The following is a 57,671-nucleotide window of genomic DNA, read 5'->3' as shown; positions in this document are numbered from 1 at the left end:
AGCATGTACGTGCACGATGAACTCGTCCCGCTGGTCCGGGGATTCGGCATCGAGCCGCACTTCGTACGGGTCGACGGGCGGACCGGGCCCTCCGGGGGAAGCAAGGCCGAGCACATGGTGCGGCACCTTCAGGCGCTGACCGGCGTGCAGGCGGCGCGCACGGTGGTGATCGGGGATGCCGCGGATGACGCGGTGGCCGCCTTGCATGTGGGCGCGCGGGCGGTCCTGTACACCGGCGGCTCGCACAGTCGGGCCAGCCTGGAGGTGGTGGGGGTGCCCGTGGTGGACACGCTGGGGGAGGCGGTGGAGGTCGCGGGGCGGTTGGCCGAGGCCGCGTAGGGGGTGGTGGGCGGTCGCCTCGAGCGTCGGATCGGCTGCGGCGTCCTCGGCCTTCTGAGGGCGCCGCATCGGGAGGACCCCGGGGCGGGTCCGAGGCCGGGCTCGGGGTCGGCCTGCGGTCGGCCTGCCGTCGGCGGGCTGGGCCGGGGCCGGCCAGGACAGGTCAGGGTCAGGTCAGGGTCAGGTCACGGGTGCTTTGATGCGCAGCACCTTCAGGAACTCGCGCATCCAGGCCGAGTGGTCCGGCCAGGCGCGGGCGGATACCAGGGTGCCGTCGACCACTGCCTCGACGTCCTGGAAGGTGGCGCCCGCCGACTGCATGTCGAGCTCCAGGGCCGGGTACGCCGTGACGCGGCGGCCGTGCAGGGCGTCGGCGGCCGCGGTGAGCAGGGGGCCGTGGCAGATCTGCGCGACCGGTTTGTCGGCGTCGAAGAACGACTTGAGGATCTTGCGGAGTTCCGGGTCGTTGCGGAGGTACTCGGGGGCGCGGCCGCCGGGGATCACGACGGCGGCGTACTGGCCGGGGTCGACCTCCGAGAAGGCGAGGTCGGCGGGCCAGGTGTAGCCGGGCTTCTCGGTGTAGGTGTCGAAGCCGGGTTCGAAGTCGTGGACGACGAACTGGAGCTTTTTGCGGGTGGGGGCGGCGATGTGGACCTCGTAGCCTTCCTCGCGGAGGCGCTGGTAGGGGTAGAGGACTTCCAGGGATTCGGCTGCGTCGCCGGTGACGATGAGGATTTTCGGGGTCATGGTGGGCGGCTCCTCTCGGGCGGGCGTGGCTGGGGGCAGCGTGTCTCTTGGGGGTGGGCTTGCCAAGAGGGGGCGCTTTCAGCGTCCCGCGCGGTGGGAGCGGCGTCGACTTTTCTCGCCCCCGCCGCCCCTACCCGTCCCATCGGAGGGGCTCTGCCGCTTCCACCCCACCAGGGGCTCCGCCCCCGGCGCCCCGCGGGCACTGCGTCCCCTGCGCCCCTCTGTTGGCGTCGCCCTGTACGCCCGTGCGGGCGTCCGTCTCCGCAGCCTCCAGTGAGGGCCGGGCTCCCTGCCAACCCTCCCCGCCCCCAGCGGAGGGCTCCGCCACGCTCCCGGCCAGGCGCTCCCCCGGGCCCCCAGCCCCCGCCGCTCCGCCTGTGCCCCAGGGGCGGAGGGGCGGAGGGGCGGAGGGGCGAAGGGGCGAAGGGGCGAAGGGGCGGCGGGGCGGGCGGCTGACGGGCCGGTGGCGGAGGCGGGCCGGAGCGGCGGGCGGCGGATGGGCCGGGCGGTGGGTGGAAGGGCCGGGGGGCGGCGGGATGGCCCGCGTCCCATACCGCTCCTCGCTCTTGCGCACCAGCCCTCCGGGAAGGCCCGTTCGTCACGGTTTCGGTCGCGCTTCCTGTTCCCTTCCCACGTCATGCCCCGTTTTGCCGCTGTGCAGAACGGCAAAGTTATGGGTCGGGTTTTGTACACATACGGCTCATGACGGGAGGACCGGGAGGGGCGATAGCCTTGGTGGCGTGATCAGCGCGATAGTTCGCGGGGGCCGTGTTGCCCCTGCCCTGCGCCCGGTGTGTGCGGACCATCTCCGCAGCCGGGCGGCGGACGCTGGTCGGCGCGGGCGGGACGGGGCCGAGAGGGCTCCCAGGACGCCGTACATCCCCTGGACGCATCTGGCGCGGAGAGCAGCGTCACATCCGGGAGTGGTGTCGAGAATGGCTGATAACCCCCCGCTCATCTCATCTTGCGGCATAGCGTCGGTGCAGACCGGAGACCCCGGGCCGTGGCGTCGAGCCGCAGGGGAAGAGACCGTACTTCCTTCTACGTCACGCAACGGCGCGCGACAGGAGCCAGAGGACAATGCAGACCAAGCTGGACGAAGCCAAGGCCGAGCTGCTCGAGAGGGCGGCGCGGGTCGCTGAGAACAGCCCGGTCGGGGGGCACCTACCGACTGGGACGACGAGCGAGGGCACTCCGGGGACCCCGGACCACGCCACCCTCCTCGCGTTCCTCCAGCGCTACTACCTGCACACCGCCCAGGAGGACCTGAACGGCCGTGACCCGGTCGACGTCTTCGGAGCCGCGCTCTCGCACTACCGGCTGGCCGAGAACCGGCCGCAGGGAACGGCCAACGTACGGGTGCACACGCCGACCGTCGAGGAGAACGGCTGGACGTGCTCCCACTCGGTCGTCGAGGTCGTGACCGACGACATGCCGTTCCTCGTCGACTCCGTCACCAATGAGCTGACCCGGCAGGGGCGGGGGATCCACCTCGTCATCCATCCGCAGGTCGTCGTGCGGCGCGATGTGGCCGGCAAGCTCATCGAGGTGCTCAGCGCCGCGCCCGCCGCGGCGGACCTGCCGCACGACGGGCATGTCGAGTCGTGGATCCACGTCGAGATCGACCGTGAGACCGACCGGGCCGACCTGAAGCAGATCACCGCCGACCTGGTGCGCGTCCTGTCCGACGTCCGGGAGGCCGTCGAGGACTGGGAGAAGATGCGGGACACCGCGCTGCGGGTCGCCGATCACCTCCAGGAGGAGCCGGTCCCCGGTGACCTGGCGCGGCCCGATGTCGACGAGGCCCGTGAGCTGCTGCGCTGGCTGGCCGCCGACCACTTCACGTTCCTCGGCTACCGGGAGTACCAGCTGCGCGGGGACGACTCCCTGGCCGCCGTACCCGGGACCGGGCTCGGCATCCTGCGCTCGGATCCGCATCACGCCGACGCCGACAGCCATCCGGTCAGTCCCTCCTTCGAGCGGCTGCCCGCGGACGCCCGCGCCAAGGCGCGTGAGCACAAGCTGCTGGTGCTGACCAAGGCGAACAGCCGGGCCACCGTGCACCGGCCCTCCTACCTCGACTACGTCGGGGTGAAGAAGTTCGACAAGGAGGGGAACGTCGTCGGGGAGCGGCGGTTCCTCGGACTGTTCTCCTCCGCCGCCTACACCGAGTCCGTGGTGCGGGTGCCGGTCGTGCGGCGCAAGGTCGAGGCGGTGCTGAAGGGCGCCGGGTTCTCGCCCAACAGCCACGACGGGCGCGACCTGCTCCAGATCATGGAGACCTACCCGCGCGACGAGCTCTTCCAGACGCCGGTGGACGAACTGCGGTCCATCGTCACGTCCGTGCTCTATCTCCAGGAGCGGCGCCGGCTGCGGCTGTACCTGCGGCAGGACGAGTACGGGCGCTACTACTCGGCGATCGTCTACCTGCCCCGCGACCGCTACACCACGGGCGTGCGGCTGCGGATCATCGACATCCTCAAGGAGGAACTGGGCGGGACGAACGTCGACTTCACCGCCTGGAACACCGAGTCGATCCTGTCCCGGCTGCACTTCGTCGTGCGGGTCCCGCAGGGCACCGAGCTGCCGGAGCTGTCCGACGCCGACAAGGAGCGCATCGAGGCGCGACTGGTGGAGGCGGCACGTTCCTGGGCCGACGCCTTCCAGGAGGCGCTCAACGCCGAACTCGGCGAGGAGCGGGCCGCGGAGCTGCTGCGGCGCTACAACAACGCCTTCACCGAGGGGTACAAGGCCGATCACAGCCCGCGTTCCGCCGTCGCCGACCTCTGCCATCTGGAGCGGCTCACCGAGGAGCGGAACTTCTCGCTCAGCCTGTACGAGCCGGTGGGCGCCGCGCCCGGCGAGCGTCGTTTCAAGATCTACCGCAAGGGCGACGCGATCTCCCTGTCGGCCGTGCTGCCGGTTCTGAACCGGCTCGGTGTCGAGGTGATCGACGAGCGGCCGTACGAACTGCGCTGCGCGGACCGCAGCAATGCCTGGATCTACGACTTCGGTCTGCGGATCCCCAAGTCGCTCGCGGGTCCCGGTGGTGACTTCCTCGGCGACGACGGACGTGAGCGGTTCCAGGAGGCCTTCTCGGCGACCTGGACCGGCAAGGCGGAGAACGACGGGTTCAACGCCCTGGTGCTGGGCGCCGGGCTGCACTGGCGGCAGGCGATGGTGCTGCGCGCGTACGCCAAGTACCTGCGTCAGGCCGGGTCCACGTTCAGCCAGGACTACATGGAGGACACCCTCCGGACCAATGTCCACACCACCCGGCTGCTCGTGTCGTTGTTCGAGGCGCGGATGTCCCCCGACCGGCAGCGCGCCGGGCACGAGATCGTCGACGCGCTGCTCGAGGAGCTGGACGCCGCTCTCGACCAGGTGGCGTCGCTGGACGAGGACCGGATCCTGCGGTCCTTCCTCACCGTCATCAAGGCGACCCTGCGGACGAACTTCTTCCAGGAGCGCGCGGACGGCGAGCCGCACGACTACGTCTCCATGAAGTTCGACCCGCAGGCCATCCCGGACCTGCCGGCGCCCCGGCCCGCGTTCGAGATCTGGGTGTACTCGCCGCAGGTGGAGGGCGTGCACCTGCGGTTCGGGAAGGTCGCGCGCGGTGGTCTGCGCTGGTCCGACCGGCGGGAGGACTTCCGTACCGAGGTGCTCGGCCTGGTGAAGGCGCAGATGGTGAAGAACACCGTCATCGTGCCGGTCGGCGCCAAGGGCGGCTTCGTCGCCAAGCAGCTGCCGGACCCGGGCGTGGACCGTGACGCGTGGCTGGCGGAGGGCATCTCCAGCTACAAGACGTTCATCTCGGCGCTGCTCGACATCACCGACAACATGGTCGGCGGGGAGGTCGTCCCGCCGGCCGACGTGGTGCGGCACGACGAGGACGACACCTACCTGGTGGTGGCGGCCGACAAGGGCACGGCGACGTTCTCCGACATCGCCAACCAGGTCGCCGAGTCGTACAACTTCTGGCTCGGCGACGCCTTCGCCTCCGGCGGCTCGGCCGGCTACGACCACAAGGGCATGGGCATCACCGCCCGCGGTGCCTGGGAGTCCGTGAAGCGGCACTTCCGGGAGCTGGGCGTGGACACGCAGACCCAGGACTTCACGGTCGTCGGCATCGGGGACATGTCCGGTGACGTCTTCGGCAACGGCATGCTGCTCAGCGAGCACATCCGGCTGGTCGCGGCCTTCGACCACCGGCACATCTTCATCGATCCGAAGCCGGACGCGGCGACCTCCTACGCCGAGCGGCGCCGGCTGTTCGAGCTGCCCCGCTCCAGCTGGGCCGACTACAACGGTGACCTGATCTCGGCCGGCGGCGGTGTCTTCCCGCGCACGGCGAAGGCGATCCCGGTCAACGGTCACATCCGGGAGGCCCTCGGCATCGAGGCGGGCGTCACCAAGCTGACCCCGGCCGATCTGATGAAGGCGATCCTGCGGGCCCGGGTGGACCTGCTGTGGAACGGCGGCATCGGCACGTACGTGAAGTCCGGTGCGGAGTCGAACGCCGACGTCGGTGACAAGGCCAACGACCCGATCCGGGTGGACGGCGCCGATCTGCGCGTGAGGGTCGTCGGCGAGGGCGGCAACCTGGGGCTGACCCAGCTCGGCCGGATCGAGTTCGCGCTGCACGGCGGCAAGATCAACACGGACGCCATCGACAACAGCGCGGGCGTGGACACCTCCGACCACGAGGTGAACATCAAGATCCTGCTCAACGGGCTGGTCGGCGAGGGGGACATGACCGTCAAGCAGCGCAACAAGCTGCTCGCGGAGATGACCGACGAGGTCGGCGCTCTCGTGCTGCGCAACAACTACGCGCAGAACACGGCGATCGCCAACGCCCTCGCCCAGTCCAAGGACATGCTCCACGCCCAGCAGCGCTTCATGCGCCACCTGGTCAGGGAGAAGCACCTGGACCGGGCGCTGGAGTTCCTGCCCACCGACCGGCAGATCCGTGAGCGTCTGGGTGCCGGCCAGGGCCTGACCAGCCCCGAGACGGCCGTCCTGATGGCCTACACGAAGATCACGGTGTCGGACGAGCTGCTGCACACCTCGCTGCCCGACGACCCGTACCTGCGCGGTCTGCTGCACGCGTACTTCCCGACGGCGTTGCGCGAGCGGTTCCCCGACGGCATCGACAGTCACCCGCTGCGCCGCGAGATCACCACGACCGTCCTTGTCAACGACACGGTCAACACGGGCGGTACCACGTATCTGCACCGGCTGCGGGAGGAGACCGGCGCCTCGCTGGAGGAGATCGTGCGGGCCCAGACCGCGGCCCGGGCGATCTTCCGCTCGGCGCCGGTGTGGGACGCGGTGGAGGAACTCGACAACCGGGTCGAGGCCGACGTCCAGACCCGTATCCGGCTGCACTCGCGGCGGCTCGTCGAGCGCGGTACGCGCTGGCTGCTGAACAACCGGCCGCAGCCGCTCCAGCTCGCCGAGACCGTCGACTTCTTCGTCGAGCGCGTCGAGCAGGTGTGGTCGCAGCTCACGAAGCTGCTGCGGGGCGCGGACCTGGAGTGGTGGCAGCGGATCCACGACGAGCTGGCCGACGCCGGTGTCCCGGACGAGCTGGCCACCCGGGTGGCCGGGTTCTCCTCGGCCTTCCCGGCGCTGGACATCGTGTCGGTGGCCGACCGCATGGGGCGGGACCCGCTGGACGTCGCCGAGGTGTACTACGACCTCGCCGACCGTCTGCACATCAGTCAGCTGATGGACCGCATCATCGAGCTGCCGCGCGCCGACCGCTGGCAGTCCATGGCCCGCGCCTCCATCCGCGAGGACCTGTACGCGGCCCACGCGGCGCTGACGGCGGACGTGCTGGCCGTCGGCAACGGCACCTCGACGCCCGAGCAGCGCTTCAAGGCGTGGGACGAGAAGAACGCGGCGATCCTCGGCCGGGCGCGCACCACGCTGGAGGAGATCCAGAGCTCGGAGACGTTCGACCTGGCCAACCTGTCGGTGGCCATGCGGACGATGCGCACGCTGCTGCGGACGCACTCGTAAGAACCCGGAAACGGGGGTGCCCCCGAGCCGCGACGGCTCGGGGGCACCCCCGTTTCTCTGTCGGGTCGTCCGTCAGGCGGGCTTCGGCCTGGGCTTCTTCTTCTTGTCCCCGGTGAACGCCTCGTACGCCTCCAGGACCTCCTCCGTGGGGCCGTCCATACGCAGTTCGCCGCGCTCCAGCCACAGCACCCGGTCGCAGGTGTCGCGGATCGCGGCGTTGCTGTGGCTGACCAGGAAGACCGTGCCGGCGTGCGCGCGCATCTCCTGGATGCGCTCCGCCGAACGTGCCTGGAACCGCGCGTCACCGGTCGACAGTGCCTCGTCGATGAGCAGCACGTCGTGGTCCTTGGCGGCGGCGATGGAGAAACGCAGCCGGGATCCCATGCCGGAGGAGTAGGTCCGCATGGGCAGGGAGATGAAGTCGCCCTTCTCGTTGATGCCGGAGAAGTCGACGATCTCCTGGTAGCGCTCCTTGATCTGTTCGCGCGTCATCCCCATGGCGAGCCCGCCCAGGTAGACGTTGCGTTCGCCGGTCAGATCGCCCATCAGGGCCGCGTTGACGCCGAGCAGGGAGGGCTGGCCGTCGGTGTAGATCTTGCCGTTCTCCACCGGCTGGAGGCCCGCGATGCCCTTGAGCAGGGTCGACTTGCCGGAGCCGTTGGTGCCGATGAGGCCGATCGCCTCGCCCTTGTACGCGATGAAGGTGACGTTCTTGACGGCGTGCACCGTGCGCATGCCGGCGGCCTTCTGCGCCTGCCGGGGGCGGATGATGCGGTTGAGGGCGGCCGTCGCGCTGCCCCGGCCGCTGCCGGTGCCGTTGATCCGGTAGACGATGTCGACGCCGTCCGCGATGACGGTGGGGGCCCGCTCGTCGACGGGCTCGGTGGGCGCGGTGCGCGTTGCGGTCTCAGCCACGGCCGTACGTCTCCTCAGCCTTCCAGAAGTAGATGAAGCCGCCGACACCGGCGAGCAGCGCCCAGCCGGTCGCGACCAGCCACACGTGGGGCGGCAGCTGGCCGGCGTGGAAGCTGTCGATCAGCGCGAAGCGCATCAGGTCGATGTAGACGGCGGCGGGGTTGGCCCGCAGCAGGTCGGCGACCCAGGTCGGCATGCCCTGGTGCTTCTCGAGCAGGTTGTCGATGCTCCACATCACGCCCGAGATGTACATCCAGGTGCGCAGGATGAACGGCATCAGCTGGGAGATGTCCGGGGTGTTCGCGCCGAGCCGGGCCAGGATCATCGAGACGCCGGCGTTGAAGACGAACTGCAGTGTCAGGGCCGGCAGGACGAGGAACCAGGACAGCGCCGGCGGCACGCCCACGGCGAACAGGATGATCAGCAGGGCGGCCATCGAGAACAGCAGCTGCTGGAGTTGCTGGAGGCAGAACGAGATCGGCAGTGCGGCCCGGGGGAAGTGCAGGGCCCGCACCAGACCGATGCTGCCGCCGATGGCCCGGGTGCCCGCCATGATCGAGCTCTGGGTGAACGTCCAGACGAACACGCCCGTGACCAGGAACGGGATGAAGTCCGCGACGCCCTTCTTGGTCTCCAGCAGGACGCCGAAGATGAAGTAGTAGACCGCCGCGTTCAGCAGCGGGGTCATCACCTGCCAGACCTGGCCCAGCTTCGCCTGGCTGTACTGGGCGGTGAGCTTGGCGGTGGCGAACGCGGTGATGAAGTGGCGGCGCGCCCAGAGCTGGCGGATGTACTCGGGCAGGGACGGGCGGGCGCCGCTGACCGTGAGGCCGTGACGGGCGGCCAGAGCCGCGAGGTCGCCGTGGGGGGCGCCCTGCGTCTGGGGCGGTGTGTGGAGGACCTGACTCACATCCGCTGCTTTCGCTCGGGGAAGGGGTGCGGGCGGCGGCGTTTCCGTGGCCGCTCGACGTTTCCTTACGCTTTTCTTTACGTTTTCTTACGTCGGGACGGGACCGTATCGTCGCAACGTGAGAGTAGGCCGATTCGTCGTCGGAACGCAACCGTTTCGTCGTAACGCCCTATGCTGGTCCGCATGACGACGAACGCGACGAACGCCGACGGACCCCAGGCGCGCCCGCGCCGCCGGGCTCCCGCGGGCGCGGCCGTGCTCCGCGAGGATGTGACGGAGGCCATCCGGGGCGCCGTGTTCGAGGAACTCGCGGCTGTCGGCTACGCGCGGATGTCCATCGAGGGCATCGCCCGGCGCGCCGGGGTGGGCAAGACCGCGGTGTACCGGCGCTGGCGCTCCAAGCTGCATCTGGTGCTCGACATCGTCTCGGTGATCGCCGTGCAGGGGCTGCCGGCCCCGGAGACGGGCAGCCTCGAGGGCGATCTGCGCATGCTCTACGAGGTGAGCTCCCGGGCCCTGCGGCATCCGGTGGCCTCGCAGATCATCCCCGACCTCCAGGCCGAGGCGGCCCGCAACCCGGACATCGCCGAGGCCCTGCAGAAGGCGTTGAAGCAGGGGCAGGAAGAGGTCGCCCTGAAGATCGTGGCGGCGGCCGAGCAGCGCGGCGAGGTCCGCCAGGGGCTAGACGAGGAGCTGGCGCTCGATCTGATCTCCGGTCCGCTTTACTGGCGTTCGGTCGTGATCCGCAGCCCGAAGCTGCCCAAGGGCTACCTGGGCGCGCTGGCTCGTGCGACCACCGAGGCGATCAAGGCGCTGTGAGGGGCGCGGACGCCGTGACGGGAGCCGAGGTGGCATGAGAGTCGTGATGGCCGAGGACAACGCCCTGCTCAGGGAGGGCATGGTCCTGCTGCTGGCATCGGCCGGGCACGAGGTCGTGGCGGTCGTCGGCTCCGGCCCCGAGGTCCTGCCGGCGCTCCTGCGGCACCGGCCGGACGTGGCGGTGCTCGACGTGCGGATGCCTCCGGACTTCCGCGACGAGGGGCTGCGGGCCGCGCTGGAGGCCCGCGAGAAGATCCCCGGCCTGCCGGTGCTGGTGCTCTCCCAGTACGTCGAGGAGTCCTACGCCGCCGAGCTGCTGGGCGGGGGCGCGAACGGGGTCGGCTATCTGCTGAAGGACCGGGTGGGCCGGGTGGACGAGTTCCTCGACGCCCTGGAGCGGGTCGCCTCCGGCGGTACGGCGCTCGACCCCGAGGTCGTCACGGAACTGCTGTCCCGCCGCCGCGGCTCACCGCTGGACTCGCTCACCCCGCGCGAGCGCGAGGTGCTGAAGCTCATGGCCGAGGGCCGCGACAACACGACCATCGCGGGCGCCCTCGTCATCACCGAGCGGTCGGTCAGCAAACACATCGGCAACGTGTTCCTGAAACTGGGCCTCCCGTCGAGCGACAGCGGCCACCGACGCGTACTGGCCGTACTGGCGTACCTCAACAACGCCTGACCCGGGCCGACCGGAGCGCGGGCCGCGCTCCGCGTCGGCCCGTCGCGTCGCGTTCCGCGGACGCCGCCCGTCCCGCCGCCGGCCTCCGGTAGCCGCAGCTGTCACCGGCGGGCTCCGGCAGCGCCTGGTGCTGCGGCCGGCCGGACTCACCGGTCCGACGAAGCTGGCGGCGGCGGTCCGAGCCGCATCGACTCACTGTGCGGCAGGCGTCCGGATGATCTGGCGGTGCCGTCGAGGACCTCGTGCGGCGGGTACGGCGCGGGGGATGCCGGAGCGCCAGAGGCGGATGAGGGACAGGGCGGCGGCGGTGGTCAGCAGGCCGTTGCGTACGAGCATGAGCGCGGTGCCGGTCCAGGTGCGGTCGATGACCTCCGGGTAGAGGAGCGGGAAGATCACCGAGCTGACCGCGGTCGCCGCCAGGACCAGCGCGGCGACCGGGCGCTGGGTGGTGTGCCGTGAGGTCAGGCAGACGGCGGCCAGCCCCAGCAGCCAGATCATGTACTGCGGGCTGATGACCCGGCTGGTGACGGTGAACAGCAGCACGGCGCTCAGCGCCGCGTCGTACGGTGTCGCCTCCGTCCAGCGCCGGGCACGGATCCGCCACAGCAGCAGCAGACCGAAGGCGGCGGCGGTGAGGGCCAGGGAGAGATGGGCGACGGCCGGGACGCCGGGCCCGGTGAACTCCATCGCGCCGTAGCGGTAACGGACCTCGCCCGGCCAGCCGGCGTGCGAGGCGAGGGAGAGCACCGTGCCGCCCAGGGACTCGATCTGCACGCCTCTGCCGCCCTGCTGGAGCAGGAAGGCGAGGGGGTCGCGGAACGCCAGCGCGAGGAGCGCCAGAAACGAGGCTCCGGTCACCGCCGTCGACGTCCACACCGACCTGGTGTCCCGGCCCCTCGGCACCCCGAGCAGCGCCAGCGCCGGCCACACCTTCACCAGCGCGCCCAGCGCCGCGAACGCCCCGCACACGCGCGTGGACCGCGCCAGTGCCAGCAGCGAGACCACGGCGAGGGCCGTGACCTGCACGTCGTAGCGGGCGAGCGGAAGGCGCAGGAGCAGGGGCAGCCCGCCCACCCACAGCGCGGCGCCGTACAGACTGCGGCCGGGGCGGAGGCCCGTGCGGGCCAGGGCCAGGGCGATCACCGCGTCCGCGGCGACCGTCAGGGCGACGAACGCCTGAAGGTACGTCCACCAGGGCAGCGCCCCGGGCGCCAGCAGTACCGGTCCCGCGCCCGGCGGGTACTGCCACAGCGTGTCCCGCGCGGGGAAGGCGCCGGCCGACAGGGTGCCGTACCAGTGGTGGTAACCGCGCCACACCTCCCGCGCGACGCGGCCGCCGAGCATGGGCAGCGAGTCGTGGGCGAGCAGCCACAGCATGCCGGCGCGGCTGGCGAGCCAGGTGAGGAGGAGAGCGGTGACGGCGGGGGCGGCGGGGCGGGCAGGACCGGCGGTGACAGCGGGACCGGCAGTGACGGCGGGGTCGGCGGTGATGGCAGGGCGGGCGAGGAGACGGTGGCGTTTCATCACGCGCGGATCGTAAGTCGGGCGAAACGTCAGAAAACGTTCATCGGCGCCGAACTGCCCGCTGATGACGCGAACGGTCCGTCATGCCGGGGCGCCGGGAGAGCCGACCCCTCAGCCGTGCTCCGGCTCCTCCTCCAGGGCTGCCGCGTCGAGGGCCGAGGTGAGCTGGTCGAGCTGCTCGCGCAGGTCCCGGATCTCGTCCAGGTCGAACCCGGTCGCCGAAACGATCCGGCGCGGCACCCGCAGCGCCCGCCCGCGCAGGGCGGAGCCCTCCTCGGTGAGCCGGATCTCCACCGAGCGCTCGTCACGGGAGCTGCGCTCCCTGCGCACCAGGCCGGCCGACTCCAGCCGCTTGAGCAGCGGGGAGAGGGTGCCGGAGTCGAGGCGCAGGTGTTCGCCGAGCTTCTTGACGGGCAGTTCGCCGTGCTCCCACAGGACCAGCAGCACCAGGTACTGGGGGTAGGTCAGCCCGAGTTCCTTGAGGATCACGCGGTACACGCCGTTGAAGGCGCGCGAGGCGGCGTGCAGGGAGAAGCAGATCTGGGTGTCCAGGCGGAGCCAGTTCTCCTCGGTGTTCTCCTGCGCTGCGGGTGTGGGCGTCGGGCTCATGCCTCCAGGATAGCCCCGGCGAGCCATTTAGTTGTGCACAACTCAATTGTGTGCTCTACTTATCTCCGTGAGGCGGTCCGGACGCGAACGGCGCGAGGGCCGGCCACCCCCTACACGACTTCCGAGAGGGATGGTTCATCCATGGACGCGCTCTACACCGCAGTCGCCACCGCCACCCACGGCCGCGACGGTCGCGCCGTCTCCTCCGACGGCAGGATCGACCTTCAGCTGGCCCCGCCGGTGGAGCTGGGCGGCAACGGTCAGGGCACCAACCCCGAGCAGCTCTTCGCCGCCGGTTACGCGGCCTGCTTCGGCAGCGCCCTCGGTCTCGTCGGACGCCAGGCGAAGGTCGACGTCACCGACGCCGCCGTGACCGCCGAGGTCGGCATAGGCAAGCAGGGCGAGGGCTTCGGCCTCAAGGTGACGCTGCGCGTCGAACTGCCCGACGGTCTGGACGAGGCGACCGGCCGCAAGCTGGTCGAGAGCGCCCACCAGGTCTGCCCCTACTCCAACGCCACCCGCGGCAACATCGAGGTCGACCTCGTCATCGAGTAGTCGCAGGCCGCCACCGGGCGGTTCAGCGGTTCCCGACCCGCGCCAGCACCTCCCCCGTCCGCCTGCTCCACGCCACCACCACGGCCTCCTCGGGCACCGGGTGCCGGCGCGTCAGCAGCAGCCAGCGGATGCGGTAGCGGTGGGCGATCCCCACCCGCTCGGCGCGGGTCGACCCGCGGGACAGGTAGGTGCGGACGTCGTCGAGCCGCCGTAGCCGTTCCCGTTCGTCCAGGGCCGCGTCCGGCCAGGCCGGCGCGGCCAGGTTCGGCCCGTACCCGGCGATCGCGTGGACCGCGTGGTACCCGTCGGTGACCACCACCTCGCCGGGCCCGATGTACGCCGCGGCCCAGTCGTACGTGGGCCAGCGCGGCGGCGGTTCGAAGCCGACCGGGTCCAGCGCGCGCGGCACGACCGCCCCCGCCTGCACCGTGAGGAAGCCGAGACAGGCCGCGCCCGCCGCGACCGCGCCCATCACCCGCCGCCCCACCCGCCAGGGCCGGGGCGCCGTCAGTTCCACGGCCAGGGCGAACTGGAGCGGCACCAGGGTGAGCCCGAGGATCCGCCCGCAGGTGTAGTGGCCGCTGACGAACCCGTACGCCACCACCAGGCACTCCAGGGCGAACATCAGCACCAGCGGGTCGCGCACCGAGCGGCGGCCCCGCGCCCACAGCGCCGGCAGCCCCAGCAGCGCCAGCCAGAAGTGGCCAGCCAGCCCGTCGTACAGCCGCCGGTGCATCGCGTCCACGCTGCCGTCCCCGGCCAGCTCGAACACGTCGAAGTACGGCCAGACCGCCGCCACCAGCAGCGCCACGCCCCCCGCCACCGCCCACCGGGCGGCCACCGCGGCCCGCCACCCCCGCTGCCACCCCACCACGAAGGCCGCGCCCCCGGTCACCGTCGCGATCGACGTGATCGGATGCACCAGCAGGATCACGCCGTACAGCACGCCGAGTGCCGCGTACCCGGTGTGGCCGCGCAGCCCGCTCGGGCCCACGTAGCGCACCCGGCGCACGTCACGCGCGCGCGTCCCCGTGAGGGCCCACGCCCAGAAGGTCAGCCCGATGGCGAAGGTGGACGGGTAGCCGAGGTTGCCGGTCATCGACATCAGGCCCAGATAGCCGCTCCACCAGGCCCGCTCGGTACCCCACAGCAGCGTCATCGCCGCCAGGCCGAGCACCGGCGCCCACGGCCTCGGCGTCAGCACGCGCGTGAAGCGGCCGACGCCGGTCAGCAGCACCAGCAGGTTCACCGGGCCGGCGACCCGCAGCACCTCCCAGCCCGTCACCCCGCTCACCCGGGCGAACGCGCCCTCCGCCACCGCGTACGGCGAGTAGTACGGGCTGCCCGCACCCGGCAGATCGCCCATCGGATGCCGCGGGTCCAGGAGGCGGTCCTTCAGACGTTCCACGACCGCCGCGTGCTGGCCGGCGTCACAGCACAGCGGCACCCGCCAGTACGCCAGCGACATCACCAGCCAGAACAGGAAGCCGAAGGCCTGGTACGGGGTCGGCCGCCACCTCCGCCCGCCGCGCAGCGCCGTCACACCGCGTGCGGAACGCCGGATCAGGACACCGGCGCTCAACGGACCGCACCGGACCGGGTCGCGCCGCATCCGGCCGCGCCGCATCCGGCCGCACCGGATCGGGCCGCACCGGGGAGAAAGTCGGACAGGGAACCGGGCAGGGAACGCGACAGCGCACCGTACCGGAGTCCGAGCTGGGCAAAGAGGGGCATTGGCCCTACCTTCCCGCCCGGTCAACGGCCTTGCGGAAAGTCACCTCAAGGAGTGAGCCCGATCGGAGCCTTCTTGGGCCGGCAGGGTCACCCGGTCCCGCAGCACGGGCTCGAGCAGCAGCGGCACCCCCAGCACCGGCAGCAGCCACGCCAGCACGATCAGCCGCTCGCCCCAGATGGTGATGTCCGGATGCCCGGCCTGGGTGAGGACGCCGGTGCAGGCGGCGCCGAGCACGAAGACGCCGAACGCCCGCCGCCGCCCCCGCGCCACACCCCACGCCCCGGCCGCCAGCGCGGCCACGAACAGCGGCTCCCACAGCTGCCGGCGCAGCCACTCCGCCCAGAAGTTCAACTGGAGCCGCAGGAACTCCGGCCACACCCGCGCGCGGTCGGGCCGGTCGAAGTGGTGGGTCAGCAGGTCCTGCAGGCTCTCCGATTCGGACGGAAGGTGCAGCAGCCTCGCCAGTACCAGCGTTCCCAGCACCCCGAAGCCACCGACGACGGCCACCACGACCACCCCGGGCACCGGCGGCCGGCCGCGCCGCCGGTGCCGTACGGCGACCAGCGCCCCCGCGCCCGCCAGACACAACCCGAGAAACAGCGCCTGCGAGTGCTTGACGGTGAACAGGGCGGCCAGCGACCCGCCGACCAGCCACGCCCCCGTCCGCACCGCGCCGTCCAGCGCCAGCGCACAACCCCACACCGCCGCCAGCGTCAGCGCCAGCATCAGGCCCTCGGTCATCGGGCGCATGGCGGTCGTACCGCACGGCAGCACGTAGTACAGGGCCTGCCCGGTCAGACAGACACCGGCCGGCGCGCGCCGGGTGCGCAGGATCAGGAAGACCAGTACCCCGCCCGCCGCCGTCACCGCGACACCCGCCAGCCACACGCCCCAGGTCACGCCGAACAGGGTGATGAACGGCACCAGGAACACGGGGTAGCCGGGGCGCGCCTCGAAGATCCGCATGAAGCGCTCAGGCATGAACGGCACGGTGTGCCCGCCGGTCTGCCCCGCCCGCAGCCGCGCGTCGACCTCGCGCCACTGCCGTTTCCGGCACTCGGCGGCGATCCGGCGGCCCGGGTCGGGAGCGTCGAAGCGGAGCACGTCCACGCTCTGCCGGCGGGCCGCCGTCGAGGCCTCGCCCGCGCAGGCGTAGGCGATGGTCACGGCCGCCGCCTCGTGCTTGCCCTCACCGCGCAGACTCAGCGCGTACGACAGGTAGTTCTTGCTGTCCGGCGTGTCCCGGCCGGTCACGTTCGCGAGCTGGAGCAGCGCGAACACGGCGACCAGGACCAGCACCCGGGTGCGCTGCCGAGAGGGCGTCCTCACGTCGACGCGAGCAGATCGCGGGCCCCGGCCGGCCCGGGCACCTTCGGCGGGGCGGCCCCCTCGGGGAACTCCTCGCCCAGCAGCAGCCGCCGGACGACGCGCTCGGCGGCCCGCCCGTCGTCGTAGGCGCAGAACCGCTCCCGGAAGCCCGCCCGCAGCCGCGCCGACTCCTCGTCGCGACAGCCGCCGGAGGCCAGCAGCCAGGCCAGTTCCCGGTAGGTGCGCGAGACATGGCCGGGCGCGTCGGCGGTGACGTCGAAGTAGGCGCCCCGGCTCGCCGTGTACGCGGCCCAGTCGTCGGCGTGGACGACGATCGGCCGGTCCAGGTTGGCGTAGTCGAACATCAGGGCCGAGTAGTCGGTGACCAGGACGTCGGAGGCGAGCATGACGTCCTCGACGCGCGGCTCGTCCGTCGCGTCCACCAGCACTCCGCGCCGGTGCAGGTCGGCCAGGCCCATCCCGCGCGCCGGTCCGGTCGCCAGCGACGGGTGCAGCCGGACGACGAGGGTGTGCCCGTCGCCCAGATCCGCGGCGAAGCGGGCCAGGTCGAGCCGGTCGGCGTACCCGCCGCGCACGTACTCGCGGCGGGTCGGCGCGTACAGCACGACCGTGTGACCGGCCGGGATCCCGAGCCGCGCGCGGACGGCGAGACCCGCCTGCGCACCGGCGTTCACCAGTACGTCGTTGCGGGGGCTCCCGGTCCGCACCGAGGTGAAGTGGCAGGGGTAGGCCCGCTCCCACACCAGCTCCGAGTGCTGGTTGGCGACCAGGCTCCAGTCCCAGCGGTCGGCGCGGCGCAGCATCTGCGGCACGTCCACGCCGTGCCGGGCGCCGGGCCGCTGGAGCAGGTCGGCCGCCATGTACTTCAGCGGGGTGCCCTGGTGGGTGTGGATGTGGACGCTGCCGGGCCGCTTGGCGAGGGCGCCGGGCCAGTTGACGTTGTTGACGAAGAAGCCGGCCCGCGCGCTCACGCGACGGTAGGCGGGGGAGTCGAGCGTCACGTGCTCCACGCCCGCCGGGAGCCGGGCGGCCGTCTCCTCGTCGCGCACCACCCACACGCCGCGCAGCTGCGGTGCGATCTCCCGCGCCTTCTCGTAGACGGCCCCGGGATCGCCGAGCACGCCCCGGTGGGAGAACGCCGAGTACAGGACGAGGTGCGGGTCCAGCGGGAGGCGCCCGCGCACGGCGTCCGGGCCCCGGCGCAGCCAGCCGCCCGCCGCCCGGCCCGCCTGCCCGCCGCGCCGGGCGAGCTCCCGGCCCGCCTGCCCGGCCTTCCGCTTGGCCCGGTAGGCCGCGTAACCGCCCTCCAGAACCCTCAGTTCGGCGGGCACCGGCTCACCGGCGGGCTTGTGGCGGGCGAACAGCTCGGCCGTACGGCGGAAGAACTCGCCCTTGTCGGACGGCGGCAGCCGGTCCGGCTTGGCGAGGATGTCGAGGCAGTGCTCGCCCATCTTGCGGTGCAGATACGGCCGCCAGCCCGCCAGCCCGGGGCGGGAGTCGACGAAGGCGAAGACCCGCTCGTACTGGTCGTGCACGTCGAAGTGCTTGCGGCTGGTGGTGGACAGGATGTTGCCCTGGCGCCGCTGGCGGTAGTCGACGCAGATCCGGTCCAGCGTGGCGATCCGCTCCGCGCTGAGCATGACCGGGAAGGTCCAGGGCGTGTCCTCGTAGTAGCCGGGCGGGAAGGAGAAGCCGTTCCTCTCGACGAACTCCCGCCGGTAGACCTTGTTCCACACGACCATCAACAGGTCGAGGATCTCCGGGCGTTCGGCGGCCGTGAAGGTGCCCTCGCCGGCCTCCGCGAGGACGTGTGCGAGGGCGTTCCTGCGGGTGCCGCCCCACCAGTAGGTGCGCGCGTAGTCGAAGACCAGCACGTCCGGGTCGCCGGCCTCGTCGAGCCGGTCGGCCGTGGCACGCAGCGCGCCCGGGGTGAGGGTGTCGTCGCTGTCGAGGAAGAACAGGTAGTCGCCGCCCGCGAGCGGCATACCGGCGTTGCGGGCCCGGCCGAGGCCGGCGTTCTCCGGCAGGTGCAGGACCCGGACGCGGTCGTCGCGGGCCGCGTACTCGTCGAGGATCGCGCCGCACCCGTCGGGCGAGCGGTCGTCGACGGCGATCACCTCGATGTCGCGGTACGACTGCTCCAGGACCGAGTCGAGGCACTCGCGCAGGAAGCCCTGCACCTTGAAACAGGGGACGATGATGCTGAAGCGGGGCACTGCGGAGGTCAGCTCCTTACGAGAGTGGAGGCGGCGGGGGCCGGGACGCGCTCGGCGAGCGGCCGCACGGGCTCGATCGCCTCCGGGGGTTCGCCGAGCAGCACCCGGCGCACCACACGCTCGGCCGCCCGGCCGTCGTCGAACTGGCAGAAACGGGACCGGAACGCGGCCCGGCGGGCGGCGGATCCGGGGTCCGCGTAGGAGCCGTCGCGGAACACCCGGGCCAGCTCCTCGGGCGTGTGCGCGACCGGTCCCGGCGGGGCCGCCAGCAGGTCGAAGTAGACGCCCCTGGTCTCCCGGTAGACGTCCCAGTCGTCGGCGTACACGACGATCGGACGGTCCAGGTTGGCGTAGTCGAACATGATCGACGAGTAGTCGGTGACCAGCGCGTCGGCGGCCAGGCACACCTCCTCGGAGGAGCGGTGACCGGTGACGTCGATGATCCGGCCGGTGCCGCGCCGGACGCGCCCGTCGTAGAAGTAGTGCGCCCGCAGCAGCACCACGACGTCCTCGCCGGCCGCCTCGCAGAAGGCCTCCAGGTCCAGCCCCGGCTCGAAACCGGTGCGGTGGTCGCGGTGGGTGGGCGCGTACAGGACGGCCGTGGCTCCCTCCGGCACCCCCAGTTCCCGCCGGACCCGGGCCACGTCGGCCGCGGTCGCCGTGTAGAAGAGGTCGTTGCGCGGATAGCCGTACTCCAGCTGCTCGTACGAGCCGGGGAAGGCGCGCTCCCACATCTGGGTGGAGTGGGTGTTGGAGGAGAGGTTGTAGTCCCAGCGGTCCACGCGGCCCAGAAGCTTGGTGAAGGAGCCGGTCGCGGCGGCGACGACCGGGTACGTCGACTGGTCGACGCCCATCTTCTTGAGCGGGGTGCCGTGCTGGGTCTGCACATGCACAGTGCCCTCGCGCTTGACCACGCCCTCGGCGAAGTTGGCGTTGTTGAACAGGTACTTGGCGCGGGCCAGCACCTGCCAGTAGCGGCGGCCGCCGATGACGGCGTGGTCGACGCCGTCGGGCATCGTGTGCGCCTGGTCGGCCTCGACGAGGAACACCGAGCGGATGTGCGGGGCGAGTTCGGCGGCCTTGGCGTGGATCGCGGCCGGGCTGCACGCGTAACCGCGGCCCCAGTAGGCGCAGTACACCGCCAGGTTCGGGTCGACGGGGCGGCGCAGGGCGCGCCGGTAGAGCAGGCGGGTGCGCAGGCCCTGGGGGCGCGGGAGGCGCTCGACGGCGCCCGCGGCCTTCCGGTTGGCGCCGCGCAGCGCGCGGAACGCCGTGTACGCACCGGCCGCCAGCAGCCGGTGCTGTACCCCCAGGCTGCCGCCGGGACCGCGGAAGCCGGCCGGGCGGTGGCGCCGGTACAGCCGGGCCGCGCGGCGGAAGAAGGCCCGGCGGCGGCGACCGGTCAGCCGGGCCGGGTGCGCGGCCGTCTTCAGGACGGACGCGAAGAGCTGCTCGAAGAGCGGCCCCGACCGGTCGCCGGACAGCCCCAGTTCGGCCGCCCGGGCCAGCACCGCTTCGGTCCGGTCCAGAAGCTCCAGATGGTGTTCGCCCGGCAGGTTCAGCCGGTTGCCCTGCCGCCGCAGCAGATGCCGTACGACGACCGAGCGCAGCACCGCGATCCGCTCGGCGTGCACGGTGACCAGGCCGCCGAAGCCGACGTCCGTGAAGTGCCCGTCGGGGAAGGCGATGCGGTGCCCGGTGAGGAAGGAGCGCCGGTAGGCCGTGCCCCACGCGGGCAGCTGCACCCCGGTGATGTGCGGGGCCTCGGCGGGGGAGAAGGCGCCCTTCGGGGTCCGCGCCAGCAGCGGGGCGGCCGGGTTGGCGGGCTCGCCGTCCCACCAGGGGGTGCGCTCGTGCTCGGTGTACAGGACGTCGACGTCGCCGGTCTCGGTCAGCCGGGCGTCCAGCGTCGCCAGGGCGCCCGGGGCGAGGACGTCGTCGCCGTCGAGGAAGAGCAGATACGCGCCGGTCGCCGCCCGCATCCCGGTGTTGCGGGCCCCGCTCAGCCCGGCGGACGGCGGCGAGTGCACCGGGGCCACCCGGGAGTCCCGCCGCGCGTACCCGGCGGCGAGGGCCGCGGCCGGGGTGCCGGGCGCGTCGCTGACCGGGATCAGCTCGAAGTCGCCGAAGGACTGGGCCAGGACGGAGTCCAGTGCCAGGGACAACCGGCCCGCGACCCCATGGGACGGGACGATGATGCTGAAGCGGGGCATTCTGCTCTTTCTCTGTCGTGCCGATGGGCGGCCTGCGGCGGACGGACCGCGACGGCCGGAGTGCGGCGGGGGTTACGGGGCGGTGTTCTCCGGGCGGTACGGCCGGGCCGGGGTGGGCCGCGACGAGCCGGCGGGCACGGCGACTCCGGCGAGGGCGTACGGCGTTCAGCTCCGGTCGGTGACGGGGCTGACCGGGCCGGCGGGCGGTGGCACATGGGCGAGCGCCGGGCGCCCCGCGGGCATCGCCGCCGAGGCGGCGGCCGACGGCGCCGGACGGCGCTCGGCGAGCGGCACGACCGGGGGCAGCCGCGTCTCGCCCAGCACGACCCGCCGTACGACCCGCTCGGCGGCGCGGCCGTCGTCGTACGGGCAGAACCGCTCGCGGAACGCGGCCCGCAGCTGGGCCGAGCGGGAGCCGCGCCAGTGACCGGTCGCGAAGATGTCGATCAGTTCGTCCTCGCTGCGCGCGACCGCGCCCGGCGGACAGGCGCGCAGGTCGAAGTACGTGCCGCGGGCCGCCTCGTAGGCCTCCCAGTCGTCGGCGTGGATCACGATCGGGCGGTCCAGGCCGGCGTAGTCGAACATGAGCGACGAGTAGTCGGTGATCAGGGCGTCGGAGGCCAGGCAGAGGGACTCCACGCTCGGGTGGTCCGTGACGTCGATGACGCCGGGCACCGGCCGGCCGGCCGGCGCCTCCTGCCAGTAGTGGGCGCGGGCCAGGATCACGAAGCGGGGCCCCAGACGGCGCAGCACCCGCTCCAGGTCGAGGTGGGAACGCTGGACGCGGCGGTAGTCGCGGTGCGTGGGCGCGTAGAGGACGGCGACCGTGTCGCGGGGGATGCCGAGGGCCTCGCGCAGCCGGGCCACGTCCGCCGAGGTCGCCCGCTGGAAGACGTCGTTGCGGGGATAGCCGTACTCGAGGGTCTCGTAGCGCCCGGGGTAGACGCGCTCCCAGGTGAGGGTGGTGTGGCGGTTGGCCGACAGCACGTAGTCCCACTTGTCGACGCCCCTCAGCAGCTCGCCGAAGTCCATGTCGCGGGCGGCCGCCGGGCGCTCCTGGAGGTCAAGGCCCATGTGCTTGAGGGGCGTGCCGTGCTGGGTCTGCACGAAGACCTGGCCGGGCCGCTTGACCAGCCGCCGGTCGAAGTTGACGTTGTTCACCAGGTACTTGGAGCGAGCCAGCGCAGTCCAGTAGGCGGCTGTCCCGGGGCGGACGTGGCGAGGGCCCGGCGGGACGGCCGACCGGTGCTCGGGGCGGGCGATCCACGCCGTGCGCACCTGCGGCGCGAACGTACGGAACGCGGCTTCCAGCGCCCCCGGGTTGCAGCTGTGCCCGCGGCCCCAGTAGGCGGCGAACACGGCCCGGTCGGCGCGCAGCGGCAGCCTCAACTGGACGCGGTAGTGGGCCTGGAGGACGGCGGCCCGCAGCCCGCGGGCGAGCTTCGCGGCGGCCTTGTGCGTGCGCCGGCGTACGGTCATGGACGCCTGGAGCACCCGGTAGGTGCGGTGCACGCCGAAGTGCACCAGCGTGTGGCGCAGCCGGGAGCGCAGCGGGACCGGGACGCCCGGGGTGCGGTAACGGCGGTAGTGGGCGCGGGCCCTGCGCAGGAACTCGGCGCGCGAGTCGCGCGGGAGCCGGTCCCGCTTGGTGAAGACCGTCGAGAGGTGATCGACCATGCGGCGGAACAACACCGGCCGCCAGTGGGCCAGTTCGGGCCGCTGCTCGACGAACGCGAAGACCCGGTCGTACTGCTCGAAGACGTCGAAGTGGCCCCGGCTGGTGGTGGACAGGATGTTGCCCCGGCGGCGCTGCCGGTAGTGCACGCAGACCCGGTCCAGCGTGGCGAGCGTCTCCGCGGCCATCAGCGCCGGGTACGTCCACGGGGTGTCCTCGTAGTAGCCCGGCGGGAACGTCAGGCCCACGCCCTCGACGAACTCCCGCCGGTAGGCCTTGTTCCAGGCCACCATCAGCACCCTGAGCAGCCCCGGACGGTCCTCCAGGCGGAAGGGCGCGGTGCCCTCCTCGGTGAGCTGCGCCGCGAACTGGTTGCGTACGGTCCTGCCCGACCAGTACGTACTCGCGTAGTCGTAGACCAGGACGTCCGGCTCGCCCGTCTCCTTCACCCGGTCGGCGATCGCGCGCAACGCGTCAGGGGTGAGCGTGTCGTCGGAGTCGAGGAACAGCAGGTAGTCACCGGTCGCCCGCTCCAGACCCGCGTTACGGGCCTGCCCCAGGCCGACGTTCTCCGGCAGGTGCACGGCGCGCACGCGCGCGTCGCGGGCCGCGAACTCGTCGATGATCTCGCCGCAGGCGTCCGGAGAACGGTCGTCGACGGCGATCAGCTCGAGATCGGCGAACGACTGGGACAGCACCGATTCGAGGCACTCGTGCAGGTACGCCTGAACCTTGTACGCGGGGACGATGACACTGAACCTGGGCAAGGCACATCCATGGGTCGGCGCGGACGGAAGACAGGGCCTTGCCCGGGAACGGCCGATGGAGTGAATCGGTTACGGTTCGTACGGCATACGGGGGAATTGCGGGTGAACGGAAAGGGGCGGGCCGATGTCTCGCCCCGCCCCCCCTTGTTTCCGGCTCACTTGACCGCGCCCGCCATCACACCGGAGACGAACTGCCGCTGGAACGCGAAGAACACGGCCAGCGGGACCACCATCGAGATGAACGCGCCGGGCGCGAGCACGTCGATGTTGTTGCCGAACTGCCGTACCTGGGTCTGCAGCGCGACCGTGATCGGCTGGCTGTCGGCGTTGGTGAACACCAGCGCGACCAGCATGTCGTTCCACACCCACAGGAACTGGAAGATGCCCAGGGACGCGATCGCGGGGCCGCCCAGCGGCATCACGACGCGGGTGAACAGCCGCAGTTCACCGGCTCCGTCGAGGCGGGCGGCCTCCAGCAGCTCGCGGGGGATCTCCGCGAAGAAGTTCCGTAGCAGGAACACCGCGAAGGGCAGTCCGAACCCGACGTGGAAGAGGATCACTCCCAGGATGTTCCCGAACAGGCCGATCTTGCCGAACAGTTCGGCGATCGGGATGAGCGCCACCTGCACGGGCACGACGAGCAGCCCCACGACGCCCAGGAACCACCAGTCCCGGCCCGGGAACTCCATCCACGCGAACGCGTAGCCCGCGAGCGCGCCGATGACGACGACCAGGACCGTCGCCGGCACCGTGATCAGCACGGTGTTGACCAGGGAGCTGGTGATGTCGCCGTTCTCCAGCAGCTTCTGGTAGCTGTCGAAGGTGAGCCGGGAGGGCTCGCTGAACACGTTCCACCAGCCGTCGGCGCTCATGTCCTCCGGGGAGCGGAGGGAGGAGATGAGCAGTCCGATGGTCGGCACCAGCCAGAACAGGCCGACGACGATCAGGAAGGCGCGCACCAGCCCGCCGTTGAGCTTCTCCATGATCCAATCGAGCCGCTTCCTCGCCCCCGTCGTTCCCGTCCCTTTCGTCCCCGTCGTTTCTGTCGTCCCCGTCGTCGCCGTCACCGCCGCACCTCCCGCCTGAGCCGACGCACGTTGAACCACATCACCGGGATCACCAGCAGCAGCAGGAACACCGCGATGGCGCTGGCGATGCCCGGCTGGTCCTCCGAGAAGCCCTTGCGGTACAGCTCCAGGGCGAGCACGTTCGCGTCGTCCTGCGAGGAGCCGGGTGCGATGATGAAGACCAGGTCGAAGACCTTCAGCACATTGATCATCAGGGTGACGGCGACGACCGCCAGGACCGGCGCCAGGAGCGGGACGGTGACTCTGCGGAACACCTGCCACTCGTTGGCGCCGTCCACCCGGGCCGCTTCGAGCAGCTCCCGCGGAATCCCCGCGAGGCCGGCCGCGATCAGCACCATCGCGAAGCCCGCCCACATCCAGATGTACGAGCCGATGATCGCCGGCGTGACCAGCGACGGGCCGAGCCAGTCCAGACCGTTGTACGCCTCCTTGAAGTTGCTCGCGGGCAGCCGCAGCCGCGCGCCGTCGGCCTTGCCGGGAAGCGTGAAGGTGCCGTCGTCGGCCGCCTTCGTCGAGGCCACCACCTTGCCGTCCTTCACCGCCTCGATCCTCATCCCGGCGTAGCCCAGCTCGGACGGGTCGGGCGCGCCGAGGGTGCCGACACCCTTGCCGCGGGTGAAGTCCTGCCAGACGGTCCCGGTGACCTCCCCCTGTTCGGGCCGCGCCCCCACGGCCTTCTCCGCGCTGCCGGGCATCTGGTCGGGCGCGACGCCGACCAGCGGCAGGGCGACCGGGACGCCGGCCCGGACCGGGGCCTTGGTGAGGAAGCCGCCGTCTTCCGGTCGCAGCGGCGAGTCGCGGCCCGGGTGGGCCTTCGGGAACGCCGACGACTCGGCGAACGTGTCGTGGACGCCCACCCACACCGCGTTGGCGACGCCCTTGTCGGGGTCCTGGTCGTAGACCAGCCGGAAGATGATGCCGGCGGCGAGCATCGAGATCGCCATCGGCATGAAGACGACCAGCTTGAACGCGGTGCCCCAGCGCACCCGTTCGGTCAGCACCGCGAAGATCAGACCGAGCGCGGTCGCGACCGTCGGCGCGAACACCACCCAGATCACGTTGTTCTTCAGGGCGGTACGGATGCCGTCGTCCGTGAAGAGGGCCTTGTAGTTGTCGACGCCGGCGAAGCCGTCGCCGGACTGGTCGTAGAAACTGCGCACGACCGAGTACCCGATCGGGTAGACCACGAGCGCGCCGAGCAGCACCAGGGCGGGCAGCAGGAACAGCGCGGCCACGGTCCTCCGGGTGCCGGTCACACTCTTGCGCGAGCGAGGAGGGGCGGGGGCCCCGGGAGCCCCCGCCGCCGCGGGTGTCGCCATCGCCGCGTCAGTTCCCGTACGCCGCTGCCGCGTCCGACTCCAGTTTCGCCTGGGTGCCGGCCACGTCCGTCGGGTTCTTCAGGAAGTCCTGGAGATCCTTCCACTCGCCCTTGCCGGGGGTGCCGCCGAAGGCCTGCGGGGCCTGGTCGGACATGTCGAAGCGGAAGTCGTCGCCGGCCGCGACCAGCGCCTTGGCGATCGTCTGCTGGACCTCGTTCGGGTACACGGAGACGTCGACGTTCTTGTTCGGCGAGAGATAGCCGCCGAGCTTCGCCTGGATCTCCGCCGCGTCCGGCGAGGCCAGGAAGGTCGCCAGCGCCTGCGCGCCCTTGGAGTCCTTCAGGATGACGGCCGCGTCACCGCCGGAGACCACCGGCGCGGTGTCGCCGACCTTCGGGAACGGGAACACCTTGGCGTCCGTGCCGACCTTCGACTTGGTGTCGGCGATGTTGACCTGTACGAAGTCGCCCTCGTAGACCATGGCCGCCTTCGGCTGCTCGCCGCCGGTGAAGGTCTGGGTCACGGAGGCGGGGAACTCGGTCTGGAGCGCGCCGCTCGCGCCGCCCGCCACCCAGTCCTTCTTGCCCCAGACCTGGGCGAGGGTGGTCAGGGCCTCCTTCACCGAGGGGTCCGTCCACTTGATCTTGTGCTGGGCGAGCTGGTCGTACTTCTCCGGGCCCGCCTGGGAGAGGTAGACGTTCTCGAACCAGTCGGTGAGGGTCCAGCCGTCGGCGCCGCCGATCGAGAAGGGGGTGACGCCGGAGTCGTACACCGTCTGCGCGGTGGTCAGCAGGTCCTTCCACGTCGCGGGGTCGGCGGCGCCCGCGTTCTCGAAGACCTTGGCGTTGTACCAGATCAGCGACTTGTTGGCGGCCTTGTAGTAGACGCCGTACTGCTTGTCGCCCACCTTCCCGATGTCCTGCCAGCCCTGTGAGTAGTTCTTCGCGAGTTCCGCCTGGGCCTCGGCGCCCAGCGGTTTGGCCCAGCCCTTGTCGGCGGCCTGTTTGATGGCGCCGGGCTGCGGCAGCATCGCCACGTCCGGAGGTGAACCGCCCGCGATCTTCGAGCCGAGGAAGTTGATGATCGGATCCTGGGCGGGCACGAAAGTGATCTTCGCGCCGGTGCGTTTCTCGAACTCGGCGAGGACCTTCTTGAAGTTCGCCTGTTCGGTGCCGGTCCATACGGCGGCCACTTCGAGAGTGGTCCCGTCGAGCTTGGGGAGGGTGAGGGTGCCGCCGGATTCCTTGCCTCCGCTGCTGCTCTCGCCTCCGCCGCTCTTGTCGTCGTCGCTGCCGCACGCCGTGAGCGAGAGCGCGAGGGCTCCCGCCAGGAGCGTGGCGGCCGCCTTCATGGTCCTGCGTGTCCGAATGGTGTTGCTCGTGCTGCGCATCACTGCCCCGTTCTTCGTCCTCGTCGACTCGTGAACGTTCGAGCGCTGTCCCGTGAGCACTGGTCTACGCCGGGTGTCTGGGCTCGGCAAGGGCGCCTGTGCCGTCAAGCGGGGGATCGTGACCGCGTCGTGATCACAAGGTGAGCGGATCTCGACGCGAGGCCGGTGCGCGAGCGTCGTCGCGGGCTGCCGCCCGTCGCCGTGCGGCGGCCGGGGACGGGCGGGGCGGGGGAGGTCCGGGGCCACCGCCCCCGGTCACCCGTGGGCGACCCGCTCGAGCCGGTACCAGCCAGTTTCTGCCGGTTCTGGCGGGTTACGGCCGTTTCCGGCTCTGCGGGTCTCGGTCTCACACGCTCCCGGCGGGCGCGCCCCCGGACGGGCTGAGCTGGCGCGCGGCCCGCTCCAGGGCACTGGCCAGCAGGGCCAGGTCCGTCGGGCCGTTGCCCAGTTCCCGCACCGGACGGCGGGCCGGGGGGTCGCCCATGCGCTGCCACTCCAGGGGCGCCACCGTGGGGCGCTGCGTCGCCGTACGGGGAATGCGGCCCGTGACGCGGCCGCCCTGGAAGGCGGTGAGGCGGCCGTCCGCGCCCTTGAGGCGGCCGCGGCCCGGCGCCGGTTCGTCCGTGCCGGAACCCGGCGGGTCCAGAGTGATCCGAACGGTGGACAGCCGGGCCGGTTCCGACTCCGCCGTACGGCCGCCGGGGCCTGCCGCGACCACCAGGTGCACGCCGAGCCGCTCGCCCTCGCGGGCCACCGCCTCCAGCGCGCGCATGACCGAGCCGGCGGCCGGCCGGCCCGGGGAGCCGAGGGCGGGGGAGACCAGAGCGTCCAGGTCGTCGACGACCACCACCAGGCGGGGCAGCGCGGGCGCCGCCTCGGCCCGCTGCCGGGCGGCCGCGCCCGGGCGCAGCCGCAGGGTGGTGCTGGGCGGGGCCTCGATGTCGGCGGCGCCGCCGGTGGAGCCGCCGCCGGGCCCGGCTCCCGGGGACGGCTTGTTCGGGGTGCGTTGCGGGCCGATACGGCCGGACACCGCGCGCTGCGTGTGCCACTCCGCGAAGCCGGAACGGCCCAGCAGTTCGGACCGCCGTTTCAGCTCGGCGCTCAGCGACTGCGCGAACTCCCGCATGCGGACCGGGTCGTTGGCGGTGAGGTGGGTGGTGACATGCGGTACGTCCGTGCAGATCCGCAGGCCGTCGCCGTGACCGCCGCCGCCTTTGCCCACGGTGTCGCGGCCGTCCAGCAGGATGACGCCCAGCCGGTCCGGCCGCTCGGCGGCGGCCAGTGAGGCCACGATCGCCCGCAGCAGTTCCGTACGCCCGCTGCCGGTCGGGCCCTCGATCAGCAGGTGCGGGCCCTCGGCGACCAGGTCCACGCCGACCGGACCGCGCGGCCCGGCGCCCAGCACGGCCCACGCCCGTCCGCCGAGCGCCTCGGCGTCGTCCGCCGCGTCCGCCCAGCGGGCCATCAGCGAGGCGGGTGTGGCCCGGGCGAGCCCGAGCTTGTCCAGCAGCCGGGCCGACTGGGGCAGCGGAGCCGACACCCGCGTGGGCCGCTCGCCGCCGCCACCCGGGCCGTCCGGGCGCAGCGGCGCGAGGGCCCGTGCGAAGCGCTCGGCCCAGGCGAGGGAGACCGCGTCCACCGCGCCGACCGTGCCGGGTCCGACCGGGCCGGGCCGCTCCGTCTCCGCCCCGGCCGGCGCGACCCGCAGCAGCCGCAGCGCCGTCGCCACGTCCCCGCTGAGCAGCGCGACGGCTCCGCACGCGCGGAAGGTGGGCGCCGCGGCACAGGCCGCTTCATAGGTCGCGGTCACCGGGGAGGAAGGGGAGGCGGCGGGCGTCTCGGCCAGGCAGACGACGTGTATGCCGGCCCGCGGTCCGGCCACCGCCAGCCGGGCCACCGCCTCGCGCAGGTCGGCGCCGCCGGGATCGCCGTCCACGACGAGCACGCTGTACGGGCCGGGGAAGCCGCCGTCGCCCGTCTCGTCCGGCACGGCCCACGAAGGGCGGCGGCCGGCGGCGCGGGGCGCGGGTACCGGAAGCTGTGCCGTACCGCTCGGGCCGCCCCCGCTGTCGGCCAGGTGGTCCTCCAGACGGCGCAGCAGCTCGTCGGCGCGGGCTGTGGCCTGGTCGCGGTCGTAGGCGAGCAGGAGACGGCAGTCCTGGCCGTGCCCCGGGCGCAGCTGCGGCAGCCAGCCCAGCCAGGACCACTCGGCGACCCGCTCCTCCTCGGACCGCGCGCGGTCCGTGCTGATCAGGACGATTTCCAGGGTGTCGGGGGAGTGCAGCGCGGCGAGCTGGGCCAGTACCGCGCGCGCCAGCCCGGACAGTCGCGGGCGCGGCCCGGCCAGCCCGAGCGCGCCGACCTCGCGCAGTCCCGTGGTCACCGGTACGGCGGGCAGCAGGCCCGAGCCGTCGGGCGCCGGGCGGTCGGCGGTACCGAGCCGCACCGTGAGCGCCTCCGGGTGCCCCGGGCCGCGCTCCCACAGCCGGGGGCCCGGGCCCAGCGCCGTCAGCAGCAGCGCCGCCGGGTCCGGCCAGGTCTCGGGTGCGGGGGGCGCGGCGGCCGGCGGGTACGACCGCGCTCCGGCCGCCTCCTCCTCGCAGGGCCCGGGGACGTCGTCCGTGTCCTGCGCGTCCCCGCGACCGCCGGCCAGTCGGCGCGCCCACGCGGTGAGGCCTCCGCGTTTGCGCACTCCCGGGGGCACGTCGGTGCCGCGCAGCGGAGTGCCCTTGCGGCGCGCGGCCACGCGCGGATCGGCTTCGGCGGAGTCGTCGTAGGGGGAGGCGGCGGGGGAGGCGGACGGAGCGCCGGGCGGGACGGTGGAGGCAGGGGTGGCGGGGCGGCGCCGGGTGTCCGCGTCCTGCGGCGCGCCGTGCGGCCCGCGGACGTCGTCGTACGGCGCCGTGAAGGGGCCGAGGTCCGAGCGGCCGGCGTGGGTGGCCGAGGAGTCGTCACCCCCGCCGGGCGCACCACCGGAGGGAACCGCTCCGGGCGGGGTCGGGCGCCCGGGGTCCGCCGTGCGTGCCTGGCCGCCGGGCCTGCTCTCGATGCGCGGCGCCGTGCCCTGTCCGGGCACCACCGAAGGCGCCGAGCGGTTTTCCCCGGCGCCGCGGATCCGCTCGCCGCGGCCCTGCGACGAGCCGCTCCAGTCCACCCCGCCGTAGGCGTGACCGGTCGGGTCCGCGGGGCCTTGCCGGCCGCCCGCGCCGTCGCCTGCCGCCCGCGCGGGTGCGGCGTCGGCGAGCGGGCCGGGACGGTCGCCGGACGGGCCGCCGCCCGCCGCCTGGTCCGTGCCCGCGCAGGGCACCCGGACGTGTCCCTCGCCGTCCGGGGTGGTCGCCGCCCGGGGACCCGGGCCGCCTGGCGGGGCCAGGCGCAGGGCCGACTCGCCGACCCGCAGCAGGGCGCCGGGGGCCAGGCGGACGGGACGGGTCTGCACCGGCGCGCCGTCCAGCGTGGTGCCGTTGGTGGAGCCGAGGTCGGCGACCGTGACCCGGCCCTCGGGGGAGAGCGTCACCGCGCAGTGCAGACGGGAGACGTCCGGGTCGTCGAGGGGTACGTCGGCGTCGGCGGAGCGGCCCACCCGGACCTGGCCGCCGTGCAGCAGATGGACGCCGCCCGCGTCGGGCCCGGCCACCACGTGCAGCCGGGCCGGGGCGTCGTCGACCTCGGGATGCGGCTCGGGGTCGGCCGGGGCGCCCAGGGACAGCACGGCGCCGTCGATCAGCGGCGGCTCGCCGAGCGTGCAGCGCTGGGTGTCGAGCCGCTCCACGCCCGCGTACAGCACGACCGCGGCCGCGGAGGAGGACGACGGGGCGCCCTCCCCGGAGACCGCGGCGGCCAGCGCGGACGCCACTGCGGCCAGAGCCGTGCCGGCGGGCGCCGTGACGAGCACGTCGCAGCTCGTGGTGCGGGCCCGCGCCTGAGGTCCTCCCGCGCGAGCGGAGCCCGGCGCGGGAAGGGGCGGGCCCGTCGGGTCTACGACGGTCAGCCGGATCTGCATCGCCGTCAGCGGTCCCTTCTGCACGGGCGCGGACTTCCCCCCACCCCACACGAGCACAGCGGCCAGTACTGAAGGCATCCTCGCACCTGTCACTGACAACGCGCCCCACACCCGAGGACAAGTGATCTTGATTGGTCGGCTCTGCCCGCAAAAGTGCCTGACAAGTGCGTCACCGGCGATCAGTTGAGATCGGTCACGTCCGGCTGCGGCAACCAGGAAGACCGGGCCGGGCGTCTTTCCTTCGGATAAAGACGACAGCCCCGTGTCCGCACTGCGGCACTACAGTGGGTCGGAACACGGACAGGACAGTCAAGCAAGCAGCAGGGAGCGCGTGACGTGCGGCCAGTCGGCAGCAAGTACCTGCTCGAGGAGCCGCTCGGACGCGGCGCCACGGGCACCGTCTGGCGAGCCCGCCAGCGCGAGACCGCGGGCGCCGAGGCGGCCGTGGCCGGCCAGCCCGGCGAGACCGTCGCGATCAAGGTCCTCAAGGAGGAGCTCGCTAACGACCCCGACGTCGTGATGCGCTTCCTGCGCGAGCGGTCCGTGCTGCTGCGCCTGACCCACCCGAACATCGTCCGGGTCCGCGACCTGGTCGTCGAGGGCGATCTGCTGGCCCTGGTCATGGACCTCGTCGAAGGCCCGGACCTGCACCGCTACCTGCGTGAGAACGGCCCCTTTCACGCCCGTCGCCGCCGCCCTGCTCACCGCCCAGGTCGCCGACGCGCTCGCCGCCAGTCACGCCGACGGCGTCGTGCACCGCGACCTGAAGCCGGCCAACGTCCTGCTGAGGCAGGACGGCGGCCAGATGCACCCGCTGCTCACCGACTTCGGCATCGCGCGCCTCGCCGACTCCCCGGGCCTGACCCGGACCAGCGAGTTCGTCGGCACGCCCGCGTACGTCGCGCCGGAGTCCGCCGAGGGCCGCCCGCAGACCTCCGCCGTGGACATCTACGGCGCCGGCATCCTGCTGTACGAGCTGGTCACCGGGCGTCCGCCGTTCTCCGGCGGCTCCGCCCTCGAAGTCCTCCACCAGCACCTGAACGCCGAGCCCCGCCGCCCGTCCACGGTCCCCGACCCGCTCTGGACGGTCATCGAGCGCTGCCTGCGCAAGAACCCCGACGACCGGCCGAGCGCCGAGAACCTCGCGCGCGGGCTGCGGATCGTCGCCGAGGGCATCGGGGTGCACGCGAACTCGATGCAGATCGCCGCCGCCGACGGCGTCGGTCATCTGCTCGCGCCCGACCCGGCGCCCGCGACCGTGCCGGGCGGCGCCTACGACCCGAACGCCGCGACCAGCGTCCTGCCGCACACGGCCGGTCCCGCCGGCGCCGCCGACCCCACCGCCGTGCTCCCGCACACCGGTGGCGCGTCGGGCGCCGCGGACCCGACCGCCGTCCTGCCGCCGGTGCCGCCGCACCATCCCGGCCAGCAGGGTCAGGGTCAGTCGCCCGAACAGCCGCATCCCTGGCAGAGCCAGATGCGGGCCGCCCGCGACCGCAACGAGCCGACGCAGGTGCAGCAGTACCTCGACCCCGGCGAGGACCCGCTGCGCCGCCGCCCCCAGCGGCAGGTCTCCCGTCAGCCGCAGCAGCCGCAGCAGCCGTACCCGCAGCAGAACCAGCAGCAACAGCGGCCTCAGCAGCGTCCGCAGCAGCAGCGTCCGCAGCAGCCCGGCTACGGGTACCCGGCGCAGCCGCAGCAGCAGTACGCGCCGCAGCACCAGCAGCCGCAACAGCAGCCCCAGCGGTACGCGCCGCCGCCCCAGCAGCAGCCGAGGCAGCGGCCGGAGCCGGAACCCCGGCAGCCGCGGGAGCCGAGACAGCGCAGCGCCAACCCGATGAAGATCCCCGGGCTGGGGTGCCTGAAGGGCTGCCTGTTCACGATCGTCATCCTGTTCGTGGCCGGGTGGCTGATCTGGGAGCTGAGCCCGCTCCAGGAGTGGATCGGTACCGGCCAGAGCTACTGGCAGCTGATCAGCGGCTGGTTCGACAAGGTCACCGGCTGGATCGGCGACCTGGCCGGGAACTCGGGCGGCACCGGCTCGGGCGGCACCGGCGCCGACAACTGAGGCACCGGCTCCGGTCCTGACCGCGAGTTTGTGTACTTGTCGACATCTGGCGGGTGATTTCCGTCTCCGCGGTGAAGGTTGGCTCCTCGGACGCGTACTTTGATGGGCAACACGCGTCTGTAGGAGCAGCCTTGGCACGGAAGATCGGCAGCCGGTACACCGCCCACCAGATCCTGGGACGGGGCAGCGCCGGCACGGTGTGGCTGGGCGAGGGACCGGACGGCCCCGTCGCCGTCAAGCTGCTGCGCGAGGACCTCGCCTCCGACGAGGAGCTCGTGGGCCGCTTCGTGCAGGAGCGCACGGCACTGCTCGGCCTCGAGCACCCGCACGTGGTGTCCGTACGGGACCTGGTGGTCGACGGCAACGACCTGGCCCTGGTCATGGACCTCGTCCGCGGCACGGACCTGCGCACCCGCCTCGAACGCGACCGGCGGCTCGCGCCCGAGGCCGCCGTGGCGATCGTCGCGGACATCGCCGAGGGACTGGCCGCCGCGCACGCGGCCGGCATCGTGCACCGGGACGTGAAGCCCGAGAACATCCTGCTCGACATGCAGGGCCCGCTCGGCCCCGGCGGCTCGCACCGCGCGCTGCTGACCGACTTCGGCGTCGCGAAGCTGATCGACACCCCCAAACGGACCCGCGCCACCAAGATCATCGGCACTCCGGACTACCTGGCCCCGGAGATCGTGGAGGGCCTGCCCCCGCGTGCGTCGGTGGACATCTACGCCCTCGCGACCGTCCTGTACGAGCTCCTCGCGGGCTTCACGCCGTTCGGCGGCGGACATCCCGGCGCGGTGCTGCGCCGGCACGTCACGGAGTCCGTCGCCCCGCTCCCCGGCATCACGGACGAGCTGTGGCAGCTTCTCGTGCAGTGTCTGGCGAAGGCGCCCGCGTCCCGGCTGCGGGCGTCCGAGCTGGCGGCCCGGCTGCGGGAGCAGCTGCCGACGCTGGCCGGGATGCCGCCGCTGGACGTCGACGAGCCGGACACCGAGCAGGAGGAGGACGGCGAGCCGGCCGAGGCCGCGCCCTCCGCCTCCTCGGCCGCGGCCCCCTCCGGGCGGGTGCGGCGCGGGTCGGTCCCCCTGGTACCCGGCGCGAAGCCGGACTCCAACCGGGACACCCACACGTCGATGCGGGTGCCCGCGCCGGACGAGCTGGCGGGCGGGGCGCACGGCACGGCACGGGTCCCGAGGGCGGCCGGCGCCCCGCGCCCCGGATCGGCCCGGAACCGTTCCGCCACCCGACGGCGCCGGATCACGCTCGGCGTCGCCGCGGTGGCGCTGGCCGCCGCCGCGGGCATCGGTACATGGGCGGCCACCTCCGGCGACGACGCGGGGGCGACCCCGCAGGACACGAAGAACTCGGCGCCGACGTCACCGTGACCCCGGGGCTGCCACCCCGGACCCGCGCTTCGGCGCTTCGGCCCTGCAAGGGGGCCTCGTCCTCGAACTCCCCGGAGTGGCCCCGGCCGGGTCGAGACGTCCCGACCGGGGTTCGGCAGCCGAGGCCGGACCCGAGGCCGAGCCCAGGTCGACCCGAGGCCGGGCGGGTCCGGATGCCGGGTCCGTTAGGCTGGAGGCGTGGCAGTCGTCGATGTATCCGAAGAGCTCAAGTCCCTCTCCTCGACCATGGAGTCGATCGAGGCCGTTCTGGACCTCGACAAGCTGAGGGCAGACATCGCCGTGCTCGAGGAGCAGGCGGCCGCGCCGTCCCTGTGGGACAACCCGGACGAGGCGCAGAAGATCACCAGCAAGCTGTCCCACCTCCAGGCCGAGGTCAGGAAGGCTGACGCGCTGCGCAGCCGGATCGACGATCTCGCCGTGCTGTTCGAGATGGCCCAGGAGGAGGACGACCCGGACACCCTCGCCGAGGCCGAGACGGAGCTCACCTCCGTCAAGAAGGCGCTGGACGAGATGGAGGTCCGTACCCTGCTCAGCGGTGAGTACGACTCCCGAGAGGCGCTCGTGAACATCCGCGCCGAGGCCGGTGGCGTCGACGCCGCCGACTTCGCGGAGAAGCTCCAGCGGATGTACCTGCGGTGGGCGGAGCAGAAGGGCTACAAGACCGAGATCTACGAGACGTCGTACGCCGAAGAGGCCGGCATCAAGTCGACCACCTTCGCCGTGCAGGTCCCGTACGCGTACGGCACCCTCTCCGTGGAGCAGGGCACCCACCGGCTCGTGCGGATCTCCCCCTTCGACAACCAGGGGCGCCGGCAGACCTCGTTCGCGGGCGTCGAGATCCTTCCCGTGGTCGAGCAGACCGACCACATCGAGATCGACGAGTCCGAGCTGCGGGTGGACGTGTACCGGTCCTCCGGGCCCGGCGGCCAGGGCGTGAACACCACCGACTCCGCGGTGCGCCTGACCCACCTCCCCACCGGCATCGTCGTCTCCTGCCAGAACGAGCGCTCGCAGATCCAGAACAAGGCGAGCGCGATGAACGTGCTCCAGGCCAAGCTGCTCGAGCGGCGCCGCCAGGAGGAGCAGGCCGCGATGGACGCCCTCAAGGGCGACGGCGGCAACTCCTGGGGCAACCAGATGCGTTCGTACGTCCTGCACCCGTACCAGATGGTCAAGGACCTGCGCACCGACTACGAGGTCGGTAACCCCGAGGCCGTGTTCAACGGTGAGATCGAGGGGTTCCTGGAAGCCGGAATTCGCTGGCGCAAGCAGCAAGAGAAGTAACTTTGTCGACAAGGCAACCGCCCCTGAATCAGGGGCGGTTGCTTTTTATGTCACATTCACAGCACCAACACCGCGCAAAGCGCCCCGACTTGGACATTGCGTACGCAACGACCTTGACGATGCTTTGAAAAGTGGGGAAGGTGCAGTGTGGCATGCGTATCTCTGGGGCGCATGTGAACCGGGGGCTCCAGCTGCGTTTCAGCTACCTCCGTCGATCACGGCCCCGGGCGCGGCCTCATCGACGATTCAGCTACTGGGGGTAGCAGCTATATGACCAAGAAGACGCGGATCCGGTTCGCGCGCATAGCCGCCGGCGCCGTGATCGCCGCGGGCGCCTCGCTGACGGTCGCGGGCGTCGCCTCGGCCGACGATGACGCTCTTGTCGACACGAGCACGATCGTCCCCATGGACGGCGACCCGTGCGACATCGTGACCACGCCCGACTGCGACCCGGGGGGCACGAGCGGCACGACCGGTACGACGGGCACGACGGGCACGACCGGTACGACGGGCACGACGGGCACGACCGGTACGACGGGTACGACGGGTACGACCGGCACCACCGGCACCACCGGCACCACCGGCACCACCGGCACCACCGGCACCACCGGCACCACCGGTACGACCGGTACGACGGGCACCACCGGTACGACGGGCACCACCGGCACGACGGGTACGACCGGTACGACGGGTACGACCGGCACCACCGGTACGACCGGCACCACCGGTACGACCGGCACCACCGGCACCACCGGTACGACTGGTACGACCGGTACGACGGGCACCACCGGTACGACCGGCACGACGGGCACGACCGGCACGACCGGTGGTTCCAGCACGACCGGCGGTGACGACTCCACCGGCGGTTCCAGCAGCACCGGCGGGTCGAGCAGCACCGGTGGTTCGGACACCACCGGTGGCACCGACACCGACGGCACCTCCACCCAGGAGGAGGGCAGCTCCGCGCTGACCGACACCTCGAACGCCGCCGCCGACACCAGCGCGCAGGGTGGTGGCAAGGAGCTCGCCGAGACCGGTGCGGGCGAGACCACGTTCCTGGTCATCGGCGCTGCCACGATGATCGCCGGCGGCATCGGCTTCCGGGTGCTGCCGCGCCTCGCGGCCGGCCGTGACGGAGCCGCTGCCTGACGCCAGGTGGTCGCGTCCGTACGTGACGTACACGCGAAGGGGCCCGGAGCGATCAGCTCCGGGCCCCTCTGCGTGCGTGCCCTGGGGTTACGCGGTCTGGTGGGCCAGCAGCGCGAGCGCCGCGACCAGCACCGCGAGCAGCGCGATCAGCGCCATCGGGTTCAGCCCCGCGAAGAAGTTGTCCTGTTGCTGCAGCCGCTCGCGGTTCGCGCGGCACACCGGGCACCGGCCCTCGCTCACGGGCGCGGCGCAGTTAGCGCACACCAGCCGGTCGTACGTCATGCGCTCGCCCTCCTAGCACCGGTTCCACGTACACAACGCTTCGGGGAACGGGAACGTTCCCCCTCCACTGTGCCAGGTTCCTCCGGGGGCCGCGCGGCCCCCTCGAAGAGCGGGGGGCGTACAAAGTCCCGTACAAAAACGCACAAGCCCCACTCAACCCTTCCCGACGCCTGCGCCGCCCTCCCCGGTTCGCGTATGGTCACGCTCATCTACCCCCGGCGACCCGTGGTGCATCCGTGATCCGATTCGACAACGTCTCCAAGGTCTACCCCAAGCAGACCCGCCCCGCACTCAGGGATGTCTCCCTCGAGGTGGAGAAGGGCGAGTTCGTGTTCCTCGTGGGATCCTCCGGATCCGGCAAGTCCACCTTCCTGCGGCTCGTCCTGCGCGAGGAGCGCACGAGCCACGGTCAGGTGCACGTCCTGGGCAAGGACCTCGCGCGCCTCTCCAACTGGAAGGTGCCGCAGATGCGCCGCCAGCTGGGGACGGTCTTCCAGGACTTCCGGCTGCTGCCGAACAAGACGGTGGCGGAGAACGTCGCCTTCGCGCAGGAGGTCATCGGCAAGTCGAAGGGCGAGATCCGCAAGTCCGTGCCGCAGGTGCTCGACCTCGTCGGGCTCGGCGGCAAGGAGGACCGGATGCCCGGTGAGCTGTCCGGCGGTGAGCAGCAGCGCGTCGCCATCGCGCGCGCCTTCGTGAACCGGCCCAAGCTGCTGATCGCGGACGAGCCCACCGGCAACCTCGACCCGCAGACCTCCGTCGGCATCATGAAGCTGCTCGACCGGATCAACCGGACGGGCACGACCGTGCTGATGGCCACGCACGACCAGAACATCGTGGACCAGATGCGCAAGCGCGTCATCGAGCTGGAGCAGGGCCGCCTCGTCCGCGACCAGGCGCGCGGCGTCTACGGCTACCAGCACTGACCGCCACCGCCATCGCCCCCGCCCTCGCGGACGTCCCCGGAAAGGCCTGAACAACTCGCCATGCGCGCCCAGTTCGTACTGTCGGAGATCGGCGTCGGTCTCCGCCGCAACCTGACGATGACCTTCGCGGTCGTCGTCTCCGTCGCCCTGTCCCTGGCGCTCTTCGGCGGGTCGCTCCTGATGAGCGACCAGGTCAGCACCATGAAGGGCTACTGGTACGACAAGGTCAACGTCTCGGTGTTCCTCTGCAACAAGAGCGACGCCGAGTCCGACCCGAACTGCGCCAAGGGCGCGGTCACCGCGGACCAGAAGAAGCAGATCAAGACCGACCTCGACAAGATGGGGGTCGTCGAGAAGGTGACGTACGAGTCGCAGGACGACGCGTACAAGCACTACAAGGAGCAGTTCGGCGACTCCCCGCTCGCCAGCTCCCTCACGCCGGACCAGATGCAGGAGTCGTACCGCATCAAGCTGAAGGACCCGGAGAAGTACCAGGTCATCGCGACCGCCTTCGACGGGCGGGACGGCGTGCAGTCCGTGCAGGACCAGAAGGGCATCCTGGACAACCTGTTCGGGCTCCTCAACGGCATGAACTGGGCGGCGCGGGCGGTCATGGCGCTGATGCTCGTCGTGGCGCTGATGCTGATCGTCAACACCGTGCGCGTCTCGGCCTTCAGCCGGCGGCGTGAGACGGGGATCATGCGACTGGTCGGCGCCTCCGGGTTCTACATCCAGGCGCCGTTCATCGCCGAGGCCGCGGTCGCCGGGCTGATCGGCGGCACGGTCGCCTGCGGATTCCTGGTGATCGCCCGGTACTTCATCATCGACAACGGCCTGGCCCTGTCCGAGAAGCTGAATCTGATCAACTTCATCGGCTGGGACGCCGTGCTGACGAAGCTTCCGCTCATCCTCGCCACGAGCCTGCTGATGCCCGCGTTGGCCGCGTTCTTCGCGCTGCGCAAGTACCTGAAGGTGTGACGCACGCCCTGCGGGCCGTACGGTCAACCGACCGTGCGGCCCCTCGCGTTCCCCTAGACTCACCGCCATGTCAGGCCGTGACCTGTTCTGTCAGCCCCGCCGTTTCGGCCGCGGGGCCGCCCTGACCTTGCTGTTCGCGAGCGTGCTCGTCGCCGGTGCCGCCACCGGATCCCTGCCGGGTGACCCCGCGCAGGGCGGGCGGCGCGCCTCGGGCGGCGCCCCCTCCCCGGCCCCCGTCGGCCGCTCCGGGGACGTGACGCGGGCCGCCGAGGAGGCCGCCGCGGACGGCAAGTCCCCGATGGAGGCCGCCGAGCGCGCCGTCAGCCGCAGCGGGGACCGCTGGGCGGCCGTCTACTCCGAGGGCGAGTACGAGGAGTTCGAGGCGTCCCTCGACGGCCGGTACACCGGGGTCGGCCTGGAGGCGCGAGGCGACCGGGACGGCCGGATCGAGGTGACCAAGGTGCAGCCGGGATCGCCCGCGGGCGCCGCCGGGGTCCGCGCCGGCGACCGGCTGCGCAGCGTCGACGGACGGTCCGTGGAAGGCCTCCCGGTGACCGACGTCGTCTCCTTACTGCGCGGTGACGCCACGGGCGCGACCGCGGGCAGCGCCGTCCGTCTCGGCCTGGAGCGCGGCACGCGCGCGTGGACCGAGACCCTGCGCAGGGCGCTCCTGTCCACGGACTCCGTCACCGTCCACCGGCTCTCCGACCGCACCACCGTCATCACCGTCGCCGCGTTCACCAAGGGGGTCGGTGACAGCGTGCGCAGCGCCGTCCGCAAGGCCCCGGCCGGTGCCGGGATCGTCCTCGATCTGCGCGGCAACTCCGGCGGCCTGGTCACCGAGGCCGTCTCCACCGCCTCCGCCTTCCTCGACGGCGGTCTCGTCGCCACCTACGACGTCGACGGCGACCAGCGCGCCCTGCACGCCGAGGGCGGCGGCGACACCACCAGTCCTCTGGTCGCGCTCGTCGACGGCGGCACGATGAGCGCCGCCGAGCTGCTCACCGGCGCTCTTCAGGACCGGGGCCGCGCGGTCGTCGTGGGCTCCCGCACCTTCGGCAAGGGCTCGGTGCAGATGCCGAGCCGGCTGCCCGACGGCTCGGTCGCCGAGCTGACCGTCGGGCACTACCGCACCCCCTCCGGCCACGGTGTCGACGGCCGGGGCATCACCCCCGACCTGGAGGCGGACGACGGGGCGCTGGAGCGGGCCGAGACCGTGCTCAGCGGCCTCGGGGACGTGTCCTGAGCGACCGCTGGGTAATCGGCTTTCCCTAGGTGGGCCTCGGGGTGCGAAAATGGCCGGACTATGAGCAAGGGAATGTACGTACCGAAGGAGTCCCAGCCGAAGCAGGGCGGGGTGGCCCCGTCCGGCAAGGTCAAGGACGGCAAGCGCAAGATCGTCGCGCAGAACAAGAAGGCCCGGCACGACTACGCGATCATCGACGTCTACGAGGCGGGTCTCGTCCTCACCGGCACCGAGGTGAAGTCGCTGCGCGAGGGCCGGGCCTCGCTGACCGACGGCTTCGTCCAGATCGAGGGGAACGAGGCGTGGCTGCACGCCGCGCACATCCCCGAGTACTTCCAGGGCAGCTGGACCAACCACTCCGCGCGCCGCAAGCGCAAGCTGCTGCTGCACCGCGAGGAGATCGACAAGCTGTCGGTGAAGTCCGAGGAGACGGGTCACACGATCGTGCCCCTCGCCATCTACTTCAAGGACGGCAGGGCGAAGGCCGAGATCGCGCTGGCGCGCGGCAAGAAGGAGTACGACAAGCGGCAGACCCTGCGCGAGCAGCAGGACCGCCGGGAGACGGACCGGGCGATCGCGGCGGTCAAGCGGAAGCAGCGGCACGCGTAGCCGCCGCGGACGCGGTCGCCCCCACGCGGTCGCGGCACACGGGTCGCCGGGAATACAGTGGCATCGTCGTGCGTTGGTCACGTACGATGGCACCTGTGCCTCACAGCAGGCACGAGCCCTCTCCGGAGGGGCCCTCTTCGGAGGGATTGAAAAATCAACATGGGGATGATCGGTTTCGACAGCGGCTGTCGAAGCAGGGGAAGCGTGTCGAGGAAGCGGCAATGATCTCGTAAACCATATGTCGCAAAAAATAATCGCCAATATCAAGAGCGATTCCCAGTCCTACGCCCTCGCTGCCTAATAAGCAGTGAGTGTAGGACCCATAATGGGTGTCAGCCCGGAAGTGTTCCCGATCCGGATCCTGGCATAATCTAGGGGACTAAACCTTGATCCCGGTCACGGGGTGAAGAGGGAAATCAAACAGTGACTGGGCCCGTCGGCGACTTGTTCGCGTGATCGCCGGGGCCGAGAAAATCACAGCGAACTGCACACGGAGAAGCCCTGATTCTGCACCGTTGGACGCGGGTTCGATTCCCGCCATCTCCACTCATCCCATGTGAACAAGAACCCCGTCGCTTCCGAGCGGCGGGGTTCTTGTCGTAGTGCGTCGTATCAGTGTCAGTAGCGCGTCGTATCAGTAGTACGTCGTGTCAGAGACGGAGGCCCGGTGGACGACCCGCTGCACATCACGCTCCTTGGCGAATATCACGCGCGACCGCTCCGCAGGGGTCTCTACGACGATTTCGCCCCGGACGATCCCGGGGCCGGCCTCGGTCTGTCCGACGCCCTCGTCGCCGATCTGTCCGCCTGGGCCGGTGGCATCGACGCGGCCATGAACACCTGGCTGGCCGACCGGGACGACATCCGCTGGGACGCCGCCTTCCTGCGTCTGCACGAGGAGGGCGAGACCCTGGCCGAACGCCTCGCCCGGGAGCTCGCCCCCGGGCGGACCGTGGCCTACGAAGGCGTGCAGGGCGTGTCCTGCGCGCTCCTGGGGACCCGTCTCGGCAACCCGGTCAGCGCGGACTGACCGTCCGCGGCGCCGTGCTCGCCCGCCGGGTCATCGCCGGCGGCAGCAGGGTCGCCTCGGGCACGCTCTCGCCGGCGAGCTTGCGCATCAGCAGCTCCACCGCCCGCTCGCCCACCTCCGCCGACGGCAGCGCGATGGAGGTGACGGGCACCCGGAGCCCCGCGGCCAGCTCGTCCGGACAGATCGCCGTGACCGACAGGTCGCCGGGGACCCGCAGCCCCAGCTGCTCGAACGCGTCGACGAGGGGCTCCAGGACCGCCTCGTTGTGGACGACCACTCCGGTCAGCGCGGGTTGCTCGCGCAGGAGCTGCTCCGCCACCCGGCGGGCCGCGGCCGGGGTCGCCTCGCAGGGGTGGACGGCGGAGGCGAGTCCCGCCCGGTCGGCGGCCGCGGTGAACCCCTGGACCACGCGCTGCGCGAACGCCGTCCCGCGCACGTACACCTCCGGCGGCGACCCGACCAGTCCGACCACGCGGTGCCCCAGCTGCGCCAGATGCTCGACGCACCGCTCGCCCGCCGCCCGGAAGTCGAGGTCGATGCACGTCAGCCCGTCGGCCTCGAGCGGGAAGCCGATCATCACGGACGGCCGGTCCAAGGAGCGCAGCAACGGCAGCCTCGGGTCGTGGAGTTGGACGTCCATCAGGATCAGCGCGTCGACCAGGGCCGTGTCCGCGACCCTGCGCAGCCCCTCCTCGCCCTCCTCCTGGGTCAGCAGCAGCACGTCGTGGTCGTGGCGGCGGGCAGCCGTCACCACCGACACCGCGAACTGCATGACGACCGGGACATGGATGCCCGCCCGCAGCGGCACCACGAGCGCCAGCACGTTCGAGCGGCTGCTGGCCAGCGCCCGGGCGCCGGCGTGCGGGCGGTAGCCCAGCGCGCGGGCGGCCTCCTCGACGCGCCGCCGGGTCTCCTCCGAGATCGGGCGTTTGCCGCTCAGCGCGTACGACACGGTGCTGGGGGAGACCCCGGCGTGCCGTGCCACATCGGTGATCTTCGCCATCAGACGGGCCCCCCGTCGTCCGGGGTCTCCAGGGTCAGGAACCCGGTGCCCGGCGCCGCCCGTGCGGCCCGGTCCCCGGCCGCCAGCGCCCACGGCGCCGAGGGGTCGCTCGCGGACGCCCGCAGGGTGTCTCCCTCCCGTACGACGGTGAAGGTCACGTCCCCGACCCGGACCGTCACCTGGGCGCCGCGCTGCAGGCCGTACGTGCGCAGGGTGACCCCGTCGGCGTGCGGGTAGTCCGGCCGGTCCGCGTGGGCGCCGACCGGGAGCACCGCGCCCGGCCGCACCAGCAACGGCACGCTGAGGAACCCGTGGTGTTCGCGCACCCAGCGCGGCCCGGTCACCGTCCGCCCGGTGAGGTAGTGGGTCCAGGTGCCCTCGGGGACGTAGTACGTCACGTCGCCCGCGTCACTGAACACGGGCGCCACCAGCAGGTCGGGCCCGAGCATGTACTGCCGTTCCAGGTGCGCGCAGCCGGGATCCGCCGGGAACTCCAGCACCATCGCCCGCATCACCGGGGTGCCCTGCTCGTGGGCGACGCGGGCGGCCTCGTACAGGTAGGGCATGAGCCGCAGCTTCAGCCGGGTGAAGTGCCGGGCCACGTCCACCGACTCCTCGTCGAACAGCCAGGGCACCCGGTACGAGGAGCTGCCGTGCAGCCTGCTGTGCGAGGACAGCAGGCCGAAGGCCAGCCAGCGCTTGAACAGCGCCGGTGTCGGTGTTCCCTCGAAGCCGCCGATGTCGTGGCTCCAGAAGCCGAACCCGGACAGGCCGAGGGACAGCCCGCCGCGCAGCGACTCCGCCATCGACTCGTACGTCGCCTCGCAGTCGCCGCCCCAGTGCACCGGGAACTGCTGGTTGCCGGTGGTCGCCGACCGCGCGAAGACGACCGCCTCCCCCTCGCCCCGGTGCTTGCGCAGCACGTCGAAGACGGTGCGGTTGTAGAGGTACGTGTAGTAGTTGTGCATGCGCTCCGGGTCCGAGCCGTCGGACCAGGCCACGTCGAGGGGGACCCGCTCGCCGAAGTCGGTCTTGAAGCAGTCGACGCCCTGGGCGAGCAGCGCCTCCAGCTTCGCCGCGTACCAGTCCCGGGCGGCGGGGCTGGTGAAGTCGACGAGGGCCATGCCGGGCTGCCACAGGTCCCACTGCCAGACGCTCCCGTCCGGCCGCCTCAGCAGATGGCCGAGCGCCCGGCCCTCCGCGAAGAGCGGTGAGCGCTGCGCGATGTACGGGTTGATCCACACGCTGACGTGCAGGCCCTTGGCCTTCAGCCGGGTCAGCATGCCCTCCGGATCGGGGAAGACCCGTGGGTCCCAGCGGAAGTCGCACCAGTGGAACTCCCGCATCCAGAAGCAGTCGAAGTGGAAGACGGACAAAGGGAGTTCGCGCTCGCGCATGCCCTCGATGAAGGAGGTCACCGTCTCCTCGTCGTAGGAGGTGGTGAACGACGTCGACAGCCACAGGCCGAACGACCAGGCGGGCGGGAGGGCGGGGCGGCCGGTGAGGGCGGTGTACTTGCGGAGGATGTCCTTCGGGGTGGGGCCGTGGATGACGTAGTACGTCAGCTCCTGGGTCTCGGCGCTGAACTGGACCCTCGACACCGCCTCCGAGCCGACCTCGAAGGAGACCTTGCCCGGGTGGTCGACGAAGACGCCGTAGCCGGCGTCCGTGAGGTAGAAGGGCACGTTCTTGTAGGCCTGCTCGGTCGCCGTGCCGCCGTCGGCGTTCCAGACGTCGACGACCTGGCCGTTCCTGACCAGCGGTCCGAAGCGTTCGCCGAGGCCGTAGACGGCGGTCCCCACGCCCAGGTCGAGCTGTTCCCGCAGGTAGTGGCCGCCGGTGGCCGCGTCCCGCAGGATCCCCATGCCCTTGGGGCCGCTGGAGGTGAGCGTCCGGCCGTGGGCGAGGAACTCGACGCGCCAGGGGCCGGTGCGGGCGACCTTCACGCAGAGCGCGCCGGAGGTCAGGGTCGCGTACGCGTCGTCGTGCGAGAGCTGCGGGGCGGGCCCCGCCTCGGTGAGGCCGAAGGACGGCTCGCGGGGCCGTTCGCCCGTGAAGTGGGTGAGGGTGAGGCCGACGACGTCGGGCATCGGCGTGTGGACGGTGATCGTCATGACCGGTCCCGTCATCAGGTCGCCGCGGCTGCGGATGGGGCGGGTCGGTGCGTGGATCTCCAGGGCGCCGTCCGACTCGACGACGTCGAGGACCTCGGCCGGGTGGGCGGCCGTGATGCCCTCGCGCAGCAGCCAGTAACCGTCGGTGAACTTCATGGAGGGGGGGGGTCCTAACTGCTCGGTCCTCACTACTTCACGGCACCCACGGCGATGCCACGGGTGAGGGTCCGCTGGAAGACGAGGAAGAAGACGAGGGCCGGGAGCACGCCCAGGAGGGCGGCCGCGTTGGTCATCGTGGCGTCCATCAGGCGCTGCCCCTGGAGGACGCCGAGGGCCACCGACACGGTCTGGTTGTCGTTGGAGATCAGCATGACCAGCGGGAGCAGGAACTCGTTCCAGGTCCAGATGAAGAAGAAGACCAGCAGCACACCGAGGGTGGGGCGGCTGACCGGGACGACGATCCGCCACAGCACCTGCCACGGGCCGGCGCCGTCGATCCGCGCCGCCTCGATGATCTCGCGCGGGAACCGGCTGAGCACGGAGGAGAGCAGATAGGTGCCGAAGGCCGCCTGGATCACCGTGAAGACGATGATCACGCTGAGCCGGGTGTCGTACAGGCCGGCCTGCTTGCTCAGGTAGTAGACCGGGTAGACCAGCGACTCCTGGGGAAGCATGTTGGCCAGCACGAAGAAGGCCAGGACCCAGGTGCGGCCCCTGATCCGGCCGATGCCGATCGCGTACGCGTTCAGCACCGACAGGACCACCGCCCCCACCGCCACCGAGCCGCTGATCAGGACGGAGTTCAGCAGCTTCCGGCTGTAGTCGACGCGCTCCCAGAAATCCTTCAGACCGTCCAGGTACAGACCGTCGGGCAGGCTCAGCGGACCGCTGCGCGAGTACTCCGCCGGGGACTTGACCGCGTTCACGGCGACGATGAGAAACGGGACGATCATGAAGAGGGCGGCCAGGCAGAGGGCCAGCAGGACCGGGTAGCGGCGCAGGGCTCGTACGGCCTTCATGTCCGGTGTCCTTCCTCCGCGTCCTCCGCCCGGGTCTGGAGCCGCAGGCCGACCAGGGAGAGGGCGAGGATGATCACGGTGAGCACGGTGGAGATCGCGGCGCCGTAGCCGACCTGCGTCTTCTCGAAGAACGTGGTGAAGGAGAAGTACGAGGGGACGTTCGTCGCGCCGCCGGGGCCGCCCTTCGTCAGGACGTACACCGCGCCGAACACCTTCAGCGCGGCGATCGTGCACCAGGTCAGCACGACGTAGATCTCCGGGCGGATCTGCGGCAGCGTGACGTGCAGGAAGCGTCGCCACCAGCCGGCGCCGTCCAGCTCGGCGGCCTCGTACAGCTGCGGGTCGACGCGTTCCAGCCCCGCCATGAAGACGACCAGCGGGAAGCCGAGCTGCACCCACACCATCACGCCCATGACGCTGTAGAGCGCGAGGTCGGGATCGCCGAGCCAGTCCTGCCGCCAGGAGCCGAGACCCACGGCCTGGAGGAGTTCGTTCAGCGAGCCGTCGTCGGGGGCGAGGATCCAGCTCCAGACGATGCCGGCGACCGCGACGGGCAGCACCTGCGGAAGGTAGAAGCAGGCGCGCAGGACGGTCGCGGTCCGGTCGCCGAAGTGCTTGCCGACGTGGTCGAAGAGGGCGGCGGCCAGGACCAGTCCGACGGCCGTGGGGAGCGCCGCCATCGCGACGACCATGAAGAGGCTGTGCCGGAAGCTCTCCCAGAACTCCGCGTCGTCCATCAGCCGGCGGTAGTTGGCGAGCCCGGAGAACTCGGGGCTGCCGACCCCCTGCCAGTCGGTCAGGCTCACCCCGGTGTTCATCAGGAACGGGACGACGACGACGGCGAGGAAGGCGAGGACGCCCGGAAGCAGGAACAGGGCGTAGGAGTCGCGGGAGCGGCGCGGATGAACGGCCCCGTCCTGCTTGCCGGTCACCCGCCCGCCGCGTGCGGCGGTCACCGTCATGTCTTCGGTACGCCCTTGTCGTAGGCCTTTTGCAACGCGTCCAGATAGCCGTCCGGCTTCTCGCTGCCGGTGATGAGCTTCTGGGTCTCGGAGACGAGGACGTCGTAGAAGCCGGGGACCGGCCAGTCCGGGTAGAAGGCCAGGCCGTCGCGGCCGGAGAGAGTGTTGAAGTGGGCGATGAGCTCCTTGGACTTCGGGTCGGTGATGGCGGCCGTGTCCGCCGCGACCGGGACGCCGCCCTTGTTGCCGAGCAGGTTCTGGATCTTCTTCGACAGGGTGATGTCGATGAAGTCGTAGGCGAGCTCCTTGTTGTGGGCGCTTTGGGGGACCACCCAGAGGTTGCCGCCGGAGCCCGGGGAGAGGTTCGAGCCGGGCCACAGGCCGCTGCCCCAGTCGAACGTCGCCTCGTCCTGGAAGCGGCCGTACCACCAGCTGCCGGAGAACAGGATCGGCGCCTTGCCCTGCAGGAAGGAGACGCCGGCGTCCTCGGCCTTGGCACTGGTGGAACCCTTGCCGATGTAGCCCTTCTCCACCCAGTCGGCGAAGGTGTCGGCCGCGTACGTCCAGGCAGCGTCGTGGAAGTCGGTCTTCCCCCGGTACAGCTCGTAGGAGTCGACCCAGGAGCGGTCCGCCCTGGACAGGGCCAGCTGGTAGACGTACTGCTGGGCGACGTACTCGGCGCCGGAGTTGGCGAGCGGGGTGATCTCGTTCTCGGCGAAGGTGTCCATCGCCGCGACCAGGTCGTCGAACGTCTTCGGCTCGGCGAGCCGGTACTTCGCGAACAGGTCCTTGTTGAAGTAGACCATCGTGTACTCGGCGTAGTTGGGCACCCCGTACCACTTGCCTGAGCCCATCACGCCGTTCGCGTCGTAGCGGCTGGTGGTGCGCACGCCCGGACTGAGCAGCTTGTCCCAGCCGCGCTTCGTCACCTCGGCGGACAGGTCGGTGAGGAGCCCCTGCTCGGAGAGCAGGCCCGCTGTCGCGTTGCCCTTGTTGTACTCCATGAGGTCGGGTGCGTCGGAGGAGTTGAGGACCATCGGGGCGGTCTTCTGGATCTGGTCGAAGCTTTTCTCCTCGAACTCCACCTTCACGCCCGGGTGCTGGGCCTCGAACTCCTTGATCGCCGCTGTCCAGGCCACGCCCATCGCGCTGTTCGGTGCCTCGTAGTGCCACAGCCGCAGGGTCTCGGCGTCGGAGGCGCCGCCGCCGTCCGAGCCGCCGCAGGAGGCCAGGAGCAGCGATCCGGCGAGTACCGCCGCCGCGCCCGCCGTTCCCCGTCGTGCCATCACACGCCTTCGTGCCGTCAACATCCCGTGCCTCCAGGGGAGTCGGATGGTTCTGAGGGCGTCACGGTGCGTCCATCGAATCGATTCGATGGGTGACGTCGAAGCGCTTCGACGGGGGAAGTTATGTGGCTGCTGTGGTCACGTCAATGGCGCGAGTGGGGAGAACGGGTGATCCGGCGTTGGCGCCAGTGAACTTTCCGGCCATGCCTGAGTCGGCTCTCCGCGCTCCTCCCGATGTCGACCTTCTGTACCCCTATGCGGCTTATGCCGAGAAACTTGCCGAGCACCTCGATCCTCGATGTGCATCGAGGGGTCACTTTCGGGATCGCCGTGATCGAGTGCGACCACCGTGGCTCGGCAGGGGGCGGTTTTCAGCCATCGGCATGGCCGTGAATTCTGTCCATGTATGACACATCGCGAACACAGGGCCCAAGCCTGCGCTAGATTCGTAGACCTGAGCGCAATGGGATAAATGGGGCGCTGGAGCGGGGTGGGGGCCCGGTTTCATCGGCGTGTGCTCAGGGTCGTCGGCGCACCCGCAACGGTTCCGTGGGGGGAAGTACGCACATGAAGAATTGGCGGGAAGACGCCCAACCGGGCTGGCCCGAGGCGGCATCGCCGACCCGGGACGTGCCGGTCATGGGGGTGGGATCCCAGAACCTGGCCGGGATCGCGGGGCAGCCCCCGACGTCCATGGCGGGAGAGAGCCTCAGATACCGGTCACTGATGGACGTACCAGGTGAAAGCGGTCTCCTGTCGGCCTCGAGCACCCCGAACGGTCTTTCCGAAAACGAACGGTCGAGCGATCTCCGGGATCCCTGGGGAGAGGAGCCCGGCGGCGCGGACGGAGCGGAGAACGACCCGGGCGAGGTGACCGTCCAGCTCGACCCCCCGAAGAAGGGGCGGTCCGACGGATCGGAGGCCGCCTCCGACGTCCCGGTGTTCGTCGACGAATCGGGCCGGCGCAGCCGTACCTTCCGCCGTATCGGCATCGTCGTGGGTACCGCGTGCGGGGCGTACGCCGTCGTCATCGTGGCCGCGTTGCTCTCGGGCAACGCGGGCGCGCCCTGGCTGCCGGTTCCGGTGCCGGGCCAGGCCGACGACAAGCCGGCGGCGGGCAAGGTGGACGGCACCTCGGCGCCCGACGAGTCCGCCGGCTCGCGCCCCGGGGTTCCCGGCGGCGGGATCCCGGGCGGCTCGGGTGCCACCGCCACCGCGTCCGGCGCCATGTCGGGCAAGCCGGGCGCGAGTCCGGCGCCGGGCGCGTCGGGGAGCGCGGCTCCGTCGAGCGGTGCGTCCCCGGCGGCGCGGCCCTCGGCGAGCGGGACCGCCCGTCCCAGCACCGGCCCCACGGCCACGGCGTCCTCGGCGCCCGGCCCGAGCAGCCCGGTGGTCGCGCCGCCGCCGCCGTCCACGCCACCACCGCCGGCGGCGTCCTCACCCGCCGCCTCTCCTTCCGCGTCCTCCGAGCCGTCCCCGGCCGGAGGAGCCTCCACCACGGTCGCCGACGGCCCGCCGGAACCGGCCCCGGCGGCTTCGAGCCCGGCGGCCTGAACCGGCCCGTGCGCTCCGGGTGGGAGTCGTCGGCCGACGGGCCTCGCGGACGCCACGCCCCGCACCGGCCCCGGCGCGCGGTGGGCACCGCCGGCGGCGGCCGGCTTCGGTGAACACGGCCCCGGTGGGCACGGCTTCGACGGGTGCGGCCTGGACTGCCCCGTCGGCGGCCGCGGACGCCGGCCGACGCGTCCGGGCAGGTCATCGGCCGCCGAGGCCGCGGACCGGGCCCCGATCCCGGGGACGACGGTTCTCTGCCGTCGCCACCGGGCTGCCGGAGGCGGGTCACGGGTGGGGCGGACCCGAGCGCGGCGGATCCGAGCAGGAATCCGGGACCCGCATCGCGGGGCCCGCGCAACGGTTCCGACGCAACGGCTCCGACGCAACGGCTCCGACGCAACGGGCCGACAGACACGACGGCTCCCACCTGACGGGCCGGCACACCGCCCAGGACCACGCCCAGAAACAACGCTCAGACGCAACCGCCCCGACGCAACCGCCCCGGCACGAGCGGCCGGCGCAACTGCCTGCACGCAACGGGCCCGACGTAACGGGGCCCGGCACACGGAAGTCCGACCTCTGTCAGCGATGTCTTGATGCTCGCTCCTCGCCGCTGCAGCTCGCGGCGCGTACCTTCGCCCGACCTCGTCCCCGGAGAACCACCTCTCATGGCACCAACTTCCAGCCGCCGCTCGACCCGACGGTCAGCTGCCGGGCAGCCCGCGCACTCGTCCGGCGGCCACGCCGCGTCCGCTTCACCGTCGACGGGGGACGCCTCGGGAGGTGAGCCGGCCGGCGGGCCGCGCGGCGGGCGTCGGTCCTCCGGACGCCGGTCCGGCCCGAAACAGGGCCGGGGCCGGGGCCCGGGGCACGCCGCGGGCGGCTCCGCGCACGCCGCGCCGCCGTCACCCGAACGCCGGCGTATGGCGTCGCTCCGGCTGCGCCATCTGCTGCCGCTCGTCGTGCTTCTCGCGATGATGGCGATGCTGATGCTGCGCGGCTACGTGCACAGCGAGATCCTCGCCGACTACCGCATCCGCCCCGAGGCCGCCGCCGACAAGGTGCCGCAGAAGGTGCTCGACGGCGGGCCGGTCGTCGACACCCGCAACGGGCAGCAGACCAGCCTGGACGTCCCGGACCACCGGATCGTGCTCACCTTCGACGACGGACCCGACCCGAGGTGGACCCCCCAGGTCCTCGACGTCCTGAAGAAGCACCACGCGCACGCCGTCTTCTTCATCACCGGCACCATGGCCTCCCGCTACCCGGACCTGGTCCGGCGGATGGTGGACGAGGGCCACGAGATCGGGCTGCACACCTTCAACCACCCCGACCTCTCCTACCAGTCGAAGAAGCGCATCGACTGGGAGCTCACCCAGAACCAGCTCGCCCTGGCGGGAGCCGCGGGGATCCGGACGTCTCTCTTCCGGCCGCCGTACTCCTCCAGCACGGACGCCCTCGACAACGCCTCCTGGCCGGTGACCCGGTTCGTCGGCACCCGTGGCTACCTCACCGTCTTCACCACGGCCGACAGCGAGGACTGGCGCAGGCCCGGGACCGAGGAGATCATCCGCAACTCCACGCCGCAGGGCGGCAAGGGCGCGATCGTCCTCATGCACGACTCGGGCGGCGACCGCCACCAGACCGTCCGGGCCCTCGACACCTACCTCCCCGGACTCCAGGGCAAGGGCTACACCTTCGAGAACCTCACCGAGGCACTGGCCGCGCCGAGCGCGCACACCCCGGTCACCGGGCTCGACCTGTGGAAGGGCAAGTCCTGGGTCTTCCTGGTCGAGGCCTCGGACGACATCACCGCCGTCCTGGTCGTCGGCCTCGCCGTCATCGGCGTCCTGGTCTTCGCCCGGTTCGGGCTGATGCTCCTGCTCTCCGCGATCCACACCCGCCGGACCCGCCGCAAGGGCTTCGTCTGGGGCCCCGACGCGCCCGTCACCGAACCGGCGTCGGTGCTCGTCCCGGCCTACAACGAGGCCAAGTGCATCGAGAGCACGGTGCGTTCGCTGATGAAGAGCGAGCACCCGATCGAGATCGTCGTCATCGACGACGGTTCCAGCGACGGCACCGCCCGGATCGTCGAGGACCTGCGCCTGCCCGGCGTCCGGGTCGTCCGCCAGCTCAACGCGGGCAAGCCGGCCGCCCTCAACCGGGGCATCGCCAACGCCCGGCACGACCTCATCGTGATGATGGACGGCGACACGGTCTTCGAGCCCTCCACGGTCCGCGAACTCGTCCAGCCCTTCGCCGATCCCAAGGTCGGCGCGGTCGCCGGCAACGCCAAGGTCGGCAACAAGGACACCCTCATCGGCGCCTGGCAGCACATCGAGTACGTGATGGGCTTCAACCTCGACCGCCGCATGTACGACGTCCTGCGCTGCATGCCCACCATCCCGGGGGCCGTCGGGGCGTTCCGCCGCAGCGCGCTCGACCGGGTCGGCGGCATGAGCGACGACACCCTGGCCGAGGACACCGACATCACCATGGCCATCCACCGGGACGGCTGGCACGTCGTGTACGCGGAGAAGGCGCGCGCCTGGACCGAGGCGCCGGAGTCCGTGCAGCAGTTGTGGTCGCAGCGGTACCGCTGGTGCTACGGCACCATGCAGGCGATCTGGAAGCACCGCCGTGCCCTCGTCGAGAGCGGACCGTCGGGCCGCTTCGGCCGCGTCGGCCTCCCGCTCGTCTCCCTCTTCATGGTCGTCGCCCCGCTCCTCGCCCCGCTCATCGACCTGTTCCTCGTCTACGGCCTGCTCTTCGGCCCGACCGGCAAGACGATCGCCGCCTGGTTCGGCGTCCTCGCCGTCCAGGCGGGCTGCGCGGCGTACGCCTTCGTCCTGGACCGCGAGCGGCTCACCCCCCTCATCTCCCTCCCGCTCCAGCAACTCCTCTACCGCCAGCTGATGTACATCGTCCTGCTCCAGTCCTGGATCACCGCCCTCACCGGCGGTCGGCTGCGCTGGCAGAAGCTTCGCCGCAAGGGCCAGGTGGCGGCGCCGCCCGGTGCGGCGGCGACCGCGGACGGAGGAGCGGCCTGATGAGCACCCACCCGACGGACGCCACGGCCGAGTTGCCCGAACTGCCCCACCCGCAGGCCCGCGACACGCTGCCGGGGCAGCACGGTACGGAGCGGCAGGCCTCCGAGCGACAGGTTCCTGAGCAGCAGGGTTCCGAGCACAAGGGTTCCGAGCAGCAGGGTTCCGGGAAGAAGGACGCGAAGAAGAAGGGCGGGGGACGGGACCGCTACTTCGACCTGCTCCGGGCGATCGCCCTCTTCCGGGTCATCTTCTACCACCTGATGGGCTGGGCGTGGCTGCCCGTCGTCTTCCCCTCCATGGGCGTGATGTTCGCGCTCGCCGGCAACCTCATGGCCCGCTCGCTGACCAGACGTCCCGCGCTGGACGTCGTACGGGGCCGGCTGCGCAGGCTGCTGCCCCCGCTGTGGCTGCTGGGCGCGGTCGGTGTGACGGGCATGCTGGTGGCCGGCTGGAGCCCGGACGACGAGGGGCAGCCCGGCTGGTGGTGGTTCCACCTCGCCTACTGGATCCTGCCGTTGAGCGACCCGCCGTACGGCGACGGGCTGCCCGGCGTGCACGGGCTGATCAGCGATGGCTGGGCCGCCGACCTGGGCGTACCCCTGTGGTACATCCGCGCCTACCTCTGGTTCGTGCTGCTCTCCCCGCTCCTGCTGCGCGCCCTGCGCCGGATGCCCTGGCCGACGATCCTGGCGCCCGTCGCGCTGTCCGCCGCCCTGGAGTTCGGCTCCCTGTCGGTGCCGGGCTGGCGGCTCGAGGCCCAGCTCAGCGACTTCGGCGCGTTCGGCGCGTGCTGGCTGCTGGGCATGGCGCACCAGGAGGGCGTGCTGCGTCGTCTGCCGCGTTACGTGGTGCCGTCCCTGGCGCCCGCCGTGGCGGGAATCGGCCTCTGGTACGCCTTGGCCCACGACCTCAAAGAGGGTCACGACCTGGACGACATGCCCTTCGCCCAGTCCCTGTGGTCCTTCGCCGCCGTGCTGCTGCTCCTGCACATCAGCCCGTCCTGGTCCGAGTGGCCCGCCCGGCTGCGCCGCTGGGACCGGCTGATCACCCTGCTCAACTCCCGTGCCGTGACGATCTACCTGTGGCACAACGTGTGCATCGGGATCGTGGAGGCTCTGTGGGACCGGCTGTGGGGCGTCTCCTGGCTGGAGGTGAACGCCACCTGGGTCCTCGAGAGTCCATGGGCGCAGCTGCCGGCCGTCTGGCTGCTCACCGCGGCCTGCGTGGTCTGCTTCGGCTGGGTGGAGGATCTCGCGGCCCGTCGCAGGCCACGTCTGTGGCCGGACGGGAGGGCGGCGGCGCACCGGGCCTGAGCGCGCTCCGGCGTCCCGCGAAGGCGGGGTGGGCGCGCGGTGGGGGCGTGGTCCGGGTGGGCGGCCCCACGGCCGCCCACCCGGACCACGCCCCCACCGCGCGTGGGGCGCCCCTCGCGCCGAGCGCTCCGTAAAACCTCTCACCGGGCCTGCGCGCAAGGTGAGAGCAACGTTCCTTTCCGGTCACCCACAGCCACAGCGTGGAAACGCGCCCTCCCTACCTTCGGGACTCATCACCGCTCATCCCCGCGAACCACCCCAGCCCGGAGCACCGTGGAGGCGTCATGACAGCCCCGAGTACAGCCCCCGCATCCCCGCCCCCCACGAAGAGGGGGAGCCACTGGATCGAGGAGTGGGACCCGGAGAACGAGGCCTTCTGGAACGAGAAGGGCGAGAAGATCGCCCGCCGCAACCTCCTCTTCTCCGTCCTCTCCGAGCACATCGGGTTCTCGATCTGGACGATGTGGTCCGTGCTCGTGCTCTTCATGGGCCCGGAGTACGGCCTCACCCCTGCCGACAAGTTCCTGCTGACCTCGATGGTGACGCTGGTCGGGGCGGTCGTACGGGTGCCCTACACCTTCGCTGTCGCGGTCTTCGGCGGCCGGAACTGGACGATCATCTCGGCCGGACTGCTGCTGATCCCCACGATCGCCGCGTTCACGGTGATGGAGCCGGGGACCTCCTTCAACACGTTCCTGCTGGTAGGCCTGCTCGCGGGCATCGGGGGCGGCAACTTCGCGTCCTCGATGACCAACATCAACGCCTTCTTCCCGCTCCGTAGGAAGGGGTGGGCGCTCGGACTCAACGCGGGCGGCGGAAACATCGGCGTGCCGGTCATCCAGCTGATCGCCCTCGCCGTCATCGGCGCCAGCGGCGGGCCGCGCGTGCTGCTGGGGATCTACATCCCGCTGATCGTCGTCGCCGCGACACTCGCCTCGCTGTACATGGACAACCTGGCCTCCGTGAAGAACGACACGGGCGCCGCGATCGACTCGGCGAAGGACGCGCACACCTGGATCATGTCCTTCCTCTACGTCGGCACCTTCGGGTCGTTCATCGGCTACAGCTTCGCCTTCGGGCAGGTCCTGACGAACCAGTTCGGCCGGACGCCCCTCCAGGCGGCCTACCTCACCTTCATCGGCCCGCTGCTCGGCTCCCTCATCCGTCCCGTCGGCGGCTGGCTCGCCGACCGCTACGGCGGCGCCCGCATCACCCTGTACAACTACGTCGGCATGGCCGCCGCCACCGCCGTCCTGGTCTTCGCCAGCATGCAGAAGTCGTTGCCGCTCTTCGTCTCCGTCTTCGTGGTGCTGTTCGTCCTCAGCGGTCTCGGCAACGGCTCGACGTACAAGATGATCCCCGGCATCTTCCAGGCGAAGGCCGTGGCCAAGGGGCTGGAGGGCGAGGAGGCGGCCGCCTACGGTCGGCGTCTGTCCGGCGCGTCCATGGGACTGATCGGCGCGGTCGGCGCGCTCGGCGGGGTCGGGATCAACCTGGCCTTCCGGCAGTCCTTCCTGTCCTACGGTTCGGGGACCGGCGCCTTCGTCGCCTTCCTCGCCTTCTACGCGGCCTGCTTCGGGGTCACCTGGGCCGTATACCTTCGCCGGCCGTCCGGCAGGATCACGGCAGGAAGCACCGCCTCCGAGGCGAAGCAGCAGCTCAGCTACGCCGAGGTGTGACGTAACACCGGCGACACGTGGCCGAACCGAGCCTGTCACGCACCGTTGACAGGCTCGTCGGCATGTAGGTGCACACGGGACTCGAGCGGGACGAGAGTTATGTACGAGGAACAGCAGCGACTCGACGCCGGCCCTCGGGGCGCCGTCGAACACGGGCCCCTCGCGGGCTTCACCGTGGGCGTGACGGCCGCGCGCCGGGCCGAGGAGCTCAGCGCGCTGCTCCAGCGGCGGGGGGCGGCGGTGCTGCACGCGCCCGCCCTGCGGATCGTGCCGCTCGCCGACGACGGTGAGCTGCTCGCCGCCACGAAGGACCTGATCGACCAGGTGCCGGACGTCGTGGTCGCCACCACGGCCATCGGCTTCCGGGGCTGGATCGAGGCCGCCGACGGCTGGGGGCTCGGCGAGCAGCTGCTCGACCGGCTCGGCGGCGTCGAGCTGCTGGCCCGCGGCCCCAAGGTCAAGGGCGCGGTGCGGGCCGCCGGTCTGACGGAGGACTGGTCGCCGTCCAGTGAGTCCATGGCCGAGGTGCTCGACCGGCTGCTCGAGGAGGGCGTCGACGGGCGCCGGGTCGCCGTCCAGCTGCACGGTGAGCCGCTGCCCGGGTTCGTGGAGTCGCTGCGGGTCGCGGGCGCGGAGGTGGTGGGGGTGCCCGTCTACCGGTGGATGCCGCCGGAGGACATCTCGCCGCTGGACCGGCTCCTCGACGCCGCCGTCTCCCGCGGCCTGGACGCGATCACCTTCACCAGTGCCCCCGCCGCCGCGTCCCTGTTGTCGCGGGCGGAGGAACGCGGGCTGCTGCCCGAGCTGCTCGCCGCCCTCGCCCACGATGTGCTGCCCGCCTGCGTCGGGCCGGTCACCGCGCTGCCGCTCCAGGCGCACGGGGTGGACACCGTCCAGCCGGAGCGGTTCCGGCTCGGGCCGCTCGTGCAGTTGCTGTGCCAGGAGCTGCCGTCGCGGTCCCGGGCGCTGCCGATCGCCGGGCACCGGGTGGAGATCCGGGGTCACGCGGTGCTGGTGGACGGGTCGTTGAAGCCGGTGCCGCCGGCGGGGATGTCGTTGCTGCGGGCGCTGTCCCGGCGGCCGGGGTGGGTCGTGCCCCGCTCCGATCTGCTGAGGGCGCTGCCCGGCGCCGGGCGGGACGAGCATGCCGTCGAGACGGCGATGGCCCGGCTGCGGACGGCCCTCGGGGCGCCGAAGCTGATCCAGACGGTGGTGAAACGGGGATACCGGCTGGCCCTGGACCCGGCCGCGGACGCGAAGTACGCCGACGAGTAGGGGAGGCGCCCGGGGGCTGCCGCCCCCTGTGCGTCCCGTCCCGGGGGCCGCCGCCCCCGGATCCCCGCCTCGGCCTGAACGGCCTCGTCCGCAATCTCCCCCGGAGGGGAGCCCGGCGGGCTGGTTATTGGCATCCCGCGCTGTCACTGTGAAGGGACGGTTCCCCCGAGCAGTGCCTCGCGGCAGGCGGTGACACGCGCATGGACGAGCTCCGTTTCGACGCCGGGCGGATCTGTCTCGACCTGCTCGCCACCGCGCACCCGGTCGAACGGCTCGACGCCGTCACGCCGTTGACCGCGTGGATCCGCGGCTGCGGACTCGTCCCGCCGGACACCGCGCTCGTCCACGCCGACGCCTCCTGGCCGCCCGCCTTCCGTGAACTGCGACGGAACACGGGCCGGTTGGTGCACGGATGGCTCGGCCGCGCCGAAACCGGCTCGTACGACCTCGCCCTGGCCCGCGTCAACGACGCCGCCCGGGCCGAGCCCCCCGCCCCGCGTGCCGTACGCGGCGAAGACGGCCGGCTGGTCCGTGAGTTGGCCGGCCCGCCGACGTGTGCCGCGCTGCTGGCCGCGGTGGCCC

General features: G+C 71.8%; 39 protein-coding genes, 1 other RNA gene and 1 pseudogene (2 of these 41 cut by a window edge). 21 read left to right on the top strand and 20 right to left on the bottom strand.

Annotated elements, in window-relative coordinates:
* On the top strand, positions 1-339 hold the 3' portion of the coding sequence (locus QF030_RS17730; protein WP_307163650.1) for an HAD family hydrolase. The gene continues 333 nt to the left of window position 1, outside the view; 339 of the gene's 672 nt are visible here — the last part of the coding sequence; its start codon lies beyond the left edge, outside the window; it ends in the stop codon at positions 337-339.
* Positions 340-519: 180 nt separating this feature from the next.
* Here the strand turns inward: QF030_RS17730 and QF030_RS17725 are convergent, their stop codons facing one another.
* On the bottom strand, positions 520-1,086 hold the full coding sequence (locus QF030_RS17725) for a DJ-1/PfpI family protein (RefSeq protein ID WP_307163649.1): 567 nt from the start codon (positions 1,084-1,086) through the stop codon (positions 520-522).
* Positions 1,087-2,166: 1,080 nt separating this feature from the next.
* Here QF030_RS17725 and QF030_RS17720 point away from each other — a divergent pair.
* Positions 2,167-7,113, top strand: coding sequence for an NAD-glutamate dehydrogenase (locus QF030_RS17720; RefSeq protein WP_307163648.1), 4,947 nt, complete (start codon positions 2,167-2,169; stop codon positions 7,111-7,113).
* Positions 7,114-7,185: 72 nt separating this feature from the next.
* Here QF030_RS17720 and QF030_RS17715 read toward each other — a convergent pair whose 3' ends face one another.
* The gene (locus QF030_RS17715) at positions 7,186-8,028 is read right to left on the bottom strand and encodes an ABC transporter ATP-binding protein (protein ID WP_307163647.1); all 843 of its coding nucleotides are present in this window, start codon (positions 8,026-8,028) and stop codon (positions 7,186-7,188) included.
* On the bottom strand, positions 8,021-8,938 hold the full coding sequence (locus QF030_RS17710; protein ID WP_307163646.1) for an ABC transporter permease: 918 nt from the start codon (positions 8,936-8,938) through the stop codon (positions 8,021-8,023). The genes QF030_RS17715 and QF030_RS17710 overlap by 8 nt, the downstream gene beginning before the upstream one ends.
* 171 nt (positions 8,939-9,109) lie before the next feature.
* Here QF030_RS17710 and QF030_RS17705 point away from each other — a divergent pair, with 171 nt between their 5' ends.
* Together QF030_RS17705 and QF030_RS17700 are read left to right on the top strand one after the other, a co-directional pair.
* Positions 9,110-9,757 carry a TetR/AcrR family transcriptional regulator gene (locus QF030_RS17705; RefSeq protein WP_307163645.1) on the top strand — a complete coding sequence of 216 codons (648 nt, stop codon included), beginning with the start codon at positions 9,110-9,112 and terminating at the stop codon, positions 9,755-9,757.
* Positions 9,758-9,791: 34 nt separating this feature from the next.
* Entirely contained in the window at positions 9,792-10,436 is a 645-nt protein-coding gene (locus QF030_RS17700) for a LuxR C-terminal-related transcriptional regulator (protein WP_307163644.1), read from the top strand.
* Positions 10,437-10,628: 192 nt separating this feature from the next.
* On the opposite strand, the gene QF030_RS17695 is transcribed toward QF030_RS17700, so the two are convergent.
* Together QF030_RS17695 and QF030_RS17690 are read right to left on the bottom strand one after the other, a co-directional pair.
* Positions 10,629-11,813 carry a glycosyltransferase family 87 protein gene (locus QF030_RS17695; protein ID WP_307167604.1) on the bottom strand — a complete coding sequence of 395 codons (1,185 nt, stop codon included), beginning with the start codon at positions 11,811-11,813 and terminating at the stop codon, positions 10,629-10,631.
* 258 nt (positions 11,814-12,071) lie between these two features.
* Positions 12,072-12,569 carry a MarR family winged helix-turn-helix transcriptional regulator gene (locus QF030_RS17690; protein ID WP_307163643.1) on the bottom strand — a complete coding sequence of 166 codons (498 nt, stop codon included), beginning with the start codon at positions 12,567-12,569 and terminating at the stop codon, positions 12,072-12,074.
* Positions 12,570-12,710: 141 nt separating this feature from the next.
* Here QF030_RS17690 and QF030_RS17685 point away from each other — a divergent pair, with 141 nt between their 5' ends.
* Positions 12,711-13,124, top strand: a complete 414-nt coding sequence (locus QF030_RS17685) for an organic hydroperoxide resistance protein (protein WP_307163642.1) — start codon at positions 12,711-12,713, stop codon at positions 13,122-13,124.
* A gap of 22 nt (positions 13,125-13,146) precedes the next feature.
* Here QF030_RS17685 and QF030_RS17680 read toward each other — a convergent pair whose 3' ends face one another.
* From QF030_RS17680 to QF030_RS17640, 9 genes are all read right to left on the bottom strand, one after another.
* Entirely contained in the window at positions 13,147-14,706 is a 1,560-nt protein-coding gene (locus tag QF030_RS17680; protein ID WP_307163641.1) for a hypothetical protein, read from the bottom strand.
* A 192-nt stretch (positions 14,707-14,898) separates the two neighbouring features.
* Positions 14,899-16,158 carry a hypothetical protein gene (locus QF030_RS17675; protein ID WP_307167603.1) on the bottom strand — a complete coding sequence of 420 codons (1,260 nt, stop codon included), beginning with the start codon at positions 16,156-16,158 and terminating at the stop codon, positions 14,899-14,901.
* A 26-nt stretch (positions 16,159-16,184) separates the two neighbouring features.
* Positions 16,185-18,404, bottom strand: coding sequence for a bifunctional glycosyltransferase/CDP-glycerol:glycerophosphate glycerophosphotransferase (locus tag QF030_RS17670; protein WP_307163640.1), 2,220 nt, complete (start codon positions 18,402-18,404; stop codon positions 16,185-16,187).
* A gap of 8 nt (positions 18,405-18,412) precedes the next feature.
* Entirely contained in the window at positions 18,413-20,617 is a 2,205-nt protein-coding gene (locus tag QF030_RS17665; protein WP_307163639.1) for a bifunctional glycosyltransferase/CDP-glycerol:glycerophosphate glycerophosphotransferase, read from the bottom strand.
* A gap of 165 nt (positions 20,618-20,782) precedes the next feature.
* Positions 20,783-23,059, bottom strand: a complete 2,277-nt coding sequence (locus QF030_RS17660; RefSeq protein WP_307163638.1) for a bifunctional glycosyltransferase/CDP-glycerol:glycerophosphate glycerophosphotransferase — start codon at positions 23,057-23,059, stop codon at positions 20,783-20,785.
* Positions 23,060-23,214: 155 nt separating this feature from the next.
* Positions 23,215-24,042: a carbohydrate ABC transporter permease gene (locus tag QF030_RS17655; RefSeq protein WP_307163637.1), complete on the bottom strand. Its 828-nt coding sequence runs from the start codon at positions 24,040-24,042 to the stop codon at positions 23,215-23,217.
* Positions 24,043-24,122: 80 nt separating this feature from the next.
* On the bottom strand, positions 24,123-25,403 hold the full coding sequence (locus tag QF030_RS17650) for a carbohydrate ABC transporter permease (protein WP_307163636.1): 1,281 nt from the start codon (positions 25,401-25,403) through the stop codon (positions 24,123-24,125).
* A gap of 70 nt (positions 25,404-25,473) precedes the next feature.
* Positions 25,474-26,856: an ABC transporter substrate-binding protein gene (locus tag QF030_RS17645; protein WP_307163635.1), complete on the bottom strand. Its 1,383-nt coding sequence runs from the start codon at positions 26,854-26,856 to the stop codon at positions 25,474-25,476.
* Between the two features lie 346 nt (positions 26,857-27,202).
* Positions 27,203-30,859 carry an FHA domain-containing protein gene (locus QF030_RS17640; RefSeq protein WP_307167602.1) on the bottom strand — a complete coding sequence of 1,219 codons (3,657 nt, stop codon included), beginning with the start codon at positions 30,857-30,859 and terminating at the stop codon, positions 27,203-27,205.
* Between the two features lie 336 nt (positions 30,860-31,195).
* Between QF030_RS17640 and QF030_RS17635 the strand changes: the two are divergent.
* The 4 genes and pseudogenes from QF030_RS17635 (at position 31,196) to QF030_RS17620 (ending at position 36,763) form a co-directional block, all read left to right on the top strand.
* A pseudogene (locus QF030_RS17635) lies at positions 31,196-32,927 on the top strand (serine/threonine-protein kinase).
* 131 nt (positions 32,928-33,058) lie between these two features.
* Entirely contained in the window at positions 33,059-34,309 is a 1,251-nt protein-coding gene (locus tag QF030_RS17630; RefSeq protein ID WP_307163634.1) for a serine/threonine-protein kinase, read from the top strand.
* A 198-nt stretch (positions 34,310-34,507) separates the two neighbouring features.
* Positions 34,508-35,614 (top strand): peptide chain release factor 2, encoded by a 1,107-nt coding sequence (gene prfB / locus QF030_RS17625; RefSeq protein WP_307163633.1) that lies wholly within the window; start codon positions 34,508-34,510, stop codon positions 35,612-35,614.
* A 270-nt stretch (positions 35,615-35,884) separates the two neighbouring features.
* Positions 35,885-36,763, top strand: coding sequence for a hypothetical protein (locus QF030_RS17620; RefSeq protein WP_307163632.1), 879 nt, complete (start codon positions 35,885-35,887; stop codon positions 36,761-36,763).
* 87 nt (positions 36,764-36,850) lie between these two features.
* Here the strand turns inward: QF030_RS17620 and QF030_RS17615 are convergent, their stop codons facing one another.
* Positions 36,851-37,045: a hypothetical protein gene (locus QF030_RS17615; RefSeq protein WP_020132389.1), complete on the bottom strand. Its 195-nt coding sequence runs from the start codon at positions 37,043-37,045 to the stop codon at positions 36,851-36,853.
* 236 nt (positions 37,046-37,281) lie between these two features.
* Here QF030_RS17615 and ftsE point away from each other — a divergent pair, with 236 nt between their 5' ends.
* The 6 genes from ftsE to QF030_RS17585 all read left to right on the top strand — a co-directional run bounded on the left by ftsE (position 37,282) and on the right by QF030_RS17585 (position 41,834).
* Positions 37,282-37,971, top strand: a complete 690-nt coding sequence (ftsE, locus tag QF030_RS17610) for a cell division ATP-binding protein FtsE (protein ID WP_020132390.1) — start codon at positions 37,282-37,284, stop codon at positions 37,969-37,971.
* Positions 37,972-38,031: 60 nt separating this feature from the next.
* Positions 38,032-38,949, top strand: a complete 918-nt coding sequence (gene ftsX, locus QF030_RS17605; RefSeq protein WP_307163631.1) for a permease-like cell division protein FtsX — start codon at positions 38,032-38,034, stop codon at positions 38,947-38,949.
* Between the two features lie 67 nt (positions 38,950-39,016).
* Entirely contained in the window at positions 39,017-40,195 is a 1,179-nt protein-coding gene (locus QF030_RS17600; protein ID WP_307163630.1) for a S41 family peptidase, read from the top strand.
* Positions 40,196-40,267: 72 nt separating this feature from the next.
* On the top strand, positions 40,268-40,804 hold the full coding sequence (smpB, locus tag QF030_RS17595; protein WP_307167601.1) for an SsrA-binding protein SmpB: 537 nt from the start codon (positions 40,268-40,270) through the stop codon (positions 40,802-40,804).
* Positions 40,805-40,965: 161 nt separating this feature from the next.
* Positions 40,966-41,353: a transfer-messenger RNA gene (ssrA, locus tag QF030_RS17590) on the top strand.
* Between the two features lie 118 nt (positions 41,354-41,471).
* Positions 41,472-41,834: a hypothetical protein gene (locus QF030_RS17585; protein WP_307163629.1), complete on the top strand. Its 363-nt coding sequence runs from the start codon at positions 41,472-41,474 to the stop codon at positions 41,832-41,834.
* On the opposite strand, the gene QF030_RS17580 is transcribed toward QF030_RS17585, so the two are convergent.
* The 5 genes from QF030_RS17580 to QF030_RS17560 are packed head-to-tail and all read right to left on the bottom strand — an operon-like array spanning position 41,821 to position 48,242.
* On the bottom strand, positions 41,821-42,837 hold the full coding sequence (locus tag QF030_RS17580) for a LacI family DNA-binding transcriptional regulator (RefSeq protein ID WP_307163628.1): 1,017 nt from the start codon (positions 42,835-42,837) through the stop codon (positions 41,821-41,823). The two genes, QF030_RS17585 and QF030_RS17580, sit on opposite strands and share 14 nt — an antisense overlap.
* Complete coding sequence (gene yicI / locus QF030_RS17575; protein ID WP_307163627.1) at positions 42,837-45,107, bottom strand: alpha-xylosidase; 2,271 nt, start codon at positions 45,105-45,107, stop codon at positions 42,837-42,839. The genes QF030_RS17580 and yicI overlap by 1 nt, the downstream gene beginning before the upstream one ends.
* Positions 45,108-45,139: 32 nt before the next feature.
* Positions 45,140-45,970 carry a carbohydrate ABC transporter permease gene (locus tag QF030_RS17570; RefSeq protein WP_307163626.1) on the bottom strand — a complete coding sequence of 277 codons (831 nt, stop codon included), beginning with the start codon at positions 45,968-45,970 and terminating at the stop codon, positions 45,140-45,142.
* Positions 45,967-46,932: a carbohydrate ABC transporter permease gene (locus QF030_RS17565; protein ID WP_307163625.1), complete on the bottom strand. Its 966-nt coding sequence runs from the start codon at positions 46,930-46,932 to the stop codon at positions 45,967-45,969. Before QF030_RS17565 ends, QF030_RS17570 begins: the two co-directional genes overlap by 4 nt.
* Positions 46,929-48,242 (bottom strand): ABC transporter substrate-binding protein, encoded by a 1,314-nt coding sequence (locus QF030_RS17560; protein ID WP_307163624.1) that lies wholly within the window; start codon positions 48,240-48,242, stop codon positions 46,929-46,931. The genes QF030_RS17565 and QF030_RS17560 overlap by 4 nt, the downstream gene beginning before the upstream one ends.
* Positions 48,243-48,785: 543 nt before the next feature.
* Between QF030_RS17560 and QF030_RS17555 the strand changes: the two genes are divergently transcribed.
* The 6 genes from QF030_RS17555 to QF030_RS17530 all read left to right on the top strand — a co-directional run.
* Positions 48,786-49,772, top strand: a complete 987-nt coding sequence (locus QF030_RS17555; RefSeq protein WP_307163623.1) for a translation initiation factor IF-2 — start codon at positions 48,786-48,788, stop codon at positions 49,770-49,772.
* A 923-nt stretch (positions 49,773-50,695) separates the two neighbouring features.
* Positions 50,696-52,822 carry a bifunctional polysaccharide deacetylase/glycosyltransferase family 2 protein gene (locus QF030_RS17550; RefSeq protein WP_307163622.1) on the top strand — a complete coding sequence of 709 codons (2,127 nt, stop codon included), beginning with the start codon at positions 50,696-50,698 and terminating at the stop codon, positions 52,820-52,822.
* On the top strand, positions 52,822-54,135 hold the full coding sequence (locus QF030_RS17545) for an acyltransferase family protein (RefSeq protein WP_307163621.1): 1,314 nt from the start codon (positions 52,822-52,824) through the stop codon (positions 54,133-54,135). The genes QF030_RS17550 and QF030_RS17545 overlap by 1 nt, the downstream gene beginning before the upstream one ends.
* A 284-nt stretch (positions 54,136-54,419) precedes the next feature.
* Complete coding sequence (locus QF030_RS17540) at positions 54,420-55,814, top strand: nitrate/nitrite transporter (RefSeq protein WP_307163620.1); 1,395 nt, start codon at positions 54,420-54,422, stop codon at positions 55,812-55,814.
* A 99-nt stretch (positions 55,815-55,913) separates the two neighbouring features.
* Positions 55,914-57,089: a uroporphyrinogen-III synthase gene (locus QF030_RS17535; protein WP_307163619.1), complete on the top strand. Its 1,176-nt coding sequence runs from the start codon at positions 55,914-55,916 to the stop codon at positions 57,087-57,089.
* Positions 57,090-57,289: 200 nt separating this feature from the next.
* A protein-coding gene (locus tag QF030_RS17530) for a CGNR zinc finger domain-containing protein (RefSeq protein ID WP_307163618.1) crosses the window boundary here: on the top strand, positions 57,290-57,671 show its 5' portion. 194 nt of this gene lie beyond the right edge of the window; 382 of the gene's 576 nt are visible here — the first part of the coding sequence; it begins with the start codon at positions 57,290-57,292; its stop codon lies off the right edge, out of view.

The sequence above is a fragment of the Streptomyces rishiriensis genome (genome assembly GCF_030815485.1).
Taxonomy (GTDB): domain Bacteria; phylum Actinomycetota; class Actinomycetes; order Streptomycetales; family Streptomycetaceae; genus Streptomyces; species Streptomyces rishiriensis_A.
This window is presented reverse-complemented; position numbering and strand designations above follow the sequence as displayed.

What these genes read in the sequence shown, in the direction of transcription:
- QF030_RS17555 (WP_307163623.1), top strand. Translation starts at nt 48,786, where the DNA reads ATGAAGAATTGGCGGGAAGACGCCCAACCGGGCTGGCCCGAGGCGGCA.
- QF030_RS17570 (WP_307163626.1), bottom strand. Translation starts at nt 45,970, where the DNA reads ATGAAGGCCGTACGAGCCCTGCGCCGCTACCCGGTCCTGCTGGCCCTC.
- QF030_RS17685 (WP_307163642.1), top strand. Translation starts at nt 12,711, where the DNA reads ATGGACGCGCTCTACACCGCAGTCGCCACCGCCACCCACGGCCGCGAC.
- QF030_RS17540 (WP_307163620.1), top strand. Translation starts at nt 54,420, where the DNA reads ATGACAGCCCCGAGTACAGCCCCCGCATCCCCGCCCCCCACGAAGAGG.
- yicI (WP_307163627.1), bottom strand. Translation starts at nt 45,107, where the DNA reads ATGAAGTTCACCGACGGTTACTGGCTGCTGCGCGAGGGCATCACGGCC.
- QF030_RS17640 (WP_307167602.1), bottom strand. Translation starts at nt 30,859, where the DNA reads ATGCAGATCCGGCTGACCGTCGTAGACCCGACGGGCCCGCCCCTTCCC.
- QF030_RS17620 (WP_307163632.1), top strand. Translation starts at nt 35,885, where the DNA reads ATGACCAAGAAGACGCGGATCCGGTTCGCGCGCATAGCCGCCGGCGCC.
- QF030_RS17550 (WP_307163622.1), top strand. Translation starts at nt 50,696, where the DNA reads ATGGCGTCGCTCCGGCTGCGCCATCTGCTGCCGCTCGTCGTGCTTCTC.
- QF030_RS17665 (WP_307163639.1), bottom strand. Translation starts at nt 20,617, where the DNA reads ATGCCCCGCTTCAGCATCATCGTCCCGTCCCATGGGGTCGCGGGCCGG.
- QF030_RS17565 (WP_307163625.1), bottom strand. Translation starts at nt 46,932, where the DNA reads ATGACGGTGACCGCCGCACGCGGCGGGCGGGTGACCGGCAAGCAGGAC.
- QF030_RS17645 (WP_307163635.1), bottom strand. Translation starts at nt 26,856, where the DNA reads ATGCGCAGCACGAGCAACACCATTCGGACACGCAGGACCATGAAGGCG.
- smpB (WP_307167601.1), top strand. Translation starts at nt 40,268, where the DNA reads ATGTACGTACCGAAGGAGTCCCAGCCGAAGCAGGGCGGGGTGGCCCCG.
- QF030_RS17655 (WP_307163637.1), bottom strand. Translation starts at nt 24,042, where the DNA reads ATGGAGAAGCTCAACGGCGGGCTGGTGCGCGCCTTCCTGATCGTCGTC.
- ftsX (WP_307163631.1), top strand. Translation starts at nt 38,032, where the DNA reads ATGCGCGCCCAGTTCGTACTGTCGGAGATCGGCGTCGGTCTCCGCCGC.
- QF030_RS17600 (WP_307163630.1), top strand. Translation starts at nt 39,017, where the DNA reads ATGTCAGGCCGTGACCTGTTCTGTCAGCCCCGCCGTTTCGGCCGCGGG.
- QF030_RS17615 (WP_020132389.1), bottom strand. Translation starts at nt 37,045, where the DNA reads ATGACGTACGACCGGCTGGTGTGCGCTAACTGCGCCGCGCCCGTGAGC.
- QF030_RS17560 (WP_307163624.1), bottom strand. Translation starts at nt 48,242, where the DNA reads ATGTTGACGGCACGAAGGCGTGTGATGGCACGACGGGGAACGGCGGGC.
- QF030_RS17720 (WP_307163648.1), top strand. Translation starts at nt 2,167, where the DNA reads ATGCAGACCAAGCTGGACGAAGCCAAGGCCGAGCTGCTCGAGAGGGCG.
- QF030_RS17725 (WP_307163649.1), bottom strand. Translation starts at nt 1,086, where the DNA reads ATGACCCCGAAAATCCTCATCGTCACCGGCGACGCAGCCGAATCCCTG.
- QF030_RS17535 (WP_307163619.1), top strand. Translation starts at nt 55,914, where the DNA reads ATGTACGAGGAACAGCAGCGACTCGACGCCGGCCCTCGGGGCGCCGTC.
- QF030_RS17690 (WP_307163643.1), bottom strand. Translation starts at nt 12,569, where the DNA reads ATGAGCCCGACGCCCACACCCGCAGCGCAGGAGAACACCGAGGAGAAC.
- QF030_RS17700 (WP_307163644.1), top strand. Translation starts at nt 9,792, where the DNA reads ATGAGAGTCGTGATGGCCGAGGACAACGCCCTGCTCAGGGAGGGCATG.
- QF030_RS17545 (WP_307163621.1), top strand. Translation starts at nt 52,822, where the DNA reads ATGAGCACCCACCCGACGGACGCCACGGCCGAGTTGCCCGAACTGCCC.
- QF030_RS17705 (WP_307163645.1), top strand. Translation starts at nt 9,110, where the DNA reads ATGCTGGTCCGCATGACGACGAACGCGACGAACGCCGACGGACCCCAG.
- QF030_RS17580 (WP_307163628.1), bottom strand. Translation starts at nt 42,837, where the DNA reads ATGGCGAAGATCACCGATGTGGCACGGCACGCCGGGGTCTCCCCCAGC.
- QF030_RS17695 (WP_307167604.1), bottom strand. Translation starts at nt 11,813, where the DNA reads ATGCTGTGGCTGCTCGCCCACGACTCGCTGCCCATGCTCGGCGGCCGC.